Source organism: Celeribacter neptunius (assembly GCF_900113955.1).
Classification (GTDB): Bacteria; Pseudomonadota; Alphaproteobacteria; order Rhodobacterales; family Rhodobacteraceae; genus Celeribacter; species Celeribacter neptunius.
Window position 1 is genome coordinate 1,077,490 of the sequence record NZ_FORH01000001.1, and the last position, 57,239, is coordinate 1,134,728.

The window sequence follows — 57,239 nt, forward strand, 5'->3', positions numbered from 1 at the left end:
GATCGTGCTGTTCGACCGCTCGTGGTACAACCGCGGCGTGGTGGAAAAAGTCTTTGGTTTCTGCAAGGACGATCAGCGCGAGCGGTTTTTCCATCAGCTCCCGGAATTCGAGGAAATGCTGGTCTCCGAGGGCATCCAGCTGTTCAAGATCTGGCTCAATGTCGGGCGCGCCGAACAGCTCAAACGCTTTCTCGCCCGTGAGCAGGATGTGTTGAAACAGTGGAAACTCTCCTCGATCGATGTCGAGGGGCTGAAACGCTGGGATGCGTATACATCCGCGATCGCAGAGACCATGGAGCGCAGCCACACGCTTATCGCGCCCTGGACGGTGATCCGCTCGGATGACAAGTACCGCGCGCGCCTCAATGCGATCCGCTCGGTGCTCGACCGGATCGATTACAAGGGCAAGAATGCCGAGAACCTCGGTCAGATCGATGGTCAGATCGTCGACGGGCCGCGGCTTTTGACCACTGGCGACGAAGACGAATGAGCGGGATGGCTGAACCGGCATGAGCAAACGCGGCTATCATCACGGCAATCTGCGACAGGCGCTGGTCGATGCGGCTCTGGTGCTGATCGAGCAGAAAGGCCCGACCGGCTTCACCCTGTCGGAAGCGGCCAAGACGGCGGGGGTGACGCCCGCCGCCGTCTATCGCCATTTCGAGGGCCGCGAGGATCTGATCGCCGAGATCGCGCGGCAGGGGTTCGAGGTCTTCGCCGATCTGCTCGATTATGCCTTTGAGAGCGGTCAACCTTCGGCTCTGGCCTCCTTCGAGGCCACGGGCCGCGCCTATCTCGCCTTTGCCCGCAAATACCCCGGGCATTACATCGCCATGTTCGAGAGCGGCATCTCCATGCAACGCACGCCGGAGCTGCATCAGGTGGCGACCCGGGCCCTGGGGGTGCTGGAACGCGCCGCCGAACATCTGTCGCAACAGATCCCGGCCGAGAACCGCCCGCCGCCACAGATGTTTGCCGCCCATATCTGGGCCATGTCGCACGGGGTGGTCGAACTTTTCGCCCGCGGAACCCCCGGCGCGAAATGCCCGTTTCCGCCCGAAGACCTTTTGGAAACCGGAATCGGTATATACCTTCGGGGATTGGGCCTCATTCCTCAGGATACGCCAGAGGACACGTGACGGCCCCGAGCCTCGGAGGGGACGCAGATATGGATCGACAGAACCGGGACCGACTGACCCGCAGGCGCCTGCTTTGCTCCGGCCTGGCCACGGCGACCACCGCGCTTTTGCCGATGCCTCTGTTGGCGCGGGACAAGCCCAAGACCATGAGCTACGGCGATGAGAAGCTCGACATCTACAAGGCCGGTCAGACGCGCGGGGCGATGATCTATGTCCATGGCGGCGCCTGGCGCATGGGATCGCGCAAGAACGTCAACGCCAAACCCGACTGGTGCAACGCCATGGGGCTCGATTTCATCTCGATCGATTACCCGCTCCTGCCCAAGGCTCCGGTCAAGGATCAGATTAACTCCGTCCGGCAAGCCATTGAATGGGTGTTCAGAAATCACAGTGAGCCCGCAAAGACCCTGGTCATGGGCCATTCCGCCGGTGCCCATCTCGCCGCCATGGCAACGCTGATCGGCTGGTCGCCGAAACCGGCGGGCGTCATTCTCAACGACTCTGGTGCACTCGATCTGGTGACGCTGGCACGGGCCTATCAGGGCCATCTGCCCTTCGGCACGCGCCACGCGTTCAAGGACCGCGACGACTGGGGCACGCTGTCGCCGGCCTACCGTCTGGCGCGCAATATGCCGCCCACGCTGGGGATCTGGTCCAAGGCCCGCGGCCATGCCATGGCGATGTCGAATTTTGCCACCAATATGCGTGGCATGGGCGGCGACATCACCCTGTTCGACGGCAGCGCCTATGGCCATGCCGAGCTGAACCGCGAGCTGGGCCGCGGCAAGATGCCCGATCTGGAACAGGCAATCACCCGGTTCATGCGCAAGGTGCTGTGAGACTACCAGGGGTCTTGCCCGCCTTGCGGAGGACCCGCGGGACCTGCCCTCAGCTGCCCTCTTTGAACACCACCAACGCGCCGGGGGACCAGCTCACACGGACCGTTGCACCGACGTCGAGCACGTCGCGACCGAAGATGTTGCGCATGGAGATGCGCACGGTCTTGTCGACGCCTTCGAAACGCACGTCGTAATAGGTCATGTCACCGTAATAGACGACCTCCTCGATCACGGCCGGGGCCTCGCGATGGCTGGCCACCTGCCCCTCATAGAGCAGCGTCAGGGTCTCCGGGCGGAAACCGACGCTGCCGGCCCCTTGCGGAAAGCCCTCCGGACTTTGATCCGCAGCGACCTCCGCCTCGCCCAGACCGGCGACGGAAACGAGCCTCTTGCCGCCCTCCTCGCGACATGTCGCAGGCAGGAAATTCATCACCCCGATGAAATCGGCAACGCGTTTCGATTTCGGACGCCGGTAGAGCACCTCCGGATCGTCGCATTGGGCAATCTCGCCCTCGAACATCACCGCGATACGGTCGGACATCACGAGCGCCTCTTCCTGATCATGGGTGACCAGGATAAAGGTGATGCCGACCTCGCGCTGGAGCTTGATCAGCTCGACCTGCATCTGTTCGCGCATCTTGCGATCGAGCGCCGAGAGCGGCTCATCAAGCAAGAGCACCTTGGGTTTCAACACCAGAGCACGGGCCAGTGCCACACGTTGCCGCTGACCGCCGGAAAGCGCATGCGCCGCGCGGTGGCCATAGCCCTTGAGGCCGACCATCTCGAGCGCGGCCTCGGCGGCGGCGCGCTTCTCCGCCTTCGACATCGGGGATTTGCGCAGCCCGAAGGCGACGTTTTCCAACACGGTGAGATGCGGAAAGATCGCGTAGCTCTGGAACACCATATTGGTGGGGCGCTTGTTGGCAGGCACCCCGCGCATGTCGCGCTCCGAGATCATCACCGTGCCGCTGTCATAGTCCTCGAACCCGGCGATGGTGCGCAACAGCGTGGTCTTGCCACAACCAGAGGGCCCGAGAAGCGAGAAGAACTCGCCCTGCCCGATCTCGAGCGTGATGCCGCGGAGCGCGTGATAGTCGCCGTAATGTTTCTGGACATTCGAAAGCGAAATGAGCGCAGGCCCGGCGGGTCGTTTCTTGATGGTCATCTTAGAGGAAGCCCCCGGTGTCTTTAAGCCCGGCGCGCTTGGCGCCACGGCGGCGGAAGAATTCGGCGATGGTAATCAGCAGGACCGACAGAACGACGAGGATCGTGCCAAGCGCCATCACGGCGGGTAGCAGTTTCGGGAACCGCAGCATGGAGAACAGGTACACCGGCAGGGTCGGGTCGGAGCCAGTGAGGAAGAAGGCGATGATGAACTCATCCATCGAGATGGTGAAAGAGATCAGCAAGGCCGAGATGATCCCCGGCATCACCAGCGGCAGGGTCACGAGGCGAAAGGCCGACGCCGGCGTCTCGCCAAGATCATAGGCCGCCTCTTCGAGCGACGGATCGAGCGAGGCAAAGGCCGATTGCAGGATGGCGATGGCAAAAGGCGTACAGATCAGCGTGTGCCCGGCGATCACCGACCAGGCGCCAGTGTCGAACCCCATGCGCAGGATCACGATCAGAAGCGAGACGGCGACGATGATCTCCGGCAACACCAAGGGCAGCATGATGAAGCCCATGATGCCCTTTTGCCCGGGAAAGGAATAGCGCGTCGCGGCCATGGCGGCGAACACCCCGAGCACGGTGGCGAGCACAGCAGAGGTCACGGCGATCTTCAACGAGTTCAGGAGCGCGCCATGCATTTCCGTGAGCGTCAAAAGCTGGGTGAACCACTCCGTGGTGAAGTTCTCCAACGGAAAGGCGATGATCGTCGAGCTGTTGAAGGCAAAGAGCGGCAACAGAAAGATCGGCGCATAGAGGAAGACCAGATAGAGGATGGCATAGGCTTTGAGCGATTTCATTTCCGGCCCCCATTCGCCTTGCCGCCGCCCGCGGCGCGATGGCCGAGGATCAGGAAAAGGATCGAGATCACCGCCACGATCAGCATCGCCAGCACCGCCAGCGTCGCCCCCAGCGGCGCATTGTTCAGGCGCAGGAACTGGGTCTGGATCATATTGGCGATCATCAGCCCGCCCGGCCCGCCAACGAGCCGCGGCGTGACATAGTCGCCAATCGTGGGAATGAAGACGATCAAGACGGCGGCGACCACGCCCGGCGCCGCCAGCGGCAGGGTCACGCGCAGGAAGGTCATGGTCCGGCTCTCGCCGAGATCGCGCGAGGCCTCGAGAAGCGAGCGGTCGATCTTTTCAAGCGCGACAAAGATGGGCAGGATCGCAAACGGCGCATAGGCATGCGCCAGCGTGATCACCACCGCGTTGACGTTATAGAGGATGAAAGTCAGAGGTTCATCAATCAAACCAACCGCTTGCAGGCCTGAGTTGAGAACGCCGTTATAGCCGAGAATGACCTTCCACAGGAACACCCGGATCAGGTACGAGGTCCAGAACGGGATGGTGATCAGGAAAATCCACAGGCTCTTGTGCTCGGGCTTCACCCCGAAAGACACGAAATAGGCGATCGGAAAGGCCAGCAGCACGGTGATCAGGGTCACCAGACCCGAGACCATCAGCGAGCGCAGCATAAGCTGGCGATAGAGCGGATCGGTGAGCGCCTCGCGATAATTCACCAGCGACAGGCCCGGCTCGAAATCGCGCACCCCGGTCTGGGTCAGAAAGGAGATCGCGAAAATCGCTATCAGCGGCACGGCCAGGAGCAGGAGCGCATAAAGCGCGGTCGGCGAGACCAGCAAAAGCCCCACGCCCTTCTCCGAACGGAAAAACTGATGCAGCCTTTCCCCTATCCTCATGCGCACCCCACCATGTTGTCGCCTCTTGCTTCGTGCCTCATGAAAATCGTTCAAATGTTTTGATCAAATTTGCAAGCGCTTTCCCGTCATTCCGCCGGGACAATGCTCAAATCCAGGGCCGCCGCCAGTTGATCGATCATCAAACGGGCGAAATCGGCATTGGCATGAATCACATCATCGACCGGGTGCCGAATATTCCCGGCCTTCGCCAAACGCAGCGAGCCACGCATGAACTTGTATTTGGTAAACAACCCATCGCGGATCGTGCGCGGCGGTTGCGCCAGATAGCGCACCCCGGCCGCCCGGCAGATCCGGCGCGCGATCCGGTCATATTCCTGCGACAGCCAGATCCCGTCGCCGCGCTCGTGCAGCCGGGTGAAACCGGCGAATTTATACCCCTGTTCCCTGGCCGAAACGGCCGGGCGCGGCTGGCTCGCCAGAAACACCGGCGCCGCGCCCGCCTGCGCCAGGTCCCGCGCCAGACGATAGCCCAATGTCGCCCGCAACCGCTCGCGGCAATAGGCCTCGGTGAGCGCGCCGGAGGTCAGCGGCCGGTTGCGTTCCACCGCATCCCTATGGCCCGCGACCGAGGGCAGCGCCATGCTGGAAACCTGATTGAACACCCGCACCGGCGCAAAGATCGAGAATTGCAGACCGGTGACCACGAAAGCATCGATTCCGGCCAGATCGAGCCGGTCCTGCCCGGTCAGGGCCAACAACCGCGCCCGCGCCTCGGCATCGTCACTCACCAGCGCGCCCTCTTCGACCCGGTAACATTCCAGGCTTTTGCCATGGGCACCAAAGGGGATGAAACGCATTTCGGGCCAGCGCGCCGCCCACTGATCGCTGGCGGTGACAAAGGCGGCCATATGGGAATTGCCGAGGACACAGACGGTCTTTGCTGGCAGTGTCATTTCCGCAAAGCCTCCAAGAGCGCCTCTTCACAGATCAGCTCATCCTCGGGCGCCTCGACATCCGCGTCCTCCTCATCGGTCTCGGCAGGCCCGCTGAGCGCCCGAAGCCCCCGGAGATCAACGTCAGATCCCGCGCGCGCGCCATGCGCCGTCTCGCCCGCCTCCATCTCCGCAAGCGCATCGAGCAAACCATGCGCGACCAGAAACACGCCCATCACGGTCTCGACCATCTCCTGCGTCACCCCCCGCAGGTTGGCCTCATAGGCGGTCGCCGCCATCGCCGTGGAGGTGACGATCTCGTAGGAAGGAAAATAATCGACCGCGGCTTCTCCCGCCGCGACATCGCCGGCCGCCGCCCGCAGCACGGATTTCGAATAGCTGCTGGCGCTGAGCACGTGATCGCCGGAGGCCGTCGCCGTCAGCGGTACCGGAGAAACCGTCAGCAAGAGTTTGATATTCGGGTTCAATTCCTGCATGAGGCGAAGCGTTTCCCGGAGATCCTCCAGCACCTCGTCATAGCTGAAATTGTGAAAGGCAAAGCGCCTTTCCCGATAGCGCCCGGCGATCACCCCCGGCGCCATGGCGAGCGTCTTGCCGGCACGTTTGTCGATCCAGCCTTCGGTCAGGCCGAGGGTGAAGACAAGGACATCCGTGGAGCTGATCAGGGCCAGAACCGCCTCGAGATGCGCGCGGCGCAATTCCATCGCCTCTTCGAGAGAGGCACAGCCGGTCGGCTCGACCCCGGGCCGCAGCATGTCGTACCAACGCCCCTTGCGGGTCAGGAACAGCCGTTTGTCGACCCGCCCCGCCATCGCGTCTTCGAGCAATTCGCGCATTTGCCGGGCGGTGTAGATATTGCCGTAGCGCGCCGAATAGAGGCCGTAGCCGAAGCGCGTCGCCAGTTCCTCGCCCATGCCCTTGGGCGCCGGTTCGCCGTCCAGGACATTGATCCCGGCGAGGCGCAGATACCGGCCGATATGCTGGGCAAAACAGCTGCCCGCCGTGGCCACCCGGGTGGTGTGGGTGAGATGAAATTTCGGCTTGTGCAGCCCCGGCCAATCCATGCGATCCGTCTCGACCACCCCGCTGCGCCAGAAACCCTCCGGCGGGATATCTTCGTAAGGATGGGTCAACTCGAATCCTGCTCCATATTGATCACCAGACAGGTAGATAGCTGCGTTTCATGCCAATTTTGCGGCAAGATGTGTCAACATCCGCTCTCCATATCGCGCATTCGCATGCCGGAAATCAACTTTGCGCCCGTTCTTTTGCCAGAACGGCGGTCGCAGCGTGCCGACCATGAACCGCGTGTCGGTGAACAGATCCTCGTCGATGGTCTCCGGCGGCTGCGCCATGTAATGCGCCCCGACGCGCGCGCAGGTCTCATGCGCCAGCCGCTCATAGGTTTCGGAGATGAACGCCCCCGAACCACGCTCCAATGCACTGCAAAAGGTTCCGAACCGGGTACCTTTGACCAGGACCTGACGGGTCGGGCGCGGCTGGCACATCACCCAGATCGGCAGATCCGTCGCCTGACGCAGATCCCGCACGACATCCATGGCCAGTGCGTTCGACAAGCGATCGACGATGATGCGGCGCAGGAGCGCCTCGGAGATCAGCGTCATGCCGTTTCGTGCCGCCGTTTCGTGATCTCTGGCGCTGTCCATCGCCACCACCCCGAGATCGCGAAACACCTGCGTCACATGGAAAATGGAAAACCGCATCCCGGTCACCAGGATGGCGTCGAAATCCGCCAGCCGCGCGCGTTCCTTGCGCCCCGCCCGAGCCGCCTTGCCGTCCGGATCGTCGAAATTGCCGCAAAACAGACCGTCTTCGATCGTATAGGCTTGCAGCCGATCACCATGCGCGGCCACGCACTCCAGATCGATGCCGAGATCCTGATCGGATTGCTGAAGCGCCCGCATATAGGCCCCGACATGGGAATTGCCGATCATCAACGCGCGTTTGCTCATTTCTGCAGCGCCTCGATCAGGCTCTCCTCACAGACGAGATCATCCTCCTGCCCATCGAGATATTCAGGGTCCTCCGCCGGAGCGGGATCTTCCGCGTCCCGTCTCGCGCTGTCCTGCGTGTCCCGCAGCCCGTAGGCGTCCAGAAACACCGCCATGACATCGGCCACAACCTCCGGACGAATGCTGCGCAGGTTGTCCTGATAGGCCATGCCGTCGCGCGCCCATGTGGTCACGATCTCATAGCCCGGGAAATAATCCACATTGTTGAACCGCATCGCCATCTCACCGGCCACCGAGCGCAGGGTCGACTTGGTGTAGGTGCTCGCATTGAGCACATGATCGCCCGATGCGGTGGCGGTGATCGGCACGGGAGAGGTGGTCAGAATGATCTTTATCTTCTTATGAAACTGCCGCAATGTCGCACGGATCGCCTTGAGATCCTTCAACAATTCCGAATGGCTGAAATTGTGGAAACGATAGGTGCCGGGATCATATTCGCCGGCGATCACCCCCGGGGCGACCGGCAGGCAGCGCCCCGTCGGACCATGTAGCCAGGCCTCGGTCAGGCCCAGGGTGAAGACAAAGACATCCGTTGTCTCGAACAGTCCTCGAAGGCGCGCCAGATGCAATCGGCGCAGCTCGAGAACCTCTCTCACGCTGGCACAGCCATCCGGCTCCACATTCGGGCGCAGCATGTCGAAAAACCGCCCTTTCCGCTGCCAGATCAGTTCCTCGCGCACCGTCCCTGTCTGGACGTCCTGCAAAAGCTCGAGCAATTGCCGCGGCGTGTAGATATTGCCGTACCGCGCCGAATGCAGCCCGTAGCCGAATTCCCGCGCCAGGTCTTCCTGCAAGGCCTCCGGTGCGGGTTCGACGTCCAGAATGGGCATGTTCTGATCCGCGAGCGCCTGACGGATCCGCTGCGCGAAACAGCTTCCGGCCGTGGCCACCCGCGTCTCGGGCTCGATCGCGAATTTCGGCACGAACAGATCCGGCCAAAGCGTCTTGTCCGTCTGGACCACGCCGGTTTTCCAAAATGCACTCGGCGCCAGATCTGAATAGGGATTTTTCAAAATGCACTCGCCTTACGTTTCTCATCAACTATGAGACAGCGGCCCAGCCCTGCCAAGGGCAAACAACGGTCGCTAAGAAAGAGAAAACCGCCGACAGGTCTCCCTGCGGCGGCTTTCCGAACATGTGATCCAGTGAGCGCTTAACGCTTGGAGAACTGGAAGGACCGGCGGGCTTTGCGCTTACCGAATTTCTTACGCTCGACGACGCGGCTGTCGCGGGTCAGGAAGCCGGCGGCTTTCAGAGCGCCACGCAGTTCCGGGTTGTAGAGCTGCAGAGCTTTCGAGATGCCGTGTTTCACAGCACCGGCCTGACCGGAGAGACCGCCGCCCTTGACGGTGGCGACGACGTCGAATTCACCTTCGACGCCAGCGATCTCGGCCGGCTGTTTCACGATCAGCTGGAGCACCGGACGGGCAAAGTAGACGGACATGTCCTTGCCGTTAACGGTGACCTTGCCGGAGCCCGGCTTGATCCAGACACGGGCAACAGCGTCTTTACGCTTGCCAGTGGCGTAGGAACGGCCCAGCTCGTCACGGACGGGTTCACGGGGCGCAGCCACTTCGACGACGGCTTCGCCACCGGCGACGGCATTCAGCTCGTCGAGGGATTTGATTTCATCAGCCATGATTATGCGCTCCGGGTGTTTTTCTTGTTCATGGACTTGACGTCCAGAACTTCGGGGTTCTGAGCCTCATGCGGGTGCTCGGCACCGGCGTAGACGCGCAGGTTGGTCATCTGCTTGCGGGACAGTTTGCCGCCCGGCAGCATGCGCTGCACAGCTTTGGTCACGACGCGCTCGGGGTGATCGCCCTCGAGGATCTGGCCCATGGTGCGGGATTTGATGCCGCCCGGGTGGCCGGTGTGCCAGTAGAAACGCTCATCCGTGCGTTTCTTGCCGGTCAGCTGGATCTTGTCGGCGTTGATCACGATGACATTGTCACCCATGTCCATGGACGGGGTGAAGGTGGCTTTGTGTTTGCCACGCAGACGCATGGCGACGATCGAGGCGAGACGGCCCAGCACCACGCCCTCGGCGTCGATGATGATCCATTTCTTGTCGATGTCCGCCGGTGTTGCGGAGAAGGTTTTCATTGGTCTTGCCCTTTTGGGTGAGAATTCGATTGAGCGTGTTCTAAGCATTTCACGCGCCGGGTCAAGCGCCGTTTTCCTGTGTTTTTCTAGAAAAAACAATATGTTAAAAAATAGGTATTATTTTACCCCAAAAATCCGGGCTTTCACGGCGCCTTCAGAGCTGTTCAAAGGGATTTCACAGGCCAAATCACGCTTGCGCTGTGTCATATCAGGCTGGTCGAGCCTGATCTAGGCTCGGCCCAGCCAGAACCCAGCGGAAAGACCGGATGCAAGCCCTCTCCAGATACAAGGATTATCTCAAACAGATCGTCTATGGCGGCAATGACGGGATCGTCACCACATTTGCCGTGGTGGCGGGCTTTGCCGGCGCCGATGCCACCGGGCTCGACAAGGTCGGAACGCTGGCCGTGCTGATCTTCGGCCTCGCCAATCTCTTTGCCGATGCCACATCCATGGGGCTGGGCGAGTTTCTCTCCGCCCGCGCCGCGCGCGACATGATCCGCCACCGGCACCGGCAGTTGCACCGCGATCCCTCGCTTCAGGTCCGGGGGCTGACCGAACATCTGAAGGAACACGGGCTTTCCACCCTGGATGCCACCACCATGGCCTCGCTGGCGGCGCAATCGCCGGGGCTGATGGCGGAAATGACATTGAGCCAAGTCGAAGGCATCGAAGATCCCGGGCAAGGCGCGCTCTGGCCGCGGGCGCTGATCACCTTCATCTCCTTCGTCAGTTTCGGCACCCTGCCGCTCCTGCCCTATCTGTTCAGCACCCCGGGTCCCAATCAGATCTATTACGCCAGCACAGCCACTTTCGTGGCGCTGGTGCTGTTGGGGCTGTTGCGCCATGTCGCCACCCGCGCGGGGCTGGGCCGGGCCCTTGGCGAGACCGTGCTGGTCGGCAGCCTCTGTGCCTTTGTCGCCTATGGGGTCGGGCTTCTGGTTGCCGGCCTGGCCTGAGCCGGAGCCGCCCCCCGCTCGCCCGCCCTGCCGGCCTCGCCACGGCAGAGATGTGAACGGTAACGGGACCGACAACAGGACCGGGAACAGCCACGGTAACAGGGTTGTGAAAATTTAGTATACAAATGTATACACCCCTTCCCTCGGCTTGCGGAATGCGCTAACAAAAGGCGACTCTCCCTCATCCTCCAAGGAGCGCTCCCCAGATGACCAAGATCAAGGTAGAAAACCCCATCGTCGAAATGGACGGTGATGAGATGACCCGCATCATGTGGGACTTCATCAAGAAGAAACTCATCCTCCCCTATCTCGACATCGACCTGCTCTATTATGATCTCGGCATCGAGAGCCGCGACGAGACCGACGACCAGATCACCGTGGATGCGGCCGAAAAGACCAAAGAGGTCGGCGTCGCGGTGAAATGCGCCACGATCACCCCGGACGAGCAGCGCGTCGAGGAATTCAATCTCAAGCGCATGTACCGCTCGCCCAATGGCACGATCCGCAACATCTTGGGCGGGACGATCTTTCGCCAGCCGATCATCTGCAAGAACGTGCCGCGGCTTGTGCCGGGCTGGACCAGCCCGATCGTCGTCGGCCGCCATGCTTACGGTGATCAGTATCGCGCAACGGATTTTCATTTCCCGGGCGCCGGCAAGCTGACGATGAAATTCGTCGGCGAAGATGGTACGGTGATCGAGAAAGAAGTGTTCGATGCCCCCTCCGCCGGGGTCTATCAGGCGATGTACAACCTCGATGCCTCGATCCGCGATTTCGCCCGCGCCTCGCTCAACTACGGTCTCTCGGTGGGCTGGCCGGTCTACCTGTCGACCAAGAACACCATCCTCAAGGCCTATGATGGCCGGTTCAAGGATCTCTTCCAGGAGATCTATGACGAGGAATTCGCCGACAAGTTCAAGAAGGCCGGGATCTGGTACGAACACCGTCTGATCGACGACATGGTCGCCTGTGCGCTCAAATGGTCCGGTAAATTCGTCTGGGCCTGCAAGAACTACGATGGCGACGTCCAGTCCGACACGGTGGCACAGGGCTTTGGCTCGCTGGGCCTCATGACCTCGCAGCTGATGACCCCCGATGGCAAGATCGTCGAGGCCGAAGCGGCGCATGGCACGGTGACGCGCCACTATCGCCAGCATCAGGCCGGCGAAGCCACCTCCACGAACTCGGTTGCCTCGATCTATGCCTGGACCGGCGGCCTCAAGCACCGCGCCAAGCTCGACAACAACGAGCAGCTGATGCGGTTTGCCACCACGCTCGAGAAAGTCATCGTCGACACGGTGGAAAGCGGCTTCATGACGAAAGACCTCGCTTTGCTCGTCGGCCCGAACCAGAGCTGGCTCACCACCATGGGCTTTTTGGAAAAGATCGACGAGAACCTGAACAAGGCTTTGGCAGGCTAAGACCCCCAGTCCGACCTGCCAATATGGCCGGGGCCCGCACGCCCCGGCCTTTTTTATGTGCCCAGGATATGCACCCGACCCTCACGACCGGCGCGGAAACAGGGTGGCGAGCCAGTCGAGAAAGACCCGCACCCGGGGCGAGAGCTGGCGGTTGCGCGGATAGAGCAGCGAGATCGGCGTCGGGCGCGGCGGCGTGGCGGCGAGCACTTCGATGAGACGGCCGGCCCTGATGTCCTCCTCGGCCTGATAGCGCAGGATCTGGATCAGACCGTGCCCCAAGCGCGCCGAGGCGAGATAGCTCTCGCTGGCACTGACCGCAAACCGGCTGGGCAGGACCATTTCCCGCGCCTCGCCCTGCTCCGAGAATTCCAGCGGCAGCAGCCCGCCGCGCGCCGCGGACCAGAACCCGACCATCTGATGTCCGGTGAGCGCGTCATGGGAGTCGGGCCTGCCGAAACGCGCCAGATAGGACGGTGCGGCCAGCGTCACCTTGTCGAGAGACGCCACCCGGCGCACCACCATGGCACCGTTTATGTCACCGGCCATGTCATCGCCCGCGTCACCTGCGGCCAGCGCGTCCCGCGCCTCCCCACGACACGCCCCCCGGCATTCCCCCCAACACTCCCCCAGGCGCAAGACACAATCGACCCCCTTACGCGTGAGATCGCCGTGACCATTGCCTTCGCTGAGCTGGAGATCGAGATCCGGATAGCTGTCGAGAAAACCCGCAAGCTTCGGCAAGATGAAATGCCGCGTCAGCGGGCCATCGGCCTCGACCCGCAACAACCCTCTGGGCTTGGCGCCGGCAAAGGCCTCCTCGGCCTCCTCGATCTCGGAGAGGATCGAAAGACATCGCTGATAATAGGCCTCGCCATCGAGCGTCGGGCGAACCGAGCGCGTGGTCCGTTGCAAAAGCTGCACCCCCAGACGCGCCTCCAGCCGCTTCACCGCATCCGTCGCCGTCGAACGCGGCAGGGACAGATCCTCGGCAGCTCGGGTAAAGCTGCGCCGTTCGACAATCCGCGTGAACACGCGCATAGCGTCAAGCCGGTCCATTTGTTCGATTACCCCGAATAGTGTTGACAAACTATGCCCAATTATACGGTGAAGATCATCCCTTAAATCTGGTCCGACACAGCACCGCCTGCGCCGTATTCCGAACCGATCCCGATGCCGGTGAAACCGTGCAACGAGGCGCGAAACCCTCTTTCGACCCGCCGGTTCAAGCCCCTTGCATCCCGGCGGCGGCTTTGCCACTCTGGGGGCATATTTCCAAATTCAATGAACCGTTTATCCACGGAAAGGCCGAGAGAATGCGCAAGAGCTCCACCGTCACCCTGCTGTCCCTTTTGGCGGCCGCCCTGGCCACGCCGGCGCTCGCGCATCTGCCGCCGGAGCAACACGGATCGTTTCTCGCCGGCGCATCGCATCCGCTCTTCGGCCTCGATCACGTGCTGGCGATGCTGGCCGTGGGGGTCTGGGCGCTGCAAATCGGGGGCCGCGCGATCTGGGCCGTGCCGGCAGGCTTCGTCGGCGCCATGACACTGGGCTATCTCGGCGCCGGCCTCGGCCTGCCGCTGCCGGTGGTCGAGCCGATGATCCTCGCCTCGACCATCCTACTCGGCCTGATGGTGACCCTGGCGCTGCGCCCCGCGCTTTGGGGCGGGGTCGCCATTGCCGCCTTCTTCGGCCTGTTCCACGGCCATGCCCATGGCGCGGAACTGGGCGCCGCATCTGCCCTGCCCTTTGGGGTCGGTTTCATCCTGATCACCGCGCTGCTGCATGCCGCCGGTGTCGTCATGGCGCAGTACATGGCGCGCGCCCATCCGCTGGCACCGCGTTTTCTCGGCGCCGCATCGGCGGTGCTCGGCCTGTCGCTGGCGTTCGGCTAAGCCCTGAACCATTAGAGGCGATGAAAAAGATCAGGCGCGGCCCCGTGTCGCGCCGGTTTTCTGGGGGGATTTTTTCAGGGCATTTGTCAGGGATCTTTCGGAAGAGATCCTGCGTCGCACATCGCTCTCCGCCCTGAAAGCACTCCGCCCTGAAAATACCAGAATGAATTAACCTTAATTCATTGAATACACGATGAAATATATGAAAACTTTTACCTGTTAGGCGTGTTTTAAGCATCCCTCTTCTAGACTCTCCCAAAACGGAGAGCAGAAGGTTTCCCGTCGATGCAGATCTCATCTGCCTATCAGCAAGCCGCGTTCATGGGCGCTACGAAAGACACGTTTTCCCTGCCGGCGCGCGCCGCCGGGGCTGTGTCCGCCATGTCCGGATCTGCCGGGCTGCCCTCCGCCCAGGCCAACGCCGCAGACCCGGTCGACAGCGCCCTCCCCCAGACATCCAAGCAATCCGCGATCCGCGCCGCACGCGACATCTTCGCGCCCTATGATCTGACGGCGATTTCCCCGACTGAAATCGACCAGTTGACCCGCGATCTCAAGACCGCGCGCTTCGACGATCTGGGCTTTGTCCTGGGCTTGGAGCGCGAGGGCGCGAGCTACCGGCAGGAGATGGAAAACTCGGGCAGCGTCTATGGCATCGGCGATGCCGGGTTCAACGCCGACGCCCCGGTCAATCTGATCGACAAGACCCGCGCCGATCTGGCGCTGGCACAGCGCTATGGTCAGGACACCGAGCGGCTTTCGCACCAGCTTGAGAAACTCGAGGTGGCGCAGATGAGCCGCGTTTCGCTGCCCCCCGCTGCGCGACCGCAACTCGCAGAGAACCTGATCCTGCTTCAGACCGGGCAGACCCCGGGAACCTAGTTTCATCACATACCGTATTGTCCAGAAGGGATTTACATGCAGATTTCCAGCAGCATTCAAAACCTTATGTCAGCAACGAGCAGTAAAACCGCCGCCGCCGATGCAGGGACACAGGCCAGCACGGCGCGCTTTACCGTCACGCCTGATCCACTCTCACCAGAGTCACTTTCATCGGGGCCACTCTCATCGGAGCCCTCCTCGAAAGACCGGATTTATGCCGATTACGACCTGAACAACATTTCGCCGCGCGAAATCGATGAGCTTGCAGACCGGTTGCGCGAGAACGGCAGCTACGAGTTCAAAGAGATGATGATGCTGGAGACCCGCGGCGAGCGCTTTACCCAGCATCTGCAAGACTCCTTGCGCGATGCCGGCATTCTCGACGAGATCACCTTCGAGCCTACCCGGCGCTTTGACTACCTCGGCTCGGCAGCGGATCAGATCGAACTGTCACGACGTCACGGCGACCCGACCGAGATGGCACAGGACAATCTCGACGCGCTGCGGGACATCCATCAGCGCTCCGAGGAGATCCGAACCGCAGAGCGCGCGCCCGTCGGCACAGGTGCGGCATTGACCCGTTCTCTGTTCGCGTTTCAAACCGCTGAAATTTGACCTCACGCGCCTGATCTGCCGCTATTTTCGGCATGCGCCCGGCGGGAGATGTCTTCTTGCCCCGGAGCGTTGATTTTTCGCTGGACAGGTCAATAATACTGTCCTATCTCGACGATATGCCAGCACCCGTCCCCATTCCCCTCAGCCCGCAAAAGCACAGCCTTCTCGAGGATGCGCAGGGTTTCTCCATTGCGCTCATCACCACGGCGATCGGGCTGACGATCATTTCGCAGCTGGGCTTCATCACCGGTCAGACCGCGGGTCTGGCGCTGGTGATTTCCTATCTCACCGGCTGGTCGTTTTCCTGGGTGTTCTGGCTGATCAACATCCCCTTCTATGTCCTGGCGTATTTTCGCATGGGGGTGGAATTCACCGTCAAATCCGCGCTCTGCGTCACCATCCTGTCTGTGCTCATCGCGGTGATCCCGCAATGGATGACATTCGAACATCTCAACCCGCTTTTCGGCACCGTGGCCTTCGGCATCCTCACCGGCTACGGGCTTTTGGGCACCTTCCGGCACAAGGGGTCGCTGGGCGGGCTGGGCGTCGTGGCGCTTTACGCGCAGGACCGTTTCGGCATCCGCGCCGGCTATGTCCAGCTCGGCTTCGACGCCGTGCTCTTTGCCGTGGCATTCTTCCTTTTCGAACCGAGCCGGGTCCTGTATTCGCTCTTGGGCGCGGTGATCCTCAACGGGGTGATCGCCTTCAATCACCGCCGCGATCGTTATATCGGCGAATGAGACCCTAACAGCGAAACGGGACGAGAGATGCAGACAGAGGTGCAAAACGCCGAAACACATACGTGGTTCGAGGATCTTCAGGGCTTTCTTTTCGGCACGTCCATGTGCGCCTTTGCCCTGGTGATGCTGCGCTCTCTCGGGCTGATCACCGGCCAGACCGCCGGGCTGGCGATCCTGATTTCCTATGTCTTCGGCCTGCCCTTTGGTTGGGTGTTCTTTGTCGTCAACCTGCCGTTCTACTGGTTTGGCTACAAACGCATGGGCAAGACCTTTGTCGGCAAGACCTTCATCAACGTGGCGCTGATCTCGGTCCTGTCCGAATGGTTCCCGAGCCTGGTGGATTTCAGCGACCTGACGCCGTGGTTCGGCGCCATCATCATCGGCTTCATGACCGGCGCCGGTCTCATGGCGATTTTCCGGCACGGCGGCTCGCTCGGCGGGCTGGGCATCCTGGCGCTCTATCTGCAGGACGCCACCGGGTTCAAAGCCGGCTATGTGCAGCTCGCCTTTGACGCCTGCCTGTTTGCCGTGGCGTTCTTCTTCCTGCCGCTGCCGCAGGTGCTCTATTCGCTTCTGGGCGCCGTGGTGGTCAATCTGGTGATCGCCATCAACCATCGCCGCGACCGCTATATCGCGATGTAAGAGGACCGGAGCATGCCCGCGCATTATATCTACCTCGTCCTCGCGATCTCGCTCGAGGTCATCGGCACCACGGCCATGGCCGCCTCTCAGCAATTTACCCGGCTGATCCCGGTGGTCATTCTGGTGATCTCCTACGGGCTGTCCTTTTACTTCCTGTCGCTGACGCTCAAAGTGGTGCCCGTGGGCATTGCCTATGCGGTCTGGTCGGGGCTGGGCATCGTTCTGATCTCGATGATCGGGCTGGTGTTTCTCGGGCAAAAGCTCGACCTCCCCGCGATCCTCGGCATGGCACTGATCATTCTCGGTGTGCTGGTGATCCACCTGTTCTCGAAAACCGCCGGGCATTAAAACCGCCGGGCATTGAGGCCGAAACCACCGCTCTGAGCGCCGCATCGCCGGGTTATTCCGCCTCTGCGCGCTTTTAACGCTGGCCTTTTCGCCGAAAGCCCGTTACCCGCAAGCCAACTCATTCTAGACGGACGTACGCACCCTATGGATCTTCGCAATATCGCCATCATCGCTCACGTTGACCACGGCAAGACCACGCTCGTGGACGAGCTTCTCAAACAGTCGGGCACGTTCCGCGAAAACCAGGCCACCACCGAGCGCGCCATGGATTCCAACGATCTGGAACGTGAACGCGGCATCACCATTCTGGCGAAAGCCACTTCGGTCGAGTGGAAAGGTCACCGCATCAACATCGTCGACACGCCCGGCCACGCCGACTTTGGCGCAGAAGTCGAGCGCATCCTCTCCATGGTCGACGGGGTTGTCCTTTTGGTGGACGCCGCCGAAGGCCCGATGCCGCAGACCAAATTCGTGACCTCGAAAGCGCTGGCTCTGGGCCTGCGCCCGATCGTCGTGCTGAACAAGGTCGACAAACCCGACGCCGAGCCGGACCGCGCGCTGGACGAATGTTTCGATCTCTTCGCCTCGTTGGACGCCAATGATGATCAGCTCGATTTCCCGCATCTCTACGCCTCCGGCCGCTCCGGCTGGTGTGACGCCGAGCTCGACGGGCCGCGCAAGAACCTCGACGCGCTGTTCAACCTGATCCTGAACCACGTCCCTGCGCCGCGTCAGCTCAAGCATCAGGACGAGCCGTTCAAAATGCTCGCCACCACGCTGGGCTCCGACCCGTTCCTGGGCCGCCTGCTCACCGGTCGCGTTGAAAGCGGCAAGATCAAAGCCGGCGCCACCGTGCAGGCTCTGACCCGCAACGGCCAGAAGATCGAACAATTCCAGGTCAAGAAGATCCAGGCCTTCCGCGGTCTCGCCATGGCCGAGATCGAGGAAGCCATCGCCGGCGATATCGTTTCGCTCTCCGGCATGACCAAGGCGACCGTGTCCGACACGATCTGTGCCCTCGAAGTCGATGAGCCGCTCGAAGCCCAGCCGATCGATCCGCCGACCATCACCGTCACCTTCGGCATCAACGACAGCCCGCTGGCCGGTCGCGAAGGCAAAAAGGTGCAGTCGCGCGTGATCCGCGATCGTCTCATGAAAGAGGCGGAGACCAACGTCGCGATCAAGGTCAAGGACACCCCCGGCGGCGAGGCCTTCGAGGTCTCCGGCCGTGGCGAATTGCAGATGGGCGTGTTGATCGAGAACATGCGCCGCGAAGGCTTCGAACTGTCGATCTCCCGCCCGCAGGTGATCATGCGCGAGGAAGACGGTCAGCGCATGGAGCCGGTCGAGGAAGTCACGGTTGACGTCGACGACGAATATTCGGGCGCTGTGATCGAAAAGCTCACCGGTACCCGCAAGGGCGAGCTGACCGAGATGAAACAGCAGAACGGCAAGACGCGGATCATCGCCCATGTGCCGTCGCGCGGTCTCATCGGCTATCACGGCGAGTTCCTCACCGACACCCGCGGCACCGGCGTGCTGAACAGGGTGTTCCACGGCTGGACCCCGTTCAAAGGCGCGATCCCGGGCCGTCGTCAGGGCGTGCTGATCTCGATGGAAGATGGCGAGACCGTCGCCTATGCGCTGTGGAACCTCGAGGAGCGCGGCAAGCTCTTCCTCGGCGCCCAAGCCAAGGTCTACCAGGGCATGATCATCGGCGAGCATTCGCGCGACAACGATCTCGAGGTGAACCCGCTGAAAGGCAAGAAACTCACCAACGTGCGTGCCTCGGGCACCGATGACGCGGTGCGTCTGACCACGCCAACCACCCTGTCGCTGGAAGAGGCCATCGCCTATATCAACGACGACGAGCTGGTGGAAGTGACGCCCGAGAGCGTGCGCCTGCGCAAACGCTATCTCGACCCGCATGAGCGCAAGCGCATGGCGAAAGCCGCGCAGTAAGCCCCTCATTGGTGCAGAAATTTGGAAAGACCCGCCCCTACGGCGGGTCTTTTTACATCTGCGCGCAGAACCTGTGCACGCAAACCGCTTAGGATCGGGGCCCATCTGCGCTATCTATGGTTCAAAGGAGACCAGCCATGCGCAAGATCCAGAGCCAAGGGGTTCATCACATCACCATCGTCGGAAGCGATCGCCAGACCAGCATCGATTTCTGGGAGGGCTTGCTTGGCATGCCCTTTGTTTTTGATCAGCCCAATCTCGACGATCCGGAACAGGGCCATCTCTATTTCGATCCCGGCGACGGACGCTTGATCACGGTGTTCACCAATGAAAGCCGCAAGCCCGGGCGTCACCGGATAGATCAGGGACCGGGAAGCTTGCATCACCTGGCCTTGAATGTCTCGAAAGTCACCTTCGACCAGGTGGTGGAGCGGCTGGGCGCGCGTGGCGTGGAGCATTCCGGCGTCAAGGATCGCGGCTTCATGGACAGTATCTATTTCCGCGAGCCCAATGGCATGCTGATCGAACTTGCTTCCTACCGGTTCGAACCACCGGCGGGTTACACCCATGTGGATGTGCTGCACCGCGCCCATCTGATCCGGGTGGCCGCAGGCGACGATCATATCGACAAGGTGCACCTGGCCGACGCGATCGAGGCGCTGGTGGCAGAAGGCACGAAGAGCCTGTCCGCGGATCGCAGCCCGAAAACCCCTTTCGCGAAATAATGTCCCGGAATGCGACCGGGCCGGGAAACTGTGGCCGTCGGCCTTGTGGGACCTTCTGCCATTCGAATAAAGCGCAACCACCCGGAATCAAGCCGAAGGCGCCGGGCGTGCGCCGGACCGTCCCGGCGGTCAGGCGCATTGCCATCTTCGTGCAACGATTAGGTCTTTCTCACATTTGGTAGGCATAAAGCGCAACGATCAAAAGTCGCAGCGCCTGCCCGCGGTCCGGCGCTCGCCCTCATGACCAATGTCCCCCAAGGCCTCAAAACCGATCTGTACCCAAAGAAAAAGGCGCGAGGTCTCCCTCGCGCCTTTTCAACTGAATAGCGTGAAACTTACTCTTCGGTCTCGACCACCAGCAACTCGCGTTCCGAAGCGCCTTTGGCGTGGCTCAGCGCCTCCTGGTACTCGGGCGAGTGATAACAGGCCACCGCCGCCTCGACCGTGTCGAATTTCGCCACCACGTTGCGCGGGCGCTCCTTGCCTTCGAGCTGCACATAGCGGGCAGCCCGAGCGATGAACTTGCCGCCATGTTTGGCGATCGCGGGACCGGCGAGCTTGGCGTATTTGCCATAGGCCTCTTCGTCGGTGACGGTCACATGGGCAATCCAGAGTGCGGGCATGTCTTATCCTTTCAACAGCGTTTCAGCAGCAGCGATGGCGGCCTCGGCACCGGAGAAATCCTTGCCGCCGCCCTGCGCCATATCGGGACGGCCACCGCCGCCCTTGCCACCGACGGCGGGCACAGCGGCCTTCAAGACGTCAACGGCAGAGATCTTGTCCGTGAGATCATCGGTGACGCCACAGGCCACGGCGACCTTGCCGTCTTCCTCGGCGATCAACAGGATCACGCCGGACCCAAGATTGCCCTTATGCGCATCGATGAGGCCGCGCAGATCCTTGCCCGAAACGCCCTTGAGCGCCTGCGCCAGGAACGGCACACCATTGACATCCTTGGCCTCGGCACCGCCACCAGAGGCCCCGCCCCCCATGGCAATCTGCTGCTTGAGATTGGCAACCTCCTGTTCGAGCTTCTTGCGCTCGTCGGACAGCGCCTTGACGCGCTCCACGACCTCGCCCACCGGGGTTTTCAACAGGTTCGCCACCTCGAGCGCGCGATGTGCCTCTCCCTCGAGATGGGCAATCGCGGCCTGACCGGTCAGCGCCTCGATCCGGCGCACACCGGCCGAGGAGGCACTGTCGCCCAGAATGACGCAAAGACCGATGTCGCCGGTGCGTTTCACATGGGTGCCGCCGCAAAGCTCGAGCGAATAGGTCATGCCATCGGCGCCCTTGCCGGTGTCGGCCGTGCCCATGGAGACAACGCGCACCTCGTCCCCGTATTTCTCACCGAACAGCGCCTGCGCGCCGATGGCACGGGCATCGTCCGGGGTCATGATCCGGGTCTCGACGGCGGTGTTTTGACGAATGAACCGGTTCACATCGCGCTCGACCTTGGAAATCTCTTCCGAGCTGAGCCCTTTGGCATGCGAGAAGTCGAACCGCAGACGATCCGGCGCATTCAGCGACCCGCGCTGCGCCACGTGATCGCCCAGGGTCTCGCGCAGCGCCTCGTGCAAGAGGTGCGTGGCGGAGTGGTTGGCGCGGATGGCGGAGCGGCGTGCGTGATCGACCTCGAGCGCGGCCGGCTGCCCCACCGCGATCTCGCCATTTTCCACCTCGGCGAAATGGATGAACACGCCAGCGACCTTCTTGGTGTCCGTCACCTTGGCGATGGCTTTTTCCACGCGGATCACACCGGTATCGCCGACCTGACCACCGGATTCGCCGTAGAACGGCGTCTGGTTGACGACGATCTGCACCGTGTCCCCGGCTTTGACGCTGTCGACACGGGCGCCGTCTTTCACCAGGGCGACCACCTCGCCCTCGGCCTTTTCGGTGTCATAGCCCAGGAATTCGGTCGTCCCCTTGTCCTCGGCAATGTCGTACCAGACGGTGGCATCGGCGGCCTCGCCGGAGCCGGCCCAGGCGGCACGCGCCTTGGCCTTCTGCTCCGCCATGGCGGCATCGAACCCGTCGGTATCGACCTCGCGGCCCTGTTCGCGCAGCGCGTCCTGGGTGAGATCGAGCGGGAAACCGTAAGTGTCGTAGAGCTTGAACGCCGCTTCGCCCGGAAGTTTCTCGCCCTCGGGCAGATCGGTGAGCTCGTCTTCCAGGAGTTTCAGTCCGCGATCGAGCGTCTGGATGAAGCGGGTTTCCTCGAGCTTCAGCGTCTCTTCGATCATCGCCTGACCGGTGCGCAACTCCGGATAGGCCTCGCCCATCTGGCGCACGAGCTCGGGCACCAGCGTGTGCATGATCGGATCTTTCGCGCCCAGAAGGTGGGCGTGGCGCATGGCGCGGCGCATGATCCGCCGCAGCACGTAACCGCGGCCCTCATTTGACGGCATCACGCCATCGGCGATCAGGAAGGAGGTGGAGCGCAGGTGATCCGCGATCACCCGGTGATGCACATTCTTGTCGCCATAGGGATCAACCGAGGTCGCATGCGCCGAGGCCTCGATCAAGGACTTCATCATGTCGGTGTCGAAATTGTCGTGGCTGCCCTGCAACAGCGCCGAAATCCGCTCCAGCCCCATGCCGGTGTCGATCGACTGCATCTCCAGCTCCGTCATGGTGCCGTCGGCGAAACGTTCGTTCTGCATGAACACGACGTTCCAGATCTCGATGAACCGATCCCCATCTTCTTCCGGAGAGCCCGGAGGACCGCCCCAGATGTGATCGCCATGGTCGTAGAAAATCTCGGTACAGGGACCGCAGGGGCCGGTGTCGCCCATCTGCCAGAAATTGTCCGAGGTGGCGATGCGGATGATCCGGTCTTCCGGCACGCCGACCTTTTTCCAGATCTCGAACGCCTCGTCATCGGTGTGATAGACGGTGGTGTAGAGCTTGTCCTTCGGGATGTCGAAATCTTTGGTGATCAGCTCCCAGGCAAAGGGGATCGCATCCTCCTTGAAATAGTCGCCAAAGGAGAAATTCCCCAGCATTTCGAAGAACGTATGGTGACGCGCCGTGTAGCCGACATTGTCCAAGTCGTTATGTTTGCCGCCGGCGCGGACGCATTTCTGCGCCGTGGTGGCACGGGTGTAGTCGCGTTTCTCCACCCCGGTGAAACAGTTCTTGAACTGTACCATGCCGGAGTTGGTGAACATCAGGGTCGGGTCGTTGCGCGGCACCAGCGGCGAGCTGGGCACAACGGTGTGACCATTGCGTTCAAAATAGTTGAGAAAGGTGGAGCGAATGTCGTTCACGCTGGGCATGTTGGGCGCATCCTTACGGAGAGTTCTGGCGTTCAGGACGGTTTACCGCTCCCAAGCGGGCCTGTCCATAACGGCAAACAGCAAAAAGGGCTGAAACCCTGAGGTTCCAACCCTTTTGCTCGAAACAGGTGGACCCACCATGCCTTCATGGCGGGCCTATCCAACGCCTGTCTCCCCCCGTCCCGAGGGAGGGGCTTTGTCCAACCAACTCACTCGTCGTCGAGCAGGTCGTCTTTTTCGAAATCATCGCCCAGATCGAAATCCAGCCCGTGGGCGGCGCGGATCTTGTCCTCGATCTCGAGCGCGATTTGCGGATTTTCCTTGAGGAAGCGTTTGGCATTCTCACGCCCCTGCCCGACGCGCTCATCGCCGTAGGAGAACCAGGCGCCGGATTTGTCGACCACGCCAGCCTTGACGCCAAGATCCAGCAGCTCGCCGGTTTTCGAGATGCCTTCGCCATACATGATGTCGAATTCGACCTGCTTGAACGGCGGCGCCACCTTGTTCTTCACCACTTTGACGCGGGTTTCGGAGCCCACGACCTCGTCACGGTCCTTGATCGCACCGATGCGGCGGATGTCGAGACGCACGGAGGAATAGAATTTCAGCGCATTGCCACCGGTGGTGGTCTCGGGGCTGCCGAACATCACGCCGATTTTCATGCGGATCTGGTTGATGAAGATCACGGTGCATTTCGAGCGGCTGATGGACCCGGTGAGCTTGCGCATGGCCTGGGACATCAGACGTGCCTGCACGCCGACGGAACTGTCGCCCATATCGCCTTCAAGCTCGGATTTGGGCGTCAGCGCCGCAACCGAGTCGACCACGACGAGAGAGACCGCGCCGGAGCGCACCAGCGTATCAACGATCTCGAGCGCCTGTTCGCCGGTATCCGGCTGCGAAATCAGCAATTCGTCGAGATCGACACCGAGTTTCTTGGCATAGATCGGGTCGAGCGCATGTTCGGCATCGACAAAGGCACAGACGCCGCCCTTTTTCTGTTCCTCGGCGACACAATGCAGCGTCAGCGTGGTTTTGCCCGAGGACTCAGGCCCGTAGATCTCGATGATCCGGCCTTTCGGAATACCGCCAATGCCCAGGGCAATGTCGAGCCCGAGAGAACCCGTCGAGGTCGCCTCGATCTCCTGCACCGGGTTGTCGGCGCCGAGTTTCATGATGGAGCCCTTGCCGAACTGCCGCTCGATCTGAGCCAATGCGCTGTCGAGGGCCTTCTGCTTGTCGCTGTCGTTCTTCGCCATGTCTTTCGTCGCCGTTGCCATGTTTCGCAATCCTTATTTCACACCCGACATCACGCGGCAATGCGGATCGCCCCGATCGGGCCCGGCATCCGGCGCGGTGACATCGCGGGGCTCTTGTTCACCTCTTGTTCTAAAATATCATTATGAACAAAATGAGAACATATCAACCAAAAATTCGAAAATCGTCCGGAAAGCCATAAAAAAGGCCCCTTGCGGGGCCTTTGCGCCTGTCTCGACCGGATTACTGGAACTGGGCCTGGACCGTCGCGGTGAGTTCCGAGAGCGAGAAGGGTTTCGGCAGAAAGACCGAGTTCGGGATTCGCGCCTGTTGTTCGGAGAAATGATCCTCGGCATAGCCGGAGACAAAGACCACTTTCACGCCGGGACGATGCTGCAACGCTTCGGAAACCCAGCTCGGCCCGTCCATGCCCGGCATGATCACGTCGGAGACGAAGACATCGATATGCAGGCTGTCGTCCTCGAGCGTATCAAGCGCCTCTTCGGCGCTCTCCGCCTCGATCACCGTATAGCCACGCAGCCGCAGCGCGCGCGAGGCAAAGGCCCGTACCGGGGCTTCGTCCTCGACCAGAAGGATCACGCCGGAGCCGCGTTCCGGCTGCGCCATCGAGGCGTCCGGAATGGGTTTCTTGCCGGCTTCGACCACCGCTTCGGCCCGGGCCGTATGGGCCGGCAGGAAGATGGTGAAGGCGGTTCCCGAGCCCACCACCGAGTCGACGAAGATGAACCCACCGGTCTGTTTGATGATACCATAGGCGGTGGAGAGCCCGAGCCCGGTGCCCTCTCCCGTGCGCTTGGTGGTGTAGAACGGCTCGAACACCTTCTGCAGCCGCTCCGGCGGGATACCGACGCCCTGGTCGGTGACGCTGACCACCACATATTCACCGGCGGGCAAGGTCGCCCGGTCGCGGGTGAAGGCTTCGCGCAGCACCTCGTTGCGGGTCTCGACCTTGATCTCGCCGCCCGTCGGCATGGCGTCGCGGGCATTCACCACCAGGTTCATGATCACCTGTTCGAGCTGGCGCTTGTCGACCCGGATCGGCAGGAGCCCGGCGTCGTGATTGAGCGTCAGCCGCACCTTCTCGCCCACCAGACGGTTCAACAGATGGGTCAGATCCGACAGCGTGTCGCGCAGGTCGATGACCTCGGGTTTCAGCGTCTGCTTGCGCGAGAACGCCAGCAATTGACCGACCAGCGAGGCGGCGCGATTGGCGTTCTGGTGGATCTGCACCAGATCGCCGTAATCCGAATCCGATTTGTCATGGCGCAGCAGGAGCAGGTCACAATGGCCGGAAATCGCGGTCAGCAGGTTGTTGAAATCATGCGCCACGCCGCCGGCGAGCTGACCGATCGCCTGCATTTTCTGGCTCTGCACGAATTGCGCCTCAAGCGATTTCAGCTCGGTGGCATCCGAGAGCACGGCGATCAGCTCGACCTGAGACTCCCCGCCTTCCACGCGGTTCAGAGAGATTTGCAGGAAAGTGTCATTCTGCGGCCGCGAGGCGCGGACGAATTCCGGTTTGCGGGCCCTCCCCATGGCCACGTCGCGCACCCAGTCCTGAACCGGACGGCCCAGCCCCTCGACCAGATCCGACAGGCCCAGCTTGTCATGGGTCGGGATCGCCAGAAGCTCCCGCGCCGGGCGATTGGATTGCAGCAACGTGCCGTCGATCGCCACTTTCAAAAGCGCCACGGGCAGCGCGTCGAACGCGTCCCATTCCCCGACATTGGGCGCGGCCTCGGGCATGAAATAGAGCTCTTTGCGGCCCGAGCCGCCGCTTTCATATTGCACGACACGGGCATTGATCCGGCCTTCGACACCGGCCAGCACATGCACATCGCCCGAGCGGATCGGCAGGTCGGTGACCATACGGTCGAGCGTCTTTTCGCGATGGCCGATGAGCCGGCGCATCGGGTCGTTCATGAACAGCACCCGGTTGTTCTTCGACAGCGTCACCATCGGCAGCGAGATCGCATCGCCGTCCAGAACGCTGCCCTTTTCGGCCATATCCTCGAACCGCCACAGGAACCCGTCTTCGCCGATCATATGCACCGCGAGCCGCACATGGCCGTGGCGCATCACCACATCCTCGCGCGCAGCCCCCTTGGCCAGCGCCCGCGATTGCAGGCGGCTCAGCGTCGAGGCCGGAGCGGCAAAGATATCCTCGAGCGTCGACAGAAGCGTCTGACCGCCCCGGCCGCCGAAGCGTTCGATCGCAGCGCGGTTCTCATAGCCGATCACCCCGTTGAGATCGGTGGTGAAGGACGGCGCGGCATCATTGGCGACGAATTCTTCCAAAGCGTCATAAAGGCGACGGCGCAGGCGCGACTGGCGATAGCTCAGGAACCGCACCAGAAGGGCGGCCCAGAGCAGTGCCGCACCGATGCCGAAGGTCCACAGACCGAAGAGCGGCATCGGGATCAGCAGCGCCAGAATGCAAAGCGCCAGCCCGCCGCCGGCGACGGCCATGCTATAGGGCGAAAGTCTCTCTGCCTGTTTCGACAGCGGACCTACGGTCATTGTTGTGCTGAACACCTGCGTCCTCTCACATTCTGCTCCCATGCTTCGCATGAGTCTCCCCACGCGCCGCAGGAGCTCCCCCCAGCATCGCATGAGCCGTCCGCCATATGCCTGTCAGAGGCGGATTCTTGCTCAGATCGTAGCCGACCCGCCCCGGGGATTTGAAGCTTTTTGGTGAACGGCGCTTTAAATAATGGTGCAATCTAGGATAAATCGCACGCCACTCTCCGTAAAGTTGTATTACAGGTAAATTTTTCCCGCAACTGCAGTATCCCCGCGCCGTCGGCAGCGGATACGGATCCGACGCATGGCGGCTCAGCCGGCCCGTTCCAGAATGGCGCAAAAGAACCCGTCCCCGCCTTCAAGCGGGCTGATCAGACGCTCGCGGCGCAGATGAAACGCCGGGTGACGGCTCACAAACCCGGCCACCTGATCCTGATTTTCGGCGCGAAACAGCGAACAGGTGGCATAGGCCAGCGTGCCGCCCGGGCGGACCATCGGCGCCACCTCCTCGAGGATCTCGGCCTGCAGCCCCTTGAGCACATCAAGCCGCGCCGCGGTGAGCGCCCATTTGCCCTGCGGGCTGCGCGAAAAAGCGCCGGAACCGGAACACGGCACATCGCAGAGAATGAGATCATAGCCATCGGCCAGCTCGGATTTACGTGCCGTCTTGATCGTGAGCCCGGCGCGCGAGGCCCGGGGCGCGATGTCCTGCATCCGGGCCGGGTCGACATCATGGGCGGTCAGGCTCAGATCGGCATGCGCCCCCATGGCGAGGCTCTTGCCGCCGCCGCCGGCGCAATAGTCCAGCACCTCCAACCCGTCGTGGAGCGGCAGCGCATCGATGATGGCCTGCGACCCCGCGTCCTGCAGCTCCACCACACCGGTGAGATAGGCCTGCGACCGGGCCACGCTACGCGCGCCGCGGGTCACTTTCAAAGCGCATTCGGACAGCGGATGCGGCACCGCCTCGATACCGTCATCGGCCAGAAGTTCGAGCGCGTGCCCGAGCGTCGATTTGCGATTGTTGACCCTGAGAAACACCTCGGAACGTTGCCGCATCAGCCCGAGCACCGGCTCGAGCGTGTCGCCCAGGGTCTCCTCATAGAGCGGCAGGAGCCAGTCCGGGCAATCGAGCCGGACGCCCTGCGGCGCCTCTTCCAGTGCCGCCCCGGCCCCGCGTTCGGCCTCGGTCAGCGGCCGCGGGGCAAAACGATCCTCGCAAAACAGCGCGTCGGGATCGGTGCCGGCAGCGCGCAATGCGCCGATCATCAGCTGACGCCCCGAGGGACGTCCCTCGCCCGCGCCGCCAAGCCAGGCATAGGACCGCCGACAGCGCAGCGCATCGAACACGTGATCGCGGATCGCGGCGCGGTCCTTGGAGCCGGCGAAGCGATGGCCCCGCGCCCAAGTGGTCAGGACCCGCTCGGCATTCTCGCCGGCAAGCACATCGTCAAGGATTTCAATCGCAGCGGAAAGGCGTGCGGCGGGTGTCATATCGGGCTCCGGCGTTCCGGGGCCTTTGCAACCCCTTTTGCTCAGACCTACACCGCATCGTGCGCGCGTTCAACGCGCACGATCACGTGCCCCCATCTGCACCCGCAACCGGGGCTCAGCGCGCCAGCAACTTGGCGATCAGATCGCGGTCGAGCACCCGGTCGCCGCAATTCTCCTCATCGGGCAGCGCATCGCAGAGCTTCTTGACGCCCTTGAGCGTCATGGGACCGGCCAGCCCGTCGAGCTTGCCACGGTAAAGCCCGCTCGCCTTCATGTCCTCCTGCAACATGTAGAAGGCCATATTCGGGTTCGCCTTGTGCAATTCGGTCGCGAACGCCTTGGTCACACCGCCGGGCATGGCGCGGATTTCGCGCGACAGGCGCGGGAAATCACGGGTCATCTTATGGGTGGCCACTTCGATGCTTTGCAAGAATTGCGCCTGTTCCGTCTCCGAGAGCATCTCGAGATGGGCATCGAGCACCGCGCGCGCCCCGGCCGGGTCCTTGCGGATATTATAGTGGTTGCCATCGCGTTGCAGCGAAATCAGCTCGCGCAGCGCGTCGAGATTGCCCTGATCCGCGGCCTCTCCGAGGGTGGCCAATGTCTTTGGCCCGCTGGCCCGCATCGAGATGCCCCAGGTGCTGCGCTTCGACTCGAGCACGGCGATCCGGGTTTCGCCCGCGGCGCGGGCCCTGTCGGCATAGCCGTCGAATTTGCCGCGCGACTCCGGCCCGAGATAGCCCCACATCGCGCCTTCGGCCAGAATGCTCCAGGCGCGACTGTCGCCCAGCATCCCGGCGCGTTCGAGATAGGCCTGCGCCTCTTTCCAGCCGCGCTCGCCCCACATCACGTCCTCACCATAGGCGGCGAGTCCTTCGCCATTGCCGGACTGGGCGGCGGCCTCGAAGAGGCTCAGCGCCTTCGCCCGGTCTTTGCCCAGAGGCTTGCCATAGAGATAGAATTTGCCGAGCGCGACCTGCGCCCGCGCGTCATTCGTGGCCGCGGCGGCCTCGAGCATCGGCAAGCCGCGCTCGACATCGCGCTCAAAGCCCCAGCCGCCGATCAGGTTCTGCCCCAGGACCCGCTGGGCATCGACATTGCCCTGGGTCGCGGCCGCGCTCAAAAGCCGGTCCGCCTCGGCCAGATCTTTCGGCACGGGCACGCCCCACAGATAGGCTTGACCGAGGATCAGCTGCGCTTTCGCATCCCCGGCCTCAGCCGCCCGCGACAACAGCGTGATCGCGGCTTCGGTGTCCTGATCGAGCTCCTCGCTGCCCCAAAGCAGCGCCGACCCCAGATCACGGGCCGCCGCCAGATCCCCGGCATCGGCGGCGCTGCGCAGCGCCGCAAAATCCGCAGCCGACGCCACGGGCCCGCTCAAAAGCCATGATGCGAGCACACACCCGAGCAATCCACCGGTGGCAAGCCGCCAGCTCCGCATGTCAGAATAGGCCATTTCCCCCTCCTTTTCCCCTCAGATCAGCCGAGGCGCGAAAAGGACCAACAATTTGCCGCCACACACCTAACGTGCAGCCATTCGGCACCTCGGCCATTGAGGCTAATGTACCAGAATTCTAAGGGAAAAGAAAGCGGGCGCGATGTCGCTCCCCCGCGGCGCGGCGCGACGAATCCCCACCTGAGCGGACCGCCGGACAGCGGGCACAGGCGCCTTGAGCCGCAAGGTTCAAAGCCCATTCATCCCGGCGCGCCCAGTGTCTTTTTCAACCAGTCGATGAAGGCCCGCGCCTGTGGCCGCACCGGTCCGACCGGGGTGACCGCGTAATAGGTGATCGCAAACGGCGACGGCAGCGGCAGCTTGTGCAACACGCCGGCCGCAAGCTCGTCACGCACCAGAACTTCCGTGGTGAAGGACAGGCCCAACCCCTGACGCGCCAGCGACAATTGCAGGGAGGGGACGCCGATATCGACATTCTTCAGCTTTGTCGCATCCAGACCGAACGCCGCCAGGGCCATTTCCTCGAACGCGACCCCGGGCGACCAGATCCACGGCAGCTGATCGGGCGGGACCATCCCATCCTGCACCAGAGACGGCGCCCCCACGGCAATCAAATCGCTTTCAAGAAGCGGTTCGGCAATAAGGCCGGGCCAATGCGCATCGGCGGGCCCGCCACGGATCGCAAGATCGAACCCCAGCGCCGCGATATCCACGGTTTCCTGGGACGGCAGGACCGACACCTGGATCTCGGGGTGAAGCTTCCAGAACTCATGCAGCTTCGGCAGCACCGCAGCCTGCGCGATATAGACCGTCGCGGCGATCTGCACCGGGGACCGGCTCTGATCCTGCCTGAGCTCCCCGACCCCGTCGGCGATGATCCCGAACCCCTCGCTCAGATGTTGCGCCAGCCGCTTGCCAGCCTCCGTCAGAACCACGCTCCGCCCGGCTCGTCTGACCAGCGGCACTCCGAGATCCTCCTCCAGCGCCCGCACCCTCTGCGCGATCGCCGCATGGGTGACATTCAACGCCCGCGCCGCCGCAGCAAAATTTCCGCTGCGCGCCGTCAGTTCGAACGCCCTGAGAGACGCGAGCGAGGGCAAGGTCTTCCAGTCCGGGACCATTATAATACCTCATCTATCATTTTGGATTTTTAGATGTTTCGAAAGAAACAACAGAAACTGATATCTGATCAAGCATAGAAAGAAAGGAGAATGAAGAAATGATGCATATAATTTCCTCCGACCTGATCCGCGCCTATGCCGAATTCAGCGCCGACGGGCACCCGATCAACCGGGAGCGCGCCAATCTTCGCGCCTTTCGTCAGGCCCGGCGCGCAGAACGCTCCGCTGCCCGCGCGGCGAAACGGTCAATGCCTCTCTGGCGGCACCTGGCATCGGGTTTCCTCCGCCGGGCCGCACCCTCCGCCAGCCCCCCGAAACGGGCATGATGACAGCCGCCAGTTTCCCCCCTGCCGTTTCACCTGTCCCCATGATGAGCGGCGCCCGGATCGTGAGCCCCAAAAACAAAGGCTTGCCAGAGAGACCTGGCAAGCCTTTGTCGTGTCAATGGGCGGATCGATCGTGCCTGCAACGGCCGCGACGTTCCTGTGGCGGGCGTCGGCGCCCCCTGCCCCGTTATCCGATCCGGTAATTCGGGCTTTCGCGGGTGATCTGCACGTCGTGGACGTGGCTTTCCTTGAGCCCTGCCCCGGTGATCTTGGTGAAGTTGCAGTTCTTGTTCATCTCCGGAACCGTGGCACAGCCGGTATAGCCCATGGCGGCGCGAAGCCCGCCGACCATCTGATGCAGCACCGTGCCGACCGGGCCCTTGTAGGGCACCTGGCCTTCGATACCTTCGGGCACGAGCTTGTCGGAGGCCGCATCCTTCTGGAAATAGCGATCCGCTGAGCCGCGCGCCATGGCGCCGAGCGAGCCCATGCCACGATAGGATTTAAACGAACGCCCCTGATAGAGGATCACCTCGCCCGGGCTTTCATCCGTGCCGGCGATCATCGAACCGACCATGGCGACCGAGGCGCCGGCGGCAATGGCCTTGGCGAAATCGCCGGAGAATTTGATGCCGCCGTCGGCGATGACAGGCACGTCACCGGCTGCGGTCGAACAATCCATGATCGCGGTGAGCTGCGGCACGCCGACGCCGGCGACCATGCGGGTGGTGCAGATCGAGCCCGGGCCGATGCCGACCTTGACCGCATCCGCACCCGCGCCGATCAGCGCCTTGGTGGCTTCGCCGGTGGCGACGTTGCCGGCGATGATCTGAACCTTGTCGCCGAATTCCTTCTTGGCACGTGCCACGGCGTCGATCACGCCCTGGGAATGGCCATGCGCCGTGTCGATGACGATGATGTCGACACCGGCATCCACGAGCTGTTCCGAGCGCTCAAAGCCGCTGTCGCCCACCGAGGTGGCGGCGGCGACGCGCAGACGGCCGAGACTGTCCTTGCAGGCCGAGGGGTTGAGCACCGCTTGCTCGGTGTCCTTGAGGGTCAGAAGCCCGGTGAGGTGCCCCTTGGCATCGGTCACCAGCAGTTTCTCGATCCGGCGGGCTTTCATGAGAGAAATGGCTTCGTCCCGGTCGGCGGGCTCTTGCAGGATCGCCAGATCCGAGGAGGTCATCACCTGCGACACGGGCGTGTCATCCGAGGTGGCAAACCGCATGTCGCGGTTGGTGACGATGCCGACCACGCGGCGGCTCTCGTCGATCACCGGGAAACCGGTGAAATTATACTGGGCACAAAGCGCCTTGGCATCGGCGATGGTCTGATCCGCGGTGAGCGTCACCGGGTTGTAGACGATACCGCTCTCGAAACGCTTGACGCGGCGCACTTCGATGGATTGCTGTTCGGCGTTGAGGTTCTTGTGGATCACACCGACACCGCCGGCCTGGGCCATGGCAATCGCCATCCGGGCCTCGGTCACCGTGTCCATCGCCGAGGACATCAGCGGAATGTTCAGCTGGATGTTCTTGGTGACAAAAGTCTTGGTGTCCGCCGTTGACGGCAGCACGGAAGATGCAGCCGGAACAAGCAATACGTCATCGAAGGTAAGCGCCTCGCGAATCTCCATCAGGTCTCTCCATGTGGGATACGGTTTGGCACGTCCCTATTGCACGGATGTTTCCCCAAGGAAAGGGGCATTTGTGGATTTTACCCGGATGTCACACAAGATTTAGGGCCGCGCTCCGGTGGGAGGCGGCCCTGACAGTGGTCTTGCAGGTGCTGAACGGTTCACACCGTGGCGGCGTTGGTGGCTTTCGCCAGCTTGCCTCGGGTCCAGAGCTGCATGATTTTCATCGCGATGAAGACGATCACCAGCGTCGCCCCGACCAGCTCCACCCCACCGACGAGACGAAACGGTATGGGGGCCAGCGTCGCGGCCGAGAACATCAGATTGGCAAAGGCCGCCAGGGGAAAGGTGAAAGCCCCCCAAAGCGCGGAGAAATCCCCCTTGGTCAGGTAGCGAATGCCGATCAGGTAGACGACAAGCGCGGTCAGCCCGATCCAGGCAAAGGCCAGCGCCAGCGTGGTGTAGCCCAGAAGCGTGGCAACGATACCGAAGAGCGAGACAGGCGCGAGATGCACCGCCAGAAGCGGCCGCAGCGGCGGCGGCACATCGGCGCGGGCGAATTGCATCGCCGAGATCGCCCAGATCGCCGCCGCGATCGGCAGGGTGGTGGCGAAAATGAACTGCGACATCCCGAGATAGCCCAGCGGCACGGCGGAAAGCGGTGCGAGGATGAAACCGACGAAGGTCAGGTGCCAGACCGGGGTCACCCGGCGCTGCTCCGCCGGTCCGATCAGGAAAGACCGAATGGTCAAGCCCGCCACCGTTGTGAGCGCGATGAGCGACAGGACCAGCACCAGCCTGGCCAGCCCCGCAGAGTAAGGCACCAACACGGCGGCAAAGAGAAAGCCGGCATCGGCACCGGCGGAAAGCCCGGCGCGCCCCGGCAGGATGCGCAGATCGTCGGCCACCACGGAAGGGCGCCGCACCACCTTGGCCAGATAGGCCACGACAGCGAAAAGATAGAGCAAGGAGACCGCCCCGAGGATCATCTCGCCGATCCAGTCGGGCGCCGAGGGAAACAGCTTGGCGGCATTGCGCCAGGCAAGCCCCAGACCCAAAAGCCCCATGATCGGCGGAAAGATCGCCGGCGGCGTCGCCCGCCACAGCCCTTGCGGCGCGGTATTGAACGGTTTCGGCATGATACGCGGGGGTGTCTGGGACATCTCTCGGCCTTTCGCACTCATATTGCGCGGCCTGAATATCACCCGCCGTGCCGGCGCGAAAGCCTTTCCCGCCCACAAGCGCGGCTCATCGGGCGCGCCGCAATGTCGCGGTGCCCGGGCGCCAGGACCTGCCCGACGCCCCTCTTCCCAACGTGCTGCATGATGCCGGATTGACCCGGCGGCGGGTTCGGCCCATGCTGGAGCGAGCCAAAGGGAGTGAGATCATGGCTGTTATTCCAGAGACTTACCACCTGTTCGTGGTCGACATCACCTATAGCGTGCCACTTGCGCAGATTGACGAGGCCTTGGGACCGCATATCGCCTTTCTCGAACGGCATTATGCCTCCGGCCTGTTTCTCGCGTCTGGTCCGAAAGTGCCGCGCGACGGCGGTGTGATCCTCGCCGCCTCCGACAGTCGCGACACGGTCGAGGCGGCGCTGGCGGAGGACCCGTTCCAGACCAACGGGCTGGCCACCTACCGGGTGACGGAATTCAATCCGGTCAAGCGCGCACCGGCGCTGCAAAACTGACTGAACGAAAAGGCGCCCCAATGGGACGCCTTTGGTTGTTCTCCTGAGCTGTTTTCAGCCCTTGGGCCGCATCGTTAGCCCGTCGGCAAAGAGATGGACCTTTTCCGGCGGCGCGGTGAGCCGCACGGTCTGACCGCGCAGCCCGGCATGGATCCCCGGCAGTTTGGCGATCAGCGGATCGTTGCCGCGTTCGGCGACGAAATACAGAAGCGTCACCTCGCCCAGAGCCTCGACCACATCGACAACCCCGTCGACGATGGCATCGCCCTCGGCCAGATGCATGTCTTCCGGGCGCACACCGATATTGACCCGGCGCCCCATGTCGGCCTCGGTCGTCGGGATGGCCGAGCTGGCGAAGCCTTCGCCGTCGAGTTTGACCCTGGTCATCGCCCCCGTTTCGATGATCTCGCCGGACAGAAGGTTCATCGCCGGCGAGCCGATGAACTGCGCCACGAATTCATTGTCCGGACGCTCGTAGAGATCGAGCGGGCTGCCGACCTGGGCGATGCCCTTGTTCGCCAGCACCACGATCCGGTCGGCGAGCGTCATCGCCTCGACCTGATCGTGGGTCACATAGATCATCGTGCTCTCGGGCATCGACTCCTTGAGCTGGGCGATCTCGAGGCGGGTGGCGACGCGAAGAGCCGCGTCGAGGTTCGAGAGCGGTTCGTCGAAGAGATAGACCTTCGGATCGCGCACGATCGCGCGGCCGATGGCGACGCGCTGACGCTGACCGCCCGAAAGCGCCTTGGGCAGACGGTCGAGATAGTCTTCGAGCTGAAGAATCCCGGCGGCTTTCATCACCGCCTGATGGATCTCCTCCTTCGATTTCTTGGCGAGTTTGAGCGAGAAGGCCATGTTGTCATAGACCGTCATATGCGGATAGAGCGCGTAGCTCTGGAACACCATGGCGATGCCGCGCTGTGCCGGTGGCACGTCGTTCATCCGCACCCCGTCGATCTCAAACGTGCCGCCGGAGATCCGCTCCAGCCCCGCGATCATCCTGAGAAGCGTGGACTTGCCACAGCCCGAAGGCCCGACGAAGACGATCAGCTCGCCGGTCTTGATGTCGAGGTTGATGTCCTTGAGGACTTCGACCTTGCCGCCATAGACCTTGGCCACGCCATCCAGTTTCAAATCTGCCATTCTCTCTCTCCCGTTACCTCTTGCCCGGTCTCTCAGACCTTTTCACGCAGCATGATCGCCGGCTGCCACGGGCCCAGATGCAGTTTACCATCCTCCATCGGGGAGGCGGAATTCAATTCGCTACCGACCTGATGCCAATCGCCTTTTGGCGCCGCGAGCGAAGCCGGCTGATCGGACAGGTTGAAGGCGCAGAACAGTTCTTCTTCGTCATTCTTGCGGGTGAAGACCAGACAGGGGCCATCGACCCGCATATCGGTCATCTCGCCGGTCTTGAGCGCCTTGTGGGCGTGCCGGAAGGCGATCGCCCGACGATAATGGTGCAGGATCGCGCCGGGATCGTATTCCGATTGCGCCACGGCCAGCGGATAGTGCTCCGGGCTCACCGGCAACCAGGTCTGCCCGGCATTGGAGAAACCGCCATGATGCTGGGACCGCTCCCAGACCATCGGCGTGCGGCAGCCGTCACGACCCTTGAAATCCGGCCAGAACTGGATGCCATAGGGGTCCTGAAGGTCTTCGAAACTCAGCTCCGCCTCGGGCAGGCCCAACTCCTCGCCCTGATAGATACAGGCCGAGCCGCGCAGGCACATCATCAGCGTGGTAAAGGCACGCGCGCCCATCGGATCGAGATGCCAGCGCGACATGTGCCGCATCACGTCATGGTTGGAATAGGCCCAGCAGGCCCAGCCGTCAGAGGCCACCTCAGCCACCTTGTCCATCACGGTCTTGATATAATCCGGCGACGGCGTGTCACCCGACAAGAGATCGAAAGCGTAGCACATATGCATGAGATCGTCGCCGGCGGTGTATTCGCCCAGAATCTCGAGATCGCGCTGGTCGTCGCCGACCTCGCCGACGGCCGCGGCATTATAGGGTTCCATCACCGCGCGCAGTTTTCGCAGGAAGTCGAGGTTTTCGGGCCGCGACTTGTCGTAGATATGGTTCTGCCAGGTGTAGGGGTTCACCGAGGGTGCAGTCTTGGCCTGGCGCTCTTCCGGTGCCAAGGGCGGATTGTCGCGCAGCTCGGCGTCATGGGTGTAGAAATTGATCGTGTCGAGCCGGAACCCGTCGACCCCGCGATGCAGCCAGAATTCGGCGACATCCAAGAGCGCCTGTTGCACCTCGGGTTCGTGGAAATTGAGATCCGGCTGCGAGGTCAGGAAATTGTGCAGATAATACTGCATCCGCCCGCCATCCCATTGCCAGGCAGAGCCGCCGAAGATCGACAGCCAGTTGTTCGGCGGCGTGCCATCGGGTTTGGCATCGGCCCAGACATACCAGTTCGATTTCGGATTGCTCTTGTCCTCGCGGCTCTCGACGAACCACGGGTGTTGATCCGAGGTGTGCGACAGCACCAGATCGATCAGCACCTTGACCCCGTATTGATGCGCCGTGTCGATCACCGCATCGAAATCCGCCAGCGAGCCGAACATCGGATCGACATCGCAATAATCGGCGACATCATAGCCGAAATCCTTCATCGGCGAGGTGAAGAAGGGCGAAATCCAGATCGCGTCGACGCCGAGCGAGGCGATGTAAGGCAGACGTTGCACGATGCCCAGAAGGTCACCGATGCCGTCGCCGTTGCTGTCCTGATAGGAACGCGGATAGATCTGATAGATCACGGCGCCGCGCCACCAGTCCTTTTCACGGGTGAAACCAGCGGAGGAGGAGGAAATTGCTGTCATTTCGTGTGCTCTTAGAGATGTGTTTCGTTATTTTACCGAGCCGGCCAAGAGACCGCGCACGAGATATTTCTGCATGAAGAAGAAGACGGTGAGCGGCACGGCGATCGAGACGAAGGCCGCGGTCGCGAGGATTTCCCAATTGCCGCCGCGGGTGCCCAGAAGCTCGACGATCTGACGCGTCATCACCGTGGTGTCGCCGGAGCTGTCGATCAGGAAGACCAGCGCCACCAGAAGGTCGTTCCAGGTCCAGAGGAACTGGAAGATCGCAAAGGAGGCCAGCGCCGGAAAGCTGAGCGGCAGAATGATCTTGGTGAAAATCTGGAAATCCGTGGCGCCGTCGACCCGGGCGTTCTCGATGATGTCCTTGGGCAGGCCGACCATGTAGTTGCGCAAGAGATAGATGGCGAGCGGCAGACCAAATCCGGTATGCGCCGCCCAGACGCCAAGATAGCCCTTGGAATTGATCGTGTCGCCGGGTTCGAACCCGAACATCCGCCCGAGCGCGCCAACTTCGGCAAAGCGCCGGGCATTGCCTTCCATCGGCGTGCCGGCCAGCGCAACGAACCATTCGACAACCGAGCCATGAAAGCTCAGGAGCGGGATGAGCGCCAGTTGCAGCGGCACGACCAGGAGCCCGACGATCACCGCGATCAGGAATGCCCTGCCCCGGAAATCCATCCAGGCCAGCGCATAGGCCGCGAAAGCCGCGATCAGGATCGGAATGACCGTGGCCGGAATGGTCACGGTAAAGGTGTTGATGAAGGCCTTGCCCATCTTGTCGGTGGCCTGACCGGCGAACAGCACGGTCCGGTAATTGTCGAAGGAGAAACTCGGCGGGGTTTTCGCGGTCAGAAAGACCCGTTCGCCGCGCGAGCCGGAAAACTCCGTGCCATTGACCAGACGGTAATCGCCATTCTCCTCGACCGTCAGCCGGCCATCCTCGCCCATATCGGCGGTCTCGCCGGCCTGATAGGCGTCGATCGCACGCGACGAGGTGCCCCAGACCGAGATCGTCCCGGGTTTGGAGCCATCTTCGGCAAAGAGATTGCCTTCGATCACGTAATTGCCGTCGATCATCTGCTGGGTCGCCGGCGCGGCGGTGCGGATCATCGTGTTCTGCACCTGTGGGAACAGGGCTTTCCACCAGCCTGAGCTGGCGATCTGATCGGCCGACCGGAAGGAGGACACGAAAAGCCCCACGGTCGGGAACAGCCACAGCAGCACGAGAAGGAGCACCGAGAGATGGGTGACCCAGATCAGGGCGGGTTTCTTACCGGCAATATTGTCCATGATCCCGCTCCCTCACTTCATTTCTTTGCGTGCGTTATAGACGTTCCAGACCAGGATCGGCGTCACCAGGAGCATGATCACCATGGCCGCCGCCGAGCCGACGCCCCAGTCATTGGAGCGGAACAGCTTGTCATACATGTAATTGGCGAGAACCTGCGTCTCCCATTGGCCGTTGGTCATCGCAAACACGATGTCGAAGACCTTCAGCACGACGATGGTGATGGTGGTCCACACGACGACGATCGTGCCCATGATCTGCGGCACCTTGATCTTGAAGAAGATCTGGAACGGGTTGGCGCCATCGACGATGGCCGCCTCGATGGTCTCCTCGGGCACGCCCCTGAGCGCCGCCGAAAGGATCACCATGGCAAAGCCGGTCTGAATCCAGATCAGCACGATCATCAGGAAGAAATTGTTCCAGAACGGGATGGTGAGCCAAGTTTGTGGGCTCTCGCCACCGAGACCCAGGTAAATCGCATTGAGAATGCCGATCTGTTCGGTCCCAAGAGGCCGGGCGTCATAGACCAGTTTCCAGATCACCGCCGCGCCGACAAAGGAGATCGCCATCGGCATGAAAATCAGGGACTTGGCCAGAGCGCCCCAGCGGATACGGTCGGTCAATTGCGCCACCAGCAGCCCGAAGGCCGTGGACATGGCCGGCACCACCAGAAGCCAGAAGGCATTGTTGCGCATGGCCTCCCAGAATTTCGGGTCATCCGACATTTTGCGGTAATTCTCGAGCCCGACGAAAGCGCCGCCGAGATCGCGGTCGGTCAGCGAGAGGCGCAGCGTCTCGAACACCGGATAGGCGAGATAGAGCCCGAGCGCCATGAGACCCGGCATCAGGAAGAGCCAGGGCCGCACCAGATTGGCACGGTTGATATTGCGTCCCGCATGCGCGCCCCGCGCCGGAAAGATTACCTTGTCGAGGATGATATTGGAAAAATAGAAATAGCCGATACAGGCGCCGACGCCGATGACGATGGTCAAAAGACCCTGAATTGCCGGATGCATATGTGCCGTTCCCTCTGTCTCGTGCCGGTTGTGCCGGTCCTTGCGCCGCCCCTGCCCCCGCTCCCCGGAGGCTGCCGCGCCGGTCTGGCACCCGCTCACATCTTTCCGGCACGGCGCCCCATGATGCGGGCTGGCCGGATTTGCGGTCGATCAGAACGGGTGGAAACGCTTGCGATCGGGCCGTCCCCGACCCTTTTGCCCCGCTCCCTTGTCCTGATCCATCGCCTGATCTCTTGCCCTGATCTCTTACCGTGATCTTCGGGCAATTTCCCCCCGCACCCACTGGGCCGGGGGGAAAGCGCGTGTTGCGAAGATTACTTCAGCGCGTCCCAGGATTCCTGGATCGACTTGGCAACATCCGCGGCGGGTTCACCGCCGGCATAGTCGACCATACCTGTCCAGAAGGAACCAGCGCCAACCCCGCCCGGCATCAGGTCGGAACCGTCAAAGCGGAAAGTCGTGGCGCCCAGAAGGATCTCGTTCATCGCCGCAGTGGTCGGATCGCCGAATTTCGACTTGTCGACGCCTTTATGCGGCGTCAGGAAGCCTTTTTGCGACATCCAGGCCTCGTGGGCTTCCGGAGTTTCCAAAAATTCGATGAACGCATCCGCCACCGGGCTCGCGGAGGTGATCGCCCAGAGCGTCCCGGCGCCCAGAACCGGCTGACCGAGGTCTTTCTCGGCATAGGCCGGGAAGTAGAAGAAATCCGCATCTTCGCCCACCACGGTGCCTTCCGGGAAGAAAGCGGGGATGAACGAGGCCTGACGGTGCATGTAGCACTGCGGCGGCGAGGTGAAGAGACCTTTCGGGCTGTCGCGGAAATCGGTCGAGGCCACGGCCCCGGCACCGCCGGAGACGAAAGCGTCATTGCGGGCGAACCAGCCGAATTCATCGATTGCGGCGACCACACGCGGATCGTCGAATTTCACCTCGTTGGAGACCCAGCCGTCATAGACTTCCGGCGGCTGCGTGCGCAGCATCATGTCCTCGACCCAGTCGGTGGCCGGCCAGCCGGTGGCCCCGCCGGAGCCCAGACCGATGCACCAGGGCGTCTCGCCATCGGCGACGATCTGTTCGGTGAGCGCCTTGAGCTCTTCCATCGTGGTCGGGACTTCATAGCCCGCATCCTCGAAGTTTTCCGGCACATACCAGACCAGCGACTTCAAATCGACCTTGTAGAAAAATCCATAAAGCGCCTTGTTGCCATCGGGGCCGGCGTAGGAGCCGAGATCGACCCAGGACTGACCCGCGGCGTAATTGTCGAGCACCCATTGCTCGGTGCCTTCGGGCAGCGGCGACAGGAAGCCGCGCTTGGCCATGTCGGCGGCGAGACCCGGCTGCGGGAACACCGCGATATTCGGCGCGGAACCGGCCTCTGCATCAATCACAATCTGCTGTTCAAAACTGTCGGAGCCGACGTAGCGCACATCTGCACCGGTCTTTTCTTCGAAGACCGCGAGCACCTGTTCGACCATTTCCTGGTCAGCGCCGATCCAGGGGCCGGCGATCGTCAACTGCTGACCCGACAGGTCCTGGGCCTGTGCTGCGCCAGCGACCAGCGCGAGCAGAGCTGCGCCGGAATAAAGTGTCTTTTTCATGTAAACCTCCCAGTTTTCATACCCGGACACGGGCAAACGAAGCCTAGCGCCATCAGGTTAAAAATCAATCGGTTCGAAACCAATCAAACAAGTTCACCAAAGCGCTTTGACACGCGCACAGCCTCTCTCATGCATCCTGAGGAGTCAATGACTCGGATCAAGCTCCGAGCCGCGTCGAGGGCGAAAAAATGACCGAAATCGTTTACGTTTACGGTACGTCACCGGTTCACAACCCCATAGGCTGTCGCAGCATGACTTTACCTGCCCCCCTGCATGAGGCTAGCCTGACGTCAAACCACGACACTGAAGGTCAAAAATGAACCTCAAAGAGCTTTCTGCCCTGCTTGGACTGTCCCAGACCACCGTGTCGCGGGCGCTCAACGGCTATCCGGAAGTGTCGGAACTGACCCGCAAGAAGGTCATGAAAGCTGCAAAACAGCATAATTACACACCCAACACCCGGGCCCGCGGCCTGGCGACCGGGCGCAACCATGCGGTCGGCCATGTGATCCCGCTCTCGACCGAACATGAGGTGGTGAACCCGGTGTTCACCGATTTCATCGCCGGCGCCTCCGAGATCTATTCGCGCGAAAATTTCGACATGCATCTCTCGGTGGTGCCCGACAGCGGCGAATCCGACGCCTATCGCAAGATCGCCGCCAAAGGGTCGGTCGACGGGGTGATCGTCCACGGCCCGAAGGAGAATGACCCGCGAATCAACCTGTTGCTCGAGATCGGCATGCCCTTTGTCGTGCATGGGCGCTCCGGCAGCAGCTCCGAGGGCGATTATTCCTGGGTCGACATGAACAACAGCCGGGCGTTCGAGCGCGCCACGCAATTCCTGATCGAACTCGGCCATCGCCGCATTGCGCTTTTGAACGGGCTGGAAAACATGGATTTCGCGGCAAAACGCCGGATCGGCTATCGCACGGCCCTCGAAACGGCGGGGCTCCCGGAGGACCCGGAGCTTTGCGCCTCCTCGGAAATGACGGAAGAATATGGGTTTTCCGCCACGTCCAGACTGTTGGAACTGGGCGATCCGCCGACCGCGGTGCTGGCCTCGTCGATCATCATCGGCTTCGGTGTGCGCCGCGCCCTGGACACCGCCGGGCTGAAGATCGGCAAGGATGTCTCGCTCATCGTACATGACGACGATCTCTCCTATCTGCGCAACGGGTCCGATGAACCGATCTACACCGCCACGCGCTCTTCCGTGCGCCAGGCCGGCCGGATCTGCGCCGAGCTTTTGATGGAGCAGATCACGAACAAGGACAGCCCGCGCCGTCATGTGCTGTTGAATGCGGATCTGATCATCGGCCAGACCACAGGACCGGCGCCGCAGCGCATTTGACCCAGTGCCCAGCATCTGCCTGCCTTCCGCCTGCATCTGCCGACCGCGGGCGCGTGCAAGCTTTGGCCCGCCCCGCCATCCCCTTCGATGATAGCGCAAACGCCCCACCTCCGATCCGTCGCCGGGCGCATCACGGTTGCGCGTCCGATCTCGGAAAATTTCAAAGCGCTTTGAGCTTGCCTCACCCCCGCTCCGCCCGGTAAGCTCGCCACGACAGCTTACCCGGGGCGTCGCATTGGAATCATCCTCCGGACGACAGGATCGCAACTTCGCAGCGATGCAGATGTTATCGCTACCCCCTCCGGACCTGCCCCAGACCTGACACAGACCGAGACACGGACGAAAGGCGAAACACATGCCCCAGACCCCATCCCAAACCCGCGATATCCGCCGCAGCGCCTTCCCCAAGGATTTCATCTTTGGCGCCGCCACCGCCGCCTATCAGGTCGAAGGTCACAAGTTCGGCAATGCCGGGCTGACCCACTGGGACACATTCGCCGCCACCCCCGGCAATGTGCTTCGCGCCGAGGACGGCGCCACGGCCTGTGACCAATATCATCGCTATGGCGCGGATATGGACCTGCTGAAAGACGGCAATTTCGATGCCTATCGGTTTTCGGCGAGCTGGGCCCGGGTGATCCCCGAGGGCCGCGGCGCCGTGAACCGCGAAGGGCTCGATTATTACGACCGGCTGACCGATGCGATTCTGGAGCGCGGGCTGCAGCCGCATCTGACGCTCTATCATTGGGAATTGCCTGCCGCGCTCTCCGATCTCGGTGGCTGGACCAATCCGGATGTGCATCGCTGGTTCGGCGATTATGTCGAGGTGATCGATGAGCAAATCGGCGATCGCATGGCCTCCATCGCCACCATCAACGAGCCGTGGTGCGTCTCCTACCTGTCGCATATGCTCGGCCATCATGCGCCGGGAATGCGCAATATCCGCGCGGCGGCGCGCTCCATGCATTATGTGCTCAAGGCCCATGGCGAGGCGATGACGCGGCTGCGGGCCAAAAACCGCAAGAACCTCGGCATCGTGATCAATTTCGAACATGCCGCCCCGGCCAGCGACAGCGAGGCCGACATCGCCGCCGCCGCCACTCAGGACGCCACCAACAACCGCTGGTTCATCGAAGCCATCGCCAAGGGGCAGTATCCGAAAGAGGCGCTTGTCGGTTTGGAAGCCCATCTGCCGAAGGGCTGGCAAGACGATATGGCGGCGATTGCCCAACCGATCGACTGGCTCGGGGTGAATTACTATTTCCGCCAGCTTGTCGCCCATGACGCCGACAGCCCCTGGCCGCACACGAAACCGGCCCAGGGCCATCTCGCCACCACCCAGATGGGCTGGGAGATCTACCCGGAAGGGCTCCGCGCGCTTCTGACCCGCCTGTCGCGCGATTATGTCGGTGACCTGCCGATCATGGTGACCGAGAATGGCATGGCCTGGGACGATCATCTCAGGAATGGCGAGGTCAATGATCCGGAGCGCTGCGCCTATATCGCCGATCACATGGCGGCAATGCAGGATGCGATCGACGCCGGGGTGAACCTGAAAGGATTCTTTTACTGGTCGCTTCTCGATAATTATGAATGGGCCTTCGGCTATGAGCGGCGCTTCGGCATGGTGCATGTCGACTTCGAAAGCTTGCAGCGGACACCGAAAGCCTCGTATCACATGCTCAAGACCCTGATTGAACGGACCTGAGACATGCCCAACCATCCCGCCGACACTCTCACCCTGGTTGCCGATATCGGGGGCACCAATACACGCGTGGCCCTGGCCGACGGGGTGACGCTCCTGCCCGACACGGTGCGGCGCTATTCGAACCGGAAATTCCCCGGGCTCGAGAGCGTGCTGCGGCAATATCTCGAAGATGAGGGCGGGATTGATTGCAAGGGCGCCTGTGTCGCCGTGGCCGGCCCGGTGCGCGACGGCGTCGGCACCATGACCAATCTCGACTGGACCATCGACCGCGACACGCTGCGCCGTGCCACCCGCGCCGAACATGTCTCGATCCTCAACGACCTGCAGGCCCAGGGCCATGCGCTCGGGCTTGTCGACCCGGAGAATATCCGCAGCGTGATCAAGGCGCCCGAAGCCTCGCCGCAGGCGGTGAAACTCGTGGTCGGCGTCGGCACCGGGTTCAATGCCGCGCCGGTGTTCGAGACCGACAGGGGCCGTTTCGTGGCGCCCTCGGAATGCGGTCACGCCAACCTGCCGATCCGCAACGAACACGAGCTCGCCCTGTGCCAGTTCGTCGAGACCGCGCATGGTTTTCCGGCGGTCGAGGATGTGCTCTCGGGCCGCGGCCTCGAACGCGTCTACCTGTTTCTGGGCACGGAAGAAGGCGACGCCTATGAGAAATCCGCAGCCGAGATCATGGCCTCGGTCGAGGCCGACGACGATCCCCGCGCCACCGAGACCGCGCGGCTCTTCGTCAAGATCCTCGGCACGGTGGTGGGCAATCTCTCGCTCGTGCAATTGCCATTCGGCGGGGTTTACCTGGTCGGCGGCGTGGCCCGCCATATCGCCCCCTATCTCGATCTTTTCGATTTCGACGTGGCCTTCCGCGACAAGGGGCGCTTTGCCGGTTTCATGCAGAATTTCGCTGTCTCGGTGATCGAGGACGACTATGCCGCTTTGATCGGCTGCGCCTCGCACATGCACAACATATACCCATAACCAATTGATAAAATTGTTGTTTGAAAGATTCGCCTCCGGCCTCCGGGGGCGTTTTTTTATGATTTTTTCCATGCAAGATAAAAATTGAACGACGTAACCTCGTTTTAACTCCCTGCCCCTTACACCAAGGGTTGTGACCGCAGTTGTAAGGGAAATTCGAGATGTCTCACCCCTGCCGAAAAAGAGGAGCGCGTACATGACCACGCATGTGCAACTTCATGACCGGCTTGATTATCAATCCGTGGCCCCGCTCATGGCCGAGCTCAAGACCATCACGGATGATGAGCTGGTCATCGATGCTTCCAATATTCGCCACATGGGCACCCTGCCCCTGCAAGTGATCCTGGCCACCATCAAGATGCGTGACGCCGAGGGCAAGACCACCCGCCTGTGCAATGCCTCTGACAGCTGCGTCGATATTCTCGGCCTCTTTGGCTTTTCTCCCGAAACCCTAACTCAACCGGAGGCTTGGACATGAGTCTGGAAGTCCTTGCTGTCGACGACAGCCGCACCATGCGCGACATGCTCAACCTTGCACTTTCCTCGGCCGGCTTCACCGCCCATCTCGCCGAAGATGGCATTCATGGCCTTGAAGTGCTCGACGACATCGAACCCGATGTCATCATCACCGATATCAACATGCCCCGCATGGATGGTTTCGGCTTCATCGACGCCGTCCGTTCCGAGGACAAATGGAGCCGTATCCCGATCCTCGTGCTCACCACGGAAAGCGCGGACGAGCTGAAAGCGAAAGCCCGCGCCGCCGGTGCCACCGGCTGGATCGTGAAGCCGTTCGACCCTGCGAAACTGGTAAAAGCCCTCCAAATGGTGGCTGGTTAAGAGGTTCCCTATGTCCGACCCAATGGCAGAAATCCGCGCCTCGTTCTTCATCGAATGCGAGGAACTCCTGGAAAGCCTCCAGGATGGTCTCCAGATGATGGATGACGGCGACACCGATTCTGAAACGATCAATATCGTTTTCCGCGCGGTCCACTCGATCAAAGGTGGCGCGGGCGCATTCGGTCTGGACGACCTTGTCCATTTTGCGCACCGGTTCGAAACCGCGATGGATGAGGTCCGCGCCGGACGCTTCCATCCCGACGGCGAAGCCATCCGCCTGTTCTTCACCTGCGCCGACATTCTCGGCGATCTGGTGCGGGCCGCGCGCGACGAGGGCGAAGTGCCCTCCGACGTGACCGACCCGGTGCTCGCGAAGCTCGAAAAGCTCGTCGGCGTCGAGGAGGAGGAAGAGGAAGATCTCGACTTCACCCCCGCCACCCTGTCGCTCGATCTCGGCGGCCTCGGGGGCGATCTTCCGGATCTCGGAGGCGACCTGCCGGATCTGAGCGCCCTGCCCGCAACCGGCGCCGAGGATGACGACGCCCTGCCCCTGATGGCCGACAGCGCGGAACTCACCGCCGCGGCCCCCATCGGCACCGAACCGCTCGACATCGGCGCCCCGGAAGCCGTCGTCGCCAAAGGTTTCACCGTGTTCTTCAAGCCCGAGGATACGCTCTATGCCTCCGGCAACGAACCGCTCTACCTGTTCCGCGCCCTGCGCGATCTCGGCGATATCTCGGTCGTGGCGCATTGCGGCGATCTGCCGGCGCTCGACACGCTCGATCCGGACACCGGCCACCTGTCCTGGACCGTGACCGTTCACACCGAAGAGCCGGAGCTGGCGGTGCGCGAAGTCTTCGAATTCGTCGACGGGCTGTGCCAGCTCGACATCACCCCGCTCAAGGAGACCGGGGCTCCGATCGCCGAAGCCCCCGCGGTCACCGCCGCTGCAGAGGCCCCGGCGCCGCTGCCGCCGCTCGATTTTGCCGCGGATCTTCCCAGCGATCTTTCGAGCGCGCCGACCGCCGAACTGCCGCCACTGACCCCGGCACCGACCGCGCCGGCCACCCCGGAATTGGCGCCCGCGCCCCTGCCGGAAACACCGATGGCCGCCGAGCTGCAGCCGATGCCCGAAGCCGCAGCAGCGGTCCCGCAGCCGGCCCCGAAAGCCGCCGCCAAAGCGGAAGAAAAGCCGGTCGTGAAGCCGGTCGCAAAATCCGAGGATGAGCCCGGCAAGCCCGCCGCTTCCTCCGCCCCGGCGAAAGCCACCGGCACCCCGACCCAGCCGCGCGCCACGGTGCGTGTGGATCTCGAACGTATTGATCGTCTCGTGAACCTTGTTGGTGAATTGGTGATCAATCAGGCGATGCTGAGCCAGTCGGTGACCGAGGCCGGTCTGCCGCCGAACTCGCCGGTTTCCACCGGTCTCGAGGAATTCCTGCAGCTGACCCGCGACATTCAGGAATCGGTGATGATGATCCGCGCCCAGCCGATCAAATCGCTGTTCCAGCGCATGGGTCGGATCGTCCGCGAATCCTCGGCCTCTGTCGGCAAGGAAGTGCGCTTGCACACCGATGGCGAGAACACCGAGGTCGACAAGACCGTGATCGAACGGCTCGCCGATCCGCTCACCCATATGATCCGCAACGCCGTCGACCATGGGCTCGAGAGCCCCGAGAAACGTCTCGAGGCTGGCAAATCGCGCGAGGGCCATGTCACGCTCACCGCGCAGCATCGTTCCGGCCGCATCGTCATCGAAGTCAGCGACGATGGCGCCGGCATCAACCGCGAGCGCGTCAAGGCCAAGGCGATCGAAAACGGTCTGATCCCGGCGGATGCCCAGCTCAGCGACAGCGACATCGACAACCTGCTGTTCCTGCCGGGCTTCTCGACGGCGGCAGAAATTTCCAACCTGTCCGGCCGCGGGGTCGGCATGGATGTGGTGAAAAGTTCGATCCAGGCGCTTGGCGGTCGCATCTCGATCACCTCGCAAGAGGGCAAGGGCACGACTTTCTCGATCTCCCTGCCGCTCACCCTAGCCGTGCTCGATGGCATGGTGGTGCGTGTCGATGACGAGACCCTCGTGGTGCCGCTCAACGCCATTCTCGAAACGCTCACCCTGACCGACAATGATCTCAAGGCGCTCGGGCCGGAAACCCATGTGGTGCAGATCCGCGGCGGCTTCGTGCCACTGTTGGACCTCGGCGCCGAGCTTGGCTACCGCCAGCCCCTCGACAGCTATGTCGGCGGCATCGTGCTGCTGATCGGTCAGGAGGATGGCAACCGCGCCGCCCTCGTGGTCGATGCCATCGAAGATCAGCGCCAGGTGGTGATCAAAGGCCTCGAAGGCAGCTACGGGCGCGTCCCGGGCATCGCCGCCGCGACCATTCTGGGCGACGGACAAATCGCCCTCATTCTCGACCCGACCGATCTGGTCGGACAAGCTTCCGGACGTACCCGGACCCGTCAGCCGCAACCAGCACTCGTAGGATAAGACCATGACTGACAATGAAAAACAGACCGATTCTACATCGATCGAACTGCTGTCCTTCCGCGTTGGCGGCCAGGATTACTCCGTCGATATCATGTCCGTTCGGGAAATTCGCGGCTCGGCCAAGGCCACCTCGCTGCCGCATGCGCCGTTCTTCGTGAAAGGTGTGATCAACCTGCGCGGTACGGTCTTGCCGATCATCGATCTCTCCGCCCGTCTGGGTCTCCAGACCGGCGAGGACACCGAGCGCAACGTCATCATCGTCGTCGATCTCGGCGGCCGCACCGCCGGGTTGATGGTCGATGCCGTCTCCGACATTCTCGCCATTCCGACCGAAGAAATGCAGCCGCCGCCGGATCTTGCCGCGGATGAGGCCCGGACCTTCGTTTCTGCGCTGACCATCGTCGACGGCCGGATGATCCGCATTCTGGACCTTGAAGCCGTCATGCCCCCGCAAGGCGAGGAGGTCGCTTGAGCGAACTGTCCCCCATAACCGGACGCCCGAAGATCGTCTCTGACATCTCGGCGCAGGCCTTTGCCCGGATTGCGCAGATCGCGCAACGCGAAGCCGGGATCATGCTGGCCGAAGCCAAGGTCTCGATGGTCAAATCGCGACTGACACGGCGTCTGCGCGTGCTGGAAATGGCAAATTTCGACGATTATCTGGACTATCTGGAACATTCCGGCGACCCGAAAGAGTTGGAATGTTTCATTTCGGCCCTGACCACCAATGTCTCGCATTTCTTCCGTGAGAACCATCATTTCGAGAATCTCGCGACCAATGTGGTGCCCCTGCTGCGTCAGAAACTCGCGGCTGGCGGAAAGGTGCGGATCTGGTCGGCCGGGTGTTCCAATGGTCAGGAGCCCTATTCGATCGCCATCACGCTCCTGGACAAGGCCCCGGATCTGGCACAGAAGGATGTCAGGATCCTCGCCACGGATATCGACCCGGAGGTGATCGCCCATGCCAAGCGCGGCGAATATATCGGCTCCCTGACCACCGGTCTGACCGATGATATCATCTCGCGGCATTTCACGCGCTCCGAGCGCGACGGAGAGATCGTTCTGACAGCGAAGCCGGAGATCAAGAAACTGGTGTCCTTCAATCAGCTCAACCTGCATGCCGACTGGCCGATGAAGCTGAAATTCGACGTCATTTTCTGCCGCAATGTGGTGATCTATTTCGACGAGCCGACACAGACCAAACTGTTCCGCCGCTTCGCCGATATCCTTGAACCCGGCGGTATCCTGATGCTCGGCCATTCCGAGCGGCTGAACGAAAACGTGAGCCCACTGTTCGAAAGTTCGGGCGTGACCACCTACAGGACACGCCCCAATATCAATAAACCATCACCTGCCCCTACCGGAGCACTTGAAAGTAAAGGAAAGATCTGATGGCACTCAGGGATCAACTCCGTGTCATGGTCGTCGACGATATGTCCACCAGCCGCGGACTTATCACAAACGCTCTGGACTCCTACGGGATTCGCAATGTGACGAGTGCCGCGGACGGTCCGTCGGCGCTGCAGAAACTGGCGGTCTCGCCAGTGCATCTCGTCATTTCGGACTACAACATGCCGGGCATGGACGGGCTTCAGCTCCTGCATGCGCTGCGCTCCAACGGCCCGACCCGTGGCGTCGGCTTCCTGTTGATCACCGGTCGTGCGGATCGCGAGATCATCGACATGGGCAAACGCCTCGGGATGAACAACTTCCTGAAGAAACCGTTCGATCCGGCCCGCCTGCGCGCCGCCATCGAAGCCATCGTAGGGAAACTGTAATGACGTCATTCCCAGCAAAATCTGCACCGGACGCCAATGCGGAAGAGACCGCGGTCATTCCGCTTGGGACGCTGAACAAGCGCATTCAGGATGAAATGGTCGCCCTCGTCATGCTCGCAGCCGAGGTGCAGATCGCGCTGGGACCGACGCTCGCAGAGGCAAAAGCGCTGTCACCGGCGGTGCAGCGCAGCCTGCAGGCGATCGACCGGCTGCATCAGACCCTGGACGATTTGCAGCGCGTGATGGGTCATCTGTCGACCCAAACCGAACAGGATGCGGTGGCGATCGATCCGCTGAGCGAGGTGATCCGGCTCAGACATCTGGCGCATAAGCTGTTCGACAATATCGATGCGCCCTTTGCCCTCTCCGAGGACGATTCCGGCGAGATCGCCTGGTTCTGACGACCGGGACTCTCTTGGGACAGCAAGACTGACCGCCCCGGCGGCCAGTCATTTTGCGTTCTGTCGTTTGGTTCGCCCGCGTCTGGCCCGCGTCTGGCCTATCTCTGGCCTGTTCCCGGTCTGCCTCTGGCCCGTCTCTGAGCTGCCTGCGCCTGTCGGAACAGGTGGCGGCGGGCCTCTTGCCGGACGACCCGCCGCAGATCTCCCATGTCCCCCCTGCAGGGAACGCGCAGGGCCGGACATCGGAGCATTGGAATTCGAACCCAGGAAACTCATTCATCGGGAAACGCGTTCCCCAGGAAACACAGTAAGATGCATGAATGAAAACCGCATGACACATCACTGGCAAGGCGGTCTCTGGCGAGACCGGACGCCCCGTCATGCGCCCCGTTATGCCCTGCCGAGCCAAGTCTCACATAGGTTCAAACGCAAGTTTCAAACGCAAAATCCAAACGCAAGGTCGACGCCCGCGACGGGAAAGACCGGCTTACAACCTCGTGACCAGCTTGGCAATGGGCCGGGTCGCCGCACACCTTCACGTTCATTTTCACGTTACGAATCCCTGCACCGGAATGCTATGACCTTGCCAGGATCAGTGTCGTGCATCCGCACCGCTGAGGATCACGACGCACAGGGATTGGCACATGGGGCTCAGAGACAGGCATCCTCGCCGCTTGCCCGCAAGGAGTACGAGATGACGGCCTCAAAGAAAGCGCCGCAGACGCCGGAGCATTTCCGTGACAGCTGGCCCTATTTCTGGATCAACCGGATCACCGCCTATTACACATTGGCGCTGGAGAAGCGGCTCAAACCCCTGGGCATCGACGTGCCGCGCTGGCGGGTGATGATCTCGCTCTACCAACAGGATTATCTGTCGATCTCCGAAGTCGCCGATTTCGCCACGCTCAAACTCAACACCACGACCAAGATCGTCCAGCGCATGCTGGCCGACGATCTGCTCACCCGCCGGGTGCGTCCGAACGACGGGCGGGTGACCGAAGTGTGTCTGACCGAAAAGGGCGACCGGCTGCGCGCCCGGGCGTTGATTGAGGTGGAGCGCATCGGCACCGAGAGCTTTCACAACATCACCCCGGCGGAGCGAGCGACCCTCAACCATGTTCTGGCGCGGATCAGCGGCGATCTGCAAAAGCTGATCTGAGCGTTTCTGCCCGGCCCCTTTGCGCCCTGCCGGCGCCTCACGAGGGGTGACCACGCCCGGGTTTCCCGCTAGGTATCGCAAGATCCGCCCAAAATCCCGCAGCTCGAAGAGGCCCGCTTGCCCGTCATCGTCAATCAGATCGACCCGGAATTCGGCGAGATACTCGCCCGTCACCCGAGCCTGCCGAAAGTGATCGACCATTTCGACCGGGCGCACCCCTGGGAGCTGCCGGAAGAGACGGAGGTGTTGATCACCCGCGCCTTTCGCAGCTGGCCGGAGACGCCCGAAACGATCCGCTTTCCCAACCTGAAATGGGTCCAGACCTTTTCCGCCGGCATCGAAATCTATCCCGAGGCGCTGATGCGGGGCCGGATCGTCACCAATGGACGCGGCCTCACCGCGCCGCAGATCGCCGAATATGTCCTGGCCGCCATGCTCTTGGTGGAAAAGGATATTTTCGGCGCCCGCACCCGCTCACCCGAGGATTGGGGCACACGGGTCTTTGGCACGCTCGAGGGCAAGGTGCTCGGCCTCATAGGCTATGGCGCGATTGGCGCCGAGGTGGCGAAACGCGCCCGCGCCTTTGACATGGAGGTTCTCGCCTGCCGTCGCGGCGACTGGTCGGACGATGTGCCCGAGGGGCTTGCCCCCTGCGCCACGCCGGAAGAGGTGCTGTCGCGCGCCGATCACGCGGTGCTGGCGATGCCGCTGACACCTCAGACGGAGCGCATGGTCGATGATGCGTTGCTGGCCCATGCCAAACCGGGGTTGCATCTGATCAATGTCGCCCGCGGTGCGCTGGTCGATCAGGTGGCACTTTTGCGGGCGCTCGATGACGGACGGCTCGGCAAGGCAACGCTCGACGTCACCCATCCGGAACCGCCCGCGGCAAATGATCCGATCTGGACCCATCCGAAAGTGCTTTTGACCCCGCATGAATCCTACAAGGGCGGGCAAGCGGAACGGCGCAAGTTCGAGCAGAAAACGCTCGACAATCTCGACGCCTTCCTCACCGGCGCGCCGATGCGCGACGTGGTCGATCTCGGGCGCGGCTATTGATCCGCGCCCGGGTCAGGCATGGCTTGCGACGCTCGGATCAGGCGCCTTTGAAGTCCGGCACGGAAACCGGTTCGAGATCCGCCGGGCTCTGGCCGGCCTCGATCTCCTGACAGGCCACCGGGTAGTGATCGGCGGTGGTGCATTGCGACACCGGGTATTTCTCCATCTCGGCGCAGGCAGAGAGGGCCATGGTGGCCAGAACGGCGGGTAGGATCAGCTTTTTCATCTCGGGAACTCCATTGTAACGCCCATATTTGCTCGGGCATGAGTGCTGGGGGATGATCTGCATTTATTCGCTTTGACACGCATATCAACATGATCCACATCAAAAACTGAACTAATCGGTTCACTTTTTGTGACCTGTGCAAATGTCAGCCCGAAAGCCTCTTCCCCTACCCGGGAGATCGGTTACCCTGTCCGCGATGCGCATTCTCACAAGGCTCTGTCGTGGCTCGGATTTCCCTCTGTCTTTCCCTCTCTCTCGCCCTGTTGACCGGCTGCTATGGCTTTGTGGTCGATCACCGGGCTTACGGTTCGCAGGACGGCGCCACGGCCATGCTGTCGATCACGGCAGATCACCGCCTCAATCGCCTGAGCATTTCACATTGTGACGGGCAGGAAGAGCCGCTGGTGCTGGTGGCCCGCCGTTCCGACGATCCGCGCCGCTATCCGGCCTGGCAGGTCACGGTCGATGCCGAGACCTGTTACGAGATCGAAGCCGGGTCCTGGCGCGTCACTCTCTACAAGCGGCTGACACTCGCCCCGGGCGAGGTCGCGCGGATCGAGATCGACTGAGGCCCGCGTGGGCCCGCGCGCCGGCGCCCTGAGAAGATCCGCGCCCTCAGGCGATGATCTCGAATTTGTTGACGTCAACCATGCCGCGATCGGTGATCTTGAGCGCGGGGATCACGGGAAGCGCCAGAAACGCCAGTTGCAAAAACGGCTCTTCCAGCGTCACGCCCAGCGATTTCGCCGCCGCGCGCAGGAGGGCGAGGTGATCACGTACCACTTCGAACGGCTCGAGGCTCATCAGCCCCGCCACCGGCAGCGCCAGTTCGGCCAGCACCTTGCCCCCCTTGGTGACGACAAACCCGCCCTCGATCTCAGAGAGCCGATTGGCGGCCAGCGCCATGTCTTCGTAATCGACGCCGACACAGGCGATGTTGTGATGGTCGTGACAGACGGTGGAGGCAATCGCCCCGGATTTGAGGCCGAAGCCTTTGACAAAGCCCGAAGCGATATTGCCATTCTTGCCGTGGCGCTCGATGACAGTGATCCGGGTGAGATCGCGGGCCGGATCGGGGGCCTTGTCGCCATCCCTGATCGGCACCTGTTCTTTCAGGTGCTCGGTGATGATCTTGCCCTCAATGATACCGATCACATCGGTCTCTTCGCGATTGCCCGTGGCGCGAAAATCTTCCGCCCGGACCATCGGTGCCTTGACCGAACCACGTCCCACCGGCGCGACATGGCCACGGGCGGCAAACGCCTCCTCCGTGACTTCGACGCCCCCGGCAAAGACCATGGCAGCGTTGCATTTTTCCAGAGAGTCCAACACCACGATATCGGCGCGTTTGCCCGGCGCGATCATGCCGCGATCCTTGAGACCAAAGGCCTCGGCGGCCGAGAGCGTGGCGGCGCGGTAAACGGCCAAGGCCGGGCTGCCCAGCTCGATCAGCGTGCGGATGACATAGTCGAGATGGCCGTATTCGCCGATGTCCAAAGGATTGCGGTCATCGGTGCACAGGCACATGTAAGGCGCGGTGAAGTGGCTCAGCAGCGGTTGCAGCGCATGCATGTCCTTTGAGACGGAGCCCTCACGGATCAGCACCCGCATGCCCTTGCGCAGCTTCTCGCGCGCCTCTTCCACCGTGGTCGCCTCATGTTCGGTGCGAATGCCCGCCGAAATATAGGCATTGAGATCGCGCCCCGAGAGCTGCGGACAATGGCCGTCGATATGGGCATCCTCATAGAGGCGGATTTTCTTCATCGCCTCCGGGTCGCGATAGATCACCCCCGGGTAATTCATGAATTCCGCCATGCCGATGCCCGACGGGTGCCCCATCAACTCGGCGAGATCCCCGGCCAGAAGCTCGGCGCCCGCCGTCTCCATATGGGTCGAGGGCACACAGGAAGAAAGCTGCACCCGGATCGACATCAGCGTGTGTTGCGAGGCCTCCTGAAAATAGCGGATGCCCGGCGCGCCGATCACATTGGCGATCTCATGCGGATCGCAGATCGCCGTGGTCACCCCGCGCGGCAAGACGCAACGGTCGAATTCGAACGGTGTGACCAGCGAGCTTTCGATATGCAGATGCGTGTCGATGAAGCCGGGCACGATCACCTTGCCGGTGACATCGATCTCGCGCTTGCCCTCGTAGCTCTCGTAGACCCCGGCGATGCGCTCGCCGACGATCGCGACATCGCCCTGAATGAGCTCGCCGGTCATCAAATCGAAAATCATCCCGCCCTTCAGCACGATATCGGCCGGGGCCTCGCCCCGCGCCACGGCAATACGCTGTTCCAGATCGCTCATCATCTCTCTCCTATTCACCCGCTACACCCGCCTTACACACGCACGCCCTACACACGCACGGCAGGCACACGTTCCAGATCCGCAGGCAGGCCGAGCGCTGCCCGCTCCGCGTCGCGCCGCGGCACCAACCAGACCACGCGCTGTCCCTTGTCATAGGCGCGCATTGCGACATTGCGTTGATCCGACAACAGCCAATCCTCGGTGCCGTAATCGCGCCCGACGACGATCCGCGCCGCATCGCGCCGCGCCAGCTCGAGCATCGGGGCAAATTCCGGCTCGGTACAGATCACCAGATCGGCCTCCTGCAAGCGCTGAACCGCGCGCAGCGTCAAAAGATCCGGGTCCAGCGCGCCAACGGGCAGAAGCGCCACCTGCCCCGTGCCCGGTGCATCCGGCGCCCCACCCGCGTTGATCGCGGCCTTGATCGTATCAAAAGCCGCGCGCTCGGCACCGCTGGCAAACAGCCGTCGCGGCGTCTCGTGATAGACCCAGCGCCAGAACGGCCGGCGTTTCTCGCGCGGTACGCTTTCGGCCACCGCGTCGCGCATCCGCCCGCCAAAGGCGACGAACTCCCCCAGTTTCGGCTCGAGAATCTCCTCGAGCCTCGTCTTGATCTGCCGCGCCAGCACCGGCGCTGCCCCTTCGGTGCCGATCGCCACGACGAGCGGATCGCGATCCACCAGCGACGGCGTGGTGGCCTCGCAGAGATCCGGCCGGTCAACCACGTTCACCAGAGCGCCGGCACGACGCACGATCTGATAGATCTCCGCATCGCGCGCCTCGTCCTCGGTGCAGACAAACACCAGTGCAGCGCCTTCGAACAGGCTCTCGGAGATCTCATCGGTCACATGGTGCGCCCGGCCCTCCGAGACCAGCGCCTGCAGCTCCGGTTCCAGCTCTGCGGCCACGAAGCTCAGGTGCGCTTCGGTCTTGAGCATCAACCGGGCCTTCTGGGCCGCCGTTTCTCCCCCCCCGACGATCACCACGTCTCGCTCGGCCATCCTGAGAAACATAGGGAAAAATTTCATGCCGGCATGACCTCTTTTGTCGGGATCTTTTCGCGCGCTTTATGCGCGTTTGGCTGAGAGTCTCGCATCGGCGCGGAAATGACAAGAGTGCGCAGGAGATGAGCCCCCACAAGACCGCCATTTATGATACGCTTCACATATAGGTTTGCGTAATCGCGCAGGGCGCTCCTTGAACTGCGCGCCTGTACGCGCGGCGGGCGCATTTTCGTATCGGGGTGTTGTAAATCTCTGGTTCAAAAAACCTTTTCTTGACAATTCCCGCGCAAAGAAC

54 protein-coding genes (1 of these 54 running past the window's edge) are annotated in these 57,239 nt (G+C 62.2%); 27 read left to right on the forward strand and 27 right to left on the reverse strand.

What is annotated here, in order from left to right; translation table 11 throughout:
- The 3 genes in view from ppk2 to BM151_RS05305 are tightly spaced (at most 29 nt apart) and all read left to right on the forward strand, a layout consistent with a single transcriptional unit that may run on beyond the window.
- Nucleotides 1–490, forward strand: the 3' portion of a protein-coding gene (gene ppk2, locus BM151_RS05295) for a polyphosphate kinase 2 (RefSeq protein ID WP_090058567.1). Its footprint begins 398 nt before the window's first position; only the last 490 of its 888 coding nucleotides appear in the window; the start codon falls outside the window, past its left edge; its stop codon occupies nucleotides 488–490.
- A 19-nt stretch (nucleotides 491–509) separates the two neighbouring features.
- Entirely contained in the window at nucleotides 510–1,139 is a 630-nt protein-coding gene (locus BM151_RS05300) for a TetR/AcrR family transcriptional regulator (protein ID WP_090058570.1), read from the forward strand.
- A gap of 29 nt (nucleotides 1,140–1,168) precedes the next feature.
- Nucleotides 1,169–1,978 carry an alpha/beta hydrolase gene (locus BM151_RS05305; RefSeq protein WP_177213028.1) on the forward strand — a complete coding sequence of 270 codons (810 nt, stop codon included), beginning with the start codon at nucleotides 1,169–1,171 and terminating at the stop codon, nucleotides 1,976–1,978.
- Nucleotides 1,979–2,027: 49 nt separating this feature from the next.
- On the opposite strand, the gene BM151_RS05310 is transcribed toward BM151_RS05305, so the two are convergent.
- The 9 genes from BM151_RS05310 to rplM form a co-directional block, all read right to left on the reverse strand.
- Nucleotides 2,028–3,143 (reverse strand): ABC transporter ATP-binding protein, encoded by a 1,116-nt coding sequence (locus tag BM151_RS05310; RefSeq protein WP_090058574.1) that lies wholly within the window; start codon nucleotides 3,141–3,143, stop codon nucleotides 2,028–2,030.
- Between the two features lies 1 nt (nucleotide 3,144).
- Nucleotides 3,145–3,945, reverse strand: a complete 801-nt coding sequence (locus BM151_RS05315) for an ABC transporter permease (RefSeq protein WP_090058577.1) — start codon at nucleotides 3,943–3,945, stop codon at nucleotides 3,145–3,147.
- Entirely contained in the window at nucleotides 3,942–4,850 is a 909-nt protein-coding gene (locus BM151_RS05320; RefSeq protein WP_090058580.1) for an ABC transporter permease, read from the reverse strand. Before BM151_RS05320 ends, BM151_RS05315 begins: the two co-directional genes overlap by 4 nt.
- Before the next feature lie 86 nt (nucleotides 4,851–4,936).
- The gene (locus BM151_RS05325; RefSeq protein WP_143093046.1) at nucleotides 4,937–5,764 is read right to left on the reverse strand and encodes a hypothetical protein; all 828 of its coding nucleotides are present in this window, start codon (nucleotides 5,762–5,764) and stop codon (nucleotides 4,937–4,939) included.
- Entirely contained in the window at nucleotides 5,761–6,897 is a 1,137-nt protein-coding gene (locus BM151_RS05330) for a GSCFA domain-containing protein (protein WP_090058586.1), read from the reverse strand. The genes BM151_RS05325 and BM151_RS05330 overlap by 4 nt, the downstream gene beginning before the upstream one ends.
- Before the next feature lie 48 nt (nucleotides 6,898–6,945).
- Nucleotides 6,946–7,737, reverse strand: coding sequence for a hypothetical protein (locus BM151_RS05335; protein WP_090058590.1), 792 nt, complete (start codon nucleotides 7,735–7,737; stop codon nucleotides 6,946–6,948).
- The gene (locus tag BM151_RS05340) at nucleotides 7,734–8,759 is read right to left on the reverse strand and encodes a GSCFA domain-containing protein (protein WP_177213029.1); all 1,026 of its coding nucleotides are present in this window, start codon (nucleotides 8,757–8,759) and stop codon (nucleotides 7,734–7,736) included. The genes BM151_RS05335 and BM151_RS05340 overlap by 4 nt, the downstream gene beginning before the upstream one ends.
- Before the next feature lie 191 nt (nucleotides 8,760–8,950).
- Nucleotides 8,951–9,436, reverse strand: coding sequence for a 30S ribosomal protein S9 (rpsI, locus tag BM151_RS05345; RefSeq protein WP_090058596.1), 486 nt, complete (start codon nucleotides 9,434–9,436; stop codon nucleotides 8,951–8,953).
- 2 nt (nucleotides 9,437–9,438) lie between these two features.
- Nucleotides 9,439–9,903 (reverse strand): 50S ribosomal protein L13, encoded by a 465-nt coding sequence (gene rplM, locus BM151_RS05350; protein ID WP_090058599.1) that lies wholly within the window; start codon nucleotides 9,901–9,903, stop codon nucleotides 9,439–9,441.
- Nucleotides 9,904–10,169: 266 nt separating this feature from the next.
- Here rplM and BM151_RS05355 point away from each other — a divergent pair, with 266 nt between their 5' ends.
- Both BM151_RS05355 and BM151_RS05360 read left to right on the forward strand, forming a co-directional pair.
- On the forward strand, nucleotides 10,170–10,862 hold the full coding sequence (locus BM151_RS05355) for a VIT1/CCC1 transporter family protein (protein ID WP_090058602.1): 693 nt from the start codon (nucleotides 10,170–10,172) through the stop codon (nucleotides 10,860–10,862).
- A 206-nt stretch (nucleotides 10,863–11,068) separates the two neighbouring features.
- Nucleotides 11,069–12,283, forward strand: coding sequence for an NADP-dependent isocitrate dehydrogenase (locus tag BM151_RS05360; RefSeq protein ID WP_090058605.1), 1,215 nt, complete (start codon nucleotides 11,069–11,071; stop codon nucleotides 12,281–12,283).
- Nucleotides 12,284–12,364: 81 nt separating this feature from the next.
- Here the strand turns inward: BM151_RS05360 and BM151_RS05365 are convergent, their stop codons facing one another.
- On the reverse strand, nucleotides 12,365–13,321 hold the full coding sequence (locus BM151_RS05365) for a LysR family transcriptional regulator (RefSeq protein ID WP_245781103.1): 957 nt from the start codon (nucleotides 13,319–13,321) through the stop codon (nucleotides 12,365–12,367).
- 275 nt (nucleotides 13,322–13,596) lie between these two features.
- Between BM151_RS05365 and BM151_RS05370 the strand changes: the two genes are divergently transcribed.
- The 8 genes from BM151_RS05370 (at nucleotide 13,597) to BM151_RS05405 (ending at nucleotide 20,089) form a co-directional block, all read left to right on the forward strand.
- Nucleotides 13,597–14,175, forward strand: a complete 579-nt coding sequence (locus BM151_RS05370; RefSeq protein ID WP_090058610.1) for a HupE/UreJ family protein — start codon at nucleotides 13,597–13,599, stop codon at nucleotides 14,173–14,175.
- Between the two features lie 285 nt (nucleotides 14,176–14,460).
- Nucleotides 14,461–15,057 carry a hypothetical protein gene (locus BM151_RS05375; protein WP_090058613.1) on the forward strand — a complete coding sequence of 199 codons (597 nt, stop codon included), beginning with the start codon at nucleotides 14,461–14,463 and terminating at the stop codon, nucleotides 15,055–15,057.
- A gap of 36 nt (nucleotides 15,058–15,093) precedes the next feature.
- The gene (locus BM151_RS21405; RefSeq protein WP_143093047.1) at nucleotides 15,094–15,672 is read left to right on the forward strand and encodes a hypothetical protein; all 579 of its coding nucleotides are present in this window, start codon (nucleotides 15,094–15,096) and stop codon (nucleotides 15,670–15,672) included.
- A 116-nt stretch (nucleotides 15,673–15,788) separates the two neighbouring features.
- Nucleotides 15,789–16,412: a YitT family protein gene (locus BM151_RS05385; RefSeq protein ID WP_090058617.1), complete on the forward strand. Its 624-nt coding sequence runs from the start codon at nucleotides 15,789–15,791 to the stop codon at nucleotides 16,410–16,412.
- Nucleotides 16,413–16,439: 27 nt separating this feature from the next.
- Nucleotides 16,440–17,054, forward strand: a complete 615-nt coding sequence (locus BM151_RS05390; RefSeq protein WP_090058620.1) for a YitT family protein — start codon at nucleotides 16,440–16,442, stop codon at nucleotides 17,052–17,054.
- 12 nt (nucleotides 17,055–17,066) lie between these two features.
- A complete protein-coding gene (locus BM151_RS05395; RefSeq protein ID WP_090058623.1) occupies nucleotides 17,067–17,402 on the forward strand; it encodes a DMT family transporter in 336 nt (111 codons plus the stop codon).
- Between the two features lie 144 nt (nucleotides 17,403–17,546).
- Nucleotides 17,547–19,364, forward strand: a complete 1,818-nt coding sequence (gene typA / locus BM151_RS05400) for a translational GTPase TypA (RefSeq protein ID WP_090058629.1) — start codon at nucleotides 17,547–17,549, stop codon at nucleotides 19,362–19,364.
- A 137-nt stretch (nucleotides 19,365–19,501) separates the two neighbouring features.
- Complete coding sequence (locus tag BM151_RS05405; protein WP_090058631.1) at nucleotides 19,502–20,089, forward strand: VOC family protein; 588 nt, start codon at nucleotides 19,502–19,504, stop codon at nucleotides 20,087–20,089.
- Nucleotides 20,090–20,424: 335 nt separating this feature from the next.
- On the opposite strand, the gene BM151_RS05410 is transcribed toward BM151_RS05405, so the two are convergent.
- From BM151_RS05410 to BM151_RS05455, 9 genes are all read right to left on the reverse strand, one after another.
- Nucleotides 20,425–20,712, reverse strand: a complete 288-nt coding sequence (locus BM151_RS05410) for a DUF1330 domain-containing protein (RefSeq protein ID WP_090058634.1) — start codon at nucleotides 20,710–20,712, stop codon at nucleotides 20,425–20,427.
- A 3-nt stretch (nucleotides 20,713–20,715) separates the two neighbouring features.
- Nucleotides 20,716–23,370 (reverse strand): alanine--tRNA ligase, encoded by a 2,655-nt coding sequence (alaS, locus tag BM151_RS05415; protein WP_090058637.1) that lies wholly within the window; start codon nucleotides 23,368–23,370, stop codon nucleotides 20,716–20,718.
- 209 nt (nucleotides 23,371–23,579) lie between these two features.
- Nucleotides 23,580–24,650: a recombinase RecA gene (gene recA, locus BM151_RS05420; RefSeq protein ID WP_090058639.1), complete on the reverse strand. Its 1,071-nt coding sequence runs from the start codon at nucleotides 24,648–24,650 to the stop codon at nucleotides 23,580–23,582.
- 220 nt (nucleotides 24,651–24,870) lie between these two features.
- Entirely contained in the window at nucleotides 24,871–27,168 is a 2,298-nt protein-coding gene (locus BM151_RS05425) for a hybrid sensor histidine kinase/response regulator (RefSeq protein ID WP_090058642.1), read from the reverse strand.
- 315 nt (nucleotides 27,169–27,483) lie between these two features.
- On the reverse strand, nucleotides 27,484–28,665 hold the full coding sequence (locus BM151_RS05430; RefSeq protein WP_090058644.1) for an RsmB/NOP family class I SAM-dependent RNA methyltransferase: 1,182 nt from the start codon (nucleotides 28,663–28,665) through the stop codon (nucleotides 27,484–27,486).
- A 115-nt stretch (nucleotides 28,666–28,780) separates the two neighbouring features.
- The gene (locus BM151_RS05435; RefSeq protein ID WP_090058647.1) at nucleotides 28,781–30,121 is read right to left on the reverse strand and encodes a tetratricopeptide repeat protein; all 1,341 of its coding nucleotides are present in this window, start codon (nucleotides 30,119–30,121) and stop codon (nucleotides 28,781–28,783) included.
- A 239-nt stretch (nucleotides 30,122–30,360) separates the two neighbouring features.
- Nucleotides 30,361–31,242: a LysR family transcriptional regulator gene (locus BM151_RS05440; protein WP_090058651.1), complete on the reverse strand. Its 882-nt coding sequence runs from the start codon at nucleotides 31,240–31,242 to the stop codon at nucleotides 30,361–30,363.
- A gap of 513 nt (nucleotides 31,243–31,755) precedes the next feature.
- Nucleotides 31,756–33,207, reverse strand: a complete 1,452-nt coding sequence (gene guaB, locus BM151_RS05450; RefSeq protein WP_090058656.1) for an IMP dehydrogenase — start codon at nucleotides 33,205–33,207, stop codon at nucleotides 31,756–31,758.
- Nucleotides 33,208–33,368: 161 nt separating this feature from the next.
- Nucleotides 33,369–34,370: a TDT family transporter gene (locus BM151_RS05455; protein WP_090058659.1), complete on the reverse strand. Its 1,002-nt coding sequence runs from the start codon at nucleotides 34,368–34,370 to the stop codon at nucleotides 33,369–33,371.
- 224 nt (nucleotides 34,371–34,594) lie between these two features.
- Here BM151_RS05455 and BM151_RS05460 point away from each other — a divergent pair, with 224 nt between their 5' ends.
- Nucleotides 34,595–34,900, forward strand: coding sequence for a YciI family protein (locus tag BM151_RS05460; RefSeq protein ID WP_218151321.1), 306 nt, complete (start codon nucleotides 34,595–34,597; stop codon nucleotides 34,898–34,900).
- A gap of 54 nt (nucleotides 34,901–34,954) precedes the next feature.
- Here BM151_RS05460 and BM151_RS05465 read toward each other — a convergent pair whose 3' ends face one another.
- From BM151_RS05465 to BM151_RS05485, 5 genes are all read right to left on the reverse strand, one after another.
- The gene (locus BM151_RS05465; protein ID WP_090058662.1) at nucleotides 34,955–36,046 is read right to left on the reverse strand and encodes an ABC transporter ATP-binding protein; all 1,092 of its coding nucleotides are present in this window, start codon (nucleotides 36,044–36,046) and stop codon (nucleotides 34,955–34,957) included.
- 32 nt (nucleotides 36,047–36,078) lie between these two features.
- Entirely contained in the window at nucleotides 36,079–37,734 is a 1,656-nt protein-coding gene (locus BM151_RS05470; protein WP_090058665.1) for an alpha-glucosidase, read from the reverse strand.
- A 27-nt stretch (nucleotides 37,735–37,761) separates the two neighbouring features.
- On the reverse strand, nucleotides 37,762–39,024 hold the full coding sequence (locus tag BM151_RS05475; RefSeq protein WP_090058668.1) for a carbohydrate ABC transporter permease: 1,263 nt from the start codon (nucleotides 39,022–39,024) through the stop codon (nucleotides 37,762–37,764).
- 12 nt (nucleotides 39,025–39,036) lie between these two features.
- Nucleotides 39,037–40,038, reverse strand: coding sequence for a carbohydrate ABC transporter permease (locus tag BM151_RS05480; protein ID WP_090058670.1), 1,002 nt, complete (start codon nucleotides 40,036–40,038; stop codon nucleotides 39,037–39,039).
- A 314-nt stretch (nucleotides 40,039–40,352) separates the two neighbouring features.
- Nucleotides 40,353–41,636 carry an ABC transporter substrate-binding protein gene (locus tag BM151_RS05485; protein ID WP_090058673.1) on the reverse strand — a complete coding sequence of 428 codons (1,284 nt, stop codon included), beginning with the start codon at nucleotides 41,634–41,636 and terminating at the stop codon, nucleotides 40,353–40,355.
- 316 nt (nucleotides 41,637–41,952) lie between these two features.
- On the opposite strand from BM151_RS05485, the gene BM151_RS05490 reads away from it, so the two are divergent.
- From BM151_RS05490 to BM151_RS05545, 12 genes are all read left to right on the forward strand, one after another.
- On the forward strand, nucleotides 41,953–42,987 hold the full coding sequence (locus tag BM151_RS05490) for a substrate-binding domain-containing protein (RefSeq protein ID WP_090058676.1): 1,035 nt from the start codon (nucleotides 41,953–41,955) through the stop codon (nucleotides 42,985–42,987).
- Nucleotides 42,988–43,342: 355 nt separating this feature from the next.
- Nucleotides 43,343–44,695 carry a GH1 family beta-glucosidase gene (locus tag BM151_RS05495; RefSeq protein ID WP_090058677.1) on the forward strand — a complete coding sequence of 451 codons (1,353 nt, stop codon included), beginning with the start codon at nucleotides 43,343–43,345 and terminating at the stop codon, nucleotides 44,693–44,695.
- Between the two features lie 3 nt (nucleotides 44,696–44,698).
- The gene (locus BM151_RS05500; RefSeq protein WP_090058680.1) at nucleotides 44,699–45,673 is read left to right on the forward strand and encodes a glucokinase; all 975 of its coding nucleotides are present in this window, start codon (nucleotides 44,699–44,701) and stop codon (nucleotides 45,671–45,673) included.
- A gap of 196 nt (nucleotides 45,674–45,869) precedes the next feature.
- Nucleotides 45,870–46,151 (forward strand): STAS domain-containing protein, encoded by a 282-nt coding sequence (locus BM151_RS05505; protein WP_090058682.1) that lies wholly within the window; start codon nucleotides 45,870–45,872, stop codon nucleotides 46,149–46,151.
- The gene (locus BM151_RS05510; protein WP_090058685.1) at nucleotides 46,148–46,513 is read left to right on the forward strand and encodes a response regulator; all 366 of its coding nucleotides are present in this window, start codon (nucleotides 46,148–46,150) and stop codon (nucleotides 46,511–46,513) included. Before BM151_RS05505 ends, BM151_RS05510 begins: the two co-directional genes overlap by 4 nt.
- Nucleotides 46,514–46,523: 10 nt before the next feature.
- Nucleotides 46,524–49,007, forward strand: a complete 2,484-nt coding sequence (locus BM151_RS05515) for a chemotaxis protein CheA (protein ID WP_090058688.1) — start codon at nucleotides 46,524–46,526, stop codon at nucleotides 49,005–49,007.
- A gap of 4 nt (nucleotides 49,008–49,011) precedes the next feature.
- Nucleotides 49,012–49,479: a chemotaxis protein CheW gene (locus BM151_RS05520; protein ID WP_090058690.1), complete on the forward strand. Its 468-nt coding sequence runs from the start codon at nucleotides 49,012–49,014 to the stop codon at nucleotides 49,477–49,479.
- Nucleotides 49,476–50,399 (forward strand): CheR family methyltransferase, encoded by a 924-nt coding sequence (locus BM151_RS05525; RefSeq protein WP_090058693.1) that lies wholly within the window; start codon nucleotides 49,476–49,478, stop codon nucleotides 50,397–50,399. Before BM151_RS05520 ends, BM151_RS05525 begins: the two co-directional genes overlap by 4 nt.
- Nucleotides 50,399–50,785 (forward strand): response regulator, encoded by a 387-nt coding sequence (locus BM151_RS05530; protein WP_090058695.1) that lies wholly within the window; start codon nucleotides 50,399–50,401, stop codon nucleotides 50,783–50,785. Before BM151_RS05525 ends, BM151_RS05530 begins: the two co-directional genes overlap by 1 nt.
- A complete protein-coding gene (locus tag BM151_RS05535) occupies nucleotides 50,785–51,186 on the forward strand; it encodes a hypothetical protein (RefSeq protein ID WP_090058698.1) in 402 nt (133 codons plus the stop codon). The genes BM151_RS05530 and BM151_RS05535 overlap by 1 nt, the downstream gene beginning before the upstream one ends.
- Nucleotides 51,187–51,880: 694 nt before the next feature.
- Nucleotides 51,881–52,345, forward strand: a complete 465-nt coding sequence (locus tag BM151_RS05540; RefSeq protein WP_090058700.1) for a MarR family winged helix-turn-helix transcriptional regulator — start codon at nucleotides 51,881–51,883, stop codon at nucleotides 52,343–52,345.
- A gap of 117 nt (nucleotides 52,346–52,462) precedes the next feature.
- Nucleotides 52,463–53,404: an NAD(P)-dependent oxidoreductase gene (locus BM151_RS05545; RefSeq protein WP_090058703.1), complete on the forward strand. Its 942-nt coding sequence runs from the start codon at nucleotides 52,463–52,465 to the stop codon at nucleotides 53,402–53,404.
- 37 nt (nucleotides 53,405–53,441) lie between these two features.
- Here the strand turns inward: BM151_RS05545 and BM151_RS05550 are convergent, their stop codons facing one another.
- A complete protein-coding gene (locus tag BM151_RS05550; RefSeq protein WP_090058705.1) occupies nucleotides 53,442–53,630 on the reverse strand; it encodes a hypothetical protein in 189 nt (62 codons plus the stop codon).
- Between the two features lie 221 nt (nucleotides 53,631–53,851).
- Between BM151_RS05550 and BM151_RS05555 the strand changes: the two genes are divergently transcribed.
- Entirely contained in the window at nucleotides 53,852–54,199 is a 348-nt protein-coding gene (locus BM151_RS05555; protein ID WP_090058708.1) for a hypothetical protein, read from the forward strand.
- A 46-nt stretch (nucleotides 54,200–54,245) separates the two neighbouring features.
- On the opposite strand, the gene ade is transcribed toward BM151_RS05555, so the two are convergent.
- Both ade and BM151_RS05565 read right to left on the reverse strand, forming a co-directional pair.
- Nucleotides 54,246–55,940: an adenine deaminase gene (gene ade, locus BM151_RS05560; protein WP_090058711.1), complete on the reverse strand. Its 1,695-nt coding sequence runs from the start codon at nucleotides 55,938–55,940 to the stop codon at nucleotides 54,246–54,248.
- A 47-nt stretch (nucleotides 55,941–55,987) separates the two neighbouring features.
- Complete coding sequence (locus tag BM151_RS05565; RefSeq protein WP_090058713.1) at nucleotides 55,988–56,968, reverse strand: NAD(P)-dependent oxidoreductase; 981 nt, start codon at nucleotides 56,966–56,968, stop codon at nucleotides 55,988–55,990.
- Nucleotides 56,969–57,239 lie beyond the last annotated feature (271 nt).

Coding starts and splice junctions, on each gene's coding strand:
- guaB (WP_090058656.1), bottom strand. CDS start 33,207: ATGGAGATTCGCGAGGCGCTTACCTTCGATGACGTATTGCTTGTTCCG.
- BM151_RS05465 (WP_090058662.1), bottom strand. CDS start 36,046: ATGGCAGATTTGAAACTGGATGGCGTGGCCAAGGTCTATGGCGGCAAG.
- BM151_RS05475 (WP_090058668.1), bottom strand. CDS start 39,024: ATGGACAATATTGCCGGTAAGAAACCCGCCCTGATCTGGGTCACCCAT.
- BM151_RS05365 (WP_245781103.1), bottom strand. CDS start 13,321: ATGCGCGTGTTCACGCGGATTGTCGAACGGCGCAGCTTTACCCGAGCT.
- BM151_RS05455 (WP_090058659.1), bottom strand. CDS start 34,370: ATGTCCCAGACACCCCCGCGTATCATGCCGAAACCGTTCAATACCGCG.
- BM151_RS05405 (WP_090058631.1), top strand. CDS start 19,502: ATGCGCAAGATCCAGAGCCAAGGGGTTCATCACATCACCATCGTCGGA.
- BM151_RS05440 (WP_090058651.1), bottom strand. CDS start 31,242: ATGGTCCCGGACTGGAAGACCTTGCCCTCGCTCGCGTCTCTCAGGGCG.
- BM151_RS05535 (WP_090058698.1), top strand. CDS start 50,785: ATGACGTCATTCCCAGCAAAATCTGCACCGGACGCCAATGCGGAAGAG.
- BM151_RS05305 (WP_177213028.1), top strand. CDS start 1,169: ATGGATCGACAGAACCGGGACCGACTGACCCGCAGGCGCCTGCTTTGC.
- recA (WP_090058639.1), bottom strand. CDS start 24,650: ATGGCAACGGCGACGAAAGACATGGCGAAGAACGACAGCGACAAGCAG.
- alaS (WP_090058637.1), bottom strand. CDS start 23,370: ATGCCCAGCGTGAACGACATTCGCTCCACCTTTCTCAACTATTTTGAA.
- BM151_RS05360 (WP_090058605.1), top strand. CDS start 11,069: ATGACCAAGATCAAGGTAGAAAACCCCATCGTCGAAATGGACGGTGAT.
- BM151_RS05485 (WP_090058673.1), bottom strand. CDS start 41,636: ATGAAAAAGACACTTTATTCCGGCGCAGCTCTGCTCGCGCTGGTCGCT.
- BM151_RS21405 (WP_143093047.1), top strand. CDS start 15,094: ATGCAGATTTCCAGCAGCATTCAAAACCTTATGTCAGCAACGAGCAGT.
- BM151_RS05425 (WP_090058642.1), bottom strand. CDS start 27,168: ATGACCGTAGGTCCGCTGTCGAAACAGGCAGAGAGACTTTCGCCCTAT.
- BM151_RS05335 (WP_090058590.1), bottom strand. CDS start 7,737: ATGAGCAAACGCGCGTTGATGATCGGCAATTCCCATGTCGGGGCCTAT.
- typA (WP_090058629.1), top strand. CDS start 17,547: ATGGATCTTCGCAATATCGCCATCATCGCTCACGTTGACCACGGCAAG.
- BM151_RS05495 (WP_090058677.1), top strand. CDS start 43,343: ATGCCCCAGACCCCATCCCAAACCCGCGATATCCGCCGCAGCGCCTTC.
- rplM (WP_090058599.1), bottom strand. CDS start 9,903: ATGAAAACCTTCTCCGCAACACCGGCGGACATCGACAAGAAATGGATC.
- BM151_RS05540 (WP_090058700.1), top strand. CDS start 51,881: ATGACGGCCTCAAAGAAAGCGCCGCAGACGCCGGAGCATTTCCGTGAC.
- BM151_RS05520 (WP_090058690.1), top strand. CDS start 49,012: ATGACTGACAATGAAAAACAGACCGATTCTACATCGATCGAACTGCTG.
- BM151_RS05490 (WP_090058676.1), top strand. CDS start 41,953: ATGAACCTCAAAGAGCTTTCTGCCCTGCTTGGACTGTCCCAGACCACC.
- BM151_RS05325 (WP_143093046.1), bottom strand. CDS start 5,764: ATGACACTGCCAGCAAAGACCGTCTGTGTCCTCGGCAATTCCCATATG.
- BM151_RS05315 (WP_090058577.1), bottom strand. CDS start 3,945: ATGAAATCGCTCAAAGCCTATGCCATCCTCTATCTGGTCTTCCTCTAT.
- BM151_RS05510 (WP_090058685.1), top strand. CDS start 46,148: ATGAGTCTGGAAGTCCTTGCTGTCGACGACAGCCGCACCATGCGCGAC.
- BM151_RS05390 (WP_090058620.1), top strand. CDS start 16,440: ATGCAGACAGAGGTGCAAAACGCCGAAACACATACGTGGTTCGAGGAT.
- BM151_RS05395 (WP_090058623.1), top strand. CDS start 17,067: ATGCCCGCGCATTATATCTACCTCGTCCTCGCGATCTCGCTCGAGGTC.
- rpsI (WP_090058596.1), bottom strand. CDS start 9,436: ATGGCTGATGAAATCAAATCCCTCGACGAGCTGAATGCCGTCGCCGGT.
- BM151_RS05460 (WP_218151321.1), top strand. CDS start 34,595: ATGGCTGTTATTCCAGAGACTTACCACCTGTTCGTGGTCGACATCACC.
- BM151_RS05470 (WP_090058665.1), bottom strand. CDS start 37,734: ATGACAGCAATTTCCTCCTCCTCCGCTGGTTTCACCCGTGAAAAGGAC.
- BM151_RS05480 (WP_090058670.1), bottom strand. CDS start 40,038: ATGCATCCGGCAATTCAGGGTCTTTTGACCATCGTCATCGGCGTCGGC.
- BM151_RS05385 (WP_090058617.1), top strand. CDS start 15,789: ATGCCAGCACCCGTCCCCATTCCCCTCAGCCCGCAAAAGCACAGCCTT.
- BM151_RS05565 (WP_090058713.1), bottom strand. CDS start 56,968: ATGAAATTTTTCCCTATGTTTCTCAGGATGGCCGAGCGAGACGTGGTG.
- BM151_RS05370 (WP_090058610.1), top strand. CDS start 13,597: ATGCGCAAGAGCTCCACCGTCACCCTGCTGTCCCTTTTGGCGGCCGCC.
- BM151_RS05355 (WP_090058602.1), top strand. CDS start 10,170: ATGCAAGCCCTCTCCAGATACAAGGATTATCTCAAACAGATCGTCTAT.
- BM151_RS05530 (WP_090058695.1), top strand. CDS start 50,399: ATGGCACTCAGGGATCAACTCCGTGTCATGGTCGTCGACGATATGTCC.
- BM151_RS05320 (WP_090058580.1), bottom strand. CDS start 4,850: ATGAGGATAGGGGAAAGGCTGCATCAGTTTTTCCGTTCGGAGAAGGGC.
- ade (WP_090058711.1), bottom strand. CDS start 55,940: ATGAGCGATCTGGAACAGCGTATTGCCGTGGCGCGGGGCGAGGCCCCG.
- BM151_RS05430 (WP_090058644.1), bottom strand. CDS start 28,665: ATGACACCCGCCGCACGCCTTTCCGCTGCGATTGAAATCCTTGACGAT.
- BM151_RS05310 (WP_090058574.1), bottom strand. CDS start 3,143: ATGACCATCAAGAAACGACCCGCCGGGCCTGCGCTCATTTCGCTTTCG.
- BM151_RS05375 (WP_090058613.1), top strand. CDS start 14,461: ATGCAGATCTCATCTGCCTATCAGCAAGCCGCGTTCATGGGCGCTACG.
- BM151_RS05410 (WP_090058634.1), bottom strand. CDS start 20,712: ATGCCCGCACTCTGGATTGCCCATGTGACCGTCACCGACGAAGAGGCC.
- BM151_RS05550 (WP_090058705.1), bottom strand. CDS start 53,630: ATGAAAAAGCTGATCCTACCCGCCGTTCTGGCCACCATGGCCCTCTCT.
- BM151_RS05435 (WP_090058647.1), bottom strand. CDS start 30,121: ATGGCCTATTCTGACATGCGGAGCTGGCGGCTTGCCACCGGTGGATTG.
- BM151_RS05515 (WP_090058688.1), top strand. CDS start 46,524: ATGTCCGACCCAATGGCAGAAATCCGCGCCTCGTTCTTCATCGAATGC.
- BM151_RS05300 (WP_090058570.1), top strand. CDS start 510: ATGAGCAAACGCGGCTATCATCACGGCAATCTGCGACAGGCGCTGGTC.
- BM151_RS05505 (WP_090058682.1), top strand. CDS start 45,870: ATGACCACGCATGTGCAACTTCATGACCGGCTTGATTATCAATCCGTG.
- BM151_RS05500 (WP_090058680.1), top strand. CDS start 44,699: ATGCCCAACCATCCCGCCGACACTCTCACCCTGGTTGCCGATATCGGG.